The sequence below is a fragment of the Streptomyces sp. NPDC042371 genome (assembly GCF_056437465.1).
In genome coordinates this window covers 1-56,353 of the sequence record NZ_JBWKAP010000015.1, presented here as the reverse complement: position 1 = coordinate 56,353, position 56,353 = coordinate 1, and the positions used below count along the sequence as shown (strand labels likewise).

The window sequence follows — 56,353 nt, the reverse complement described above, 5'->3', positions numbered from 1 at the left end:
CACCAGCGCCGGGTACGCCTTCACGGGCTGGCCCGCGCGACGCGTCTCGAAGACGCGGCTGAGGGTGCCGATGGACCAGTCGGTGAGGCCCGCCCGCTCGACCGCGGAGCCGCCCGTGCGCTCGGCGGTCGCGGCGGCGGCCTGGGAGAGGGCCTTGCGGGCCTTCGGGCGGAGCTGGAGCTTCAGCGCCTCCAGGTCCTTGTCCTCGGAGAGCTTCTTGCGCCGCTCGTCGGTGATCCGGAAGGTGATCTTCAGGTGGTCGGGTACGCGGGTGAGGTCGAAGTCGTCCGGCGAGACGGGGACGCCGACCATCCGCTGCAGCTCGCGGGCGAGCGTCACGTGCAGCGGCTCCTGGAGGGGCACGGCACGCTCCAGGAACGCCTTCGCGTAGTTCGGCGCGGGGACGTAGTGCCGTCGGACCGGCTTCGGCAGGGAGCGGATCAGCTCGATCACGACCTCCTCGCGAAGACCCGGGATCTGCCAGTCGAAGCCGTCCGCCGTGACCTGGTTCAGGACCTGGAGCGGGACGTGGACGGTGACGCCGTCCGCGTCCGCGCCCGGCTCGAACTGGTACGTCACCTTGAACTTGAGCTGCCCCTGGCGCCACGTGTCGGGGTAGTCGTCCTTCGACACGTCGCCCGCGCGCTCGTTGATGAGCATCGAGCGCTCGAAGTCGAGCAGCTCGGGCTCCTCGCGCTGCTTCTTCTTCCACCAGGAGTCGAAGTGCGCGCCGGAGACGACGTCCGCGGGCACCCGCTGGTCGTAGAAGTCGAAGAGCGTCTCGTCGTCCACGAGGATGTCGCGGCGCCGCGCGCGGTGCTCCAGCTCCTCCACCTCGGTGAGGAGGCGGCGGTTGGCGGCGAAGAACTTGTGGTGCGTGCGCCAGTCGCCCTCGACCAGCGCGTTGCGGATGAACAGGTCGCGGGAGACCTCGGGGTCGATGCGGCCGTAGTTGACCTTGCGGTCGGTGACGAGCGGGACGCCGTACAGCGTCACCTTCTCTATCGCCATCACCGCCGCCTGGTCCTTCTCCCAGTGCGGTTCGCTGTACGTGCGCTTCAGGAGGTGCTGGGCGAGCGGCTCGACCCACTCGGGCTCGATGCGGGCGTTCACCCGGGCCCACAGGCGCGAGGTCTCCACGAGCTCAGCCGACATGATGAAGCGCGGGGGCTTCTTGAAGAGCGCCGAGCCGGGGAAGACCGCGAACTTGGCGTTGCGCGCGCCCAGGTACTCGCCCCGTCCGCCGCCCCGCTGCTTCGGGTCCTTCTCCTTGCTCTCCTTGGACTCCTTCACGTCCTTCATCCCGATGTGGGAGAGCAGGCCGGACAGGAGCGAGATGTGGACGTGCTGCTCGGGCGCGTCGTCCTCGTTCAGATGGATGCCCATCTGCTTGGCGACCGTGCGCAGCTGCGTGTAGATGTCCTGCCACTCGCGGATCCGCAGGAAGTTCAGGTACTCCGCCTTGCACATCCGCCGGAAGGACGACGAGCCGCGCTCCTTCTGCTGCTCGCGGACGTACCGCCACAGGTTGAGGAAGGCGAGGAAGTCGCTCGTCTCGTCCTTGAAGCGGGCGTGCTGCTGGTCGGCCTGTGCCTGCTTCTCCGACGGGCGCTCGCGCGGGTCCTGGATGGAGAGCGCGGCCGCGATCACCATGACCTCGCGCACGCAGCCGTTCTTGTCGGCCTCCAGGACCATCCGGGCCAGGCGCGGGTCGACGGGGAGCTGGCTGAGCTTGCGGCCCTGCTCCGTGAGCCGCTTCTTCGGGTCCTTCTGCGTCGGGTCCAGGGCGCCCAGTTCCTGGAGGAGCTGGACGCCGTCGCGGATGTTGCGGTGGTCCGGCGGGTCGATGAACGGGAACCGCTCGATCTCGCCGAGCCCTGCCGCCGTCATCTGCAGGATGACCGAGGCGAGGTTCGTACGGAGGATCTCCGCGTCAGTGAACTCGGGCCGGGAGAGGAAGTCGTCCTCGCTGTACAGCCGGATGCAGATGCCGTCCGACGTACGCCCGCAGCGGCCCTTGCGCTGGTTGGCGCTGGCCTGGCTGATCGCCTCGATGGGCAGGCGCTGCACCTTCGTGCGGTGGCTGTAGCGGGAGATGCGGGCCGTGCCAGGGTCGATCACGTACTTGATGCCGGGGACGGTCAGGGAGGTCTCAGCGACGTTCGTCGCGAGGACGATCCGTCTCCCCGTGTGCTGCTGGAACACGCGGTGCTGCTCGGCGTGCGACAGCCGGGCGTAGAGCGGGAGGACCTCGGTGAACCGGTAGTTCTTCTTGTTCAGCGCGTCCGCCGTGTCGCGGATCTCGCGCTCCCCGGAGAGGAAGACGAGGATGTCGCCCTTGCCCTCGGCCTGGAGCTCCTCGACGGCATCCGTGATCGCGGTGATCTGGTCGCGGTCGGTGTCCTCGGAGTCCTCTTCGAGGAGCGGGCGATACCGCACCTCCACCGGATACGTGCGCCCGCTGACCTCGACGATCGGGGCCTCTCCGAAGTGCCGCGAGAAGCGCTCCGGGTCGATGGTCGCGGAGGTGATCACGACCTTCAGGTCCGGGCGCTTCGGCAGCAGCTGGGCGAGGTAGCCGAGCAGGAAGTCGATGTTGAGCGAACGCTCGTGGGCCTCGTCGATGATGATCGTGTCGTACGCGCGCAGCTCGCGGTCCGTCTGGATCTCGGCCAGCAGGATGCCGTCCGTCATCAGCTTCACGAACGTGTCGGCGCCGACCTGGTCGGTGAAGCGGACCTTCCAGCCGACGGCCTCGCCCAGCGGGGTGTTCAGCTCGTCGGCGACCCGCTCGGCGACCGTGCGGGCCGCGATGCGGCGGGGCTGCGTGTGGCCGATCATGCCGCGCACGCCCCGGCCGAGCTCCATGCAGATCTTGGGGATCTGCGTGGTCTTGCCCGAGCCCGTCTCACCCGCGACGATCACGACCTGGTGGTCGCGGATGGCCTCGGCGATCTCGTCCTTCTTCTGGCTGACCGGCAGCTGCTCCGGATACGTGATCGCGGGCAGGCGGGAGCCGCGCTCGGCCATCCGCGCCGACGCCTTCTCCACGTCCGCCGCGATCTCGGCGAGGACGGCGGCGCGGGCCTCGGGCTTACGGATCCGGCGGGCACCCTCCAGCCGCCGGCCGATCCGGTGCTCGTCGCGCAGCGAGAGCTCGGAGAGGCGGGGGGCGAGGGCGTCGAGGGCAAGGGCGGGCTGCGTAGACATACGGCGTCCAGGATCTCACCCGCGACTCGGCAGTGGCGAACCGATTTCTCCGGCGGGGCGCCCCGGCACGTACGATTCCGGGCATGTTGTCCCGTGCGCGAACGCCGTGGTGCCCCTTGGTGGCGGTGCTGCTCGTCGTGTTCGGGGCGCTCGGGGCGCTGTGCGGCGGGTCCGCGGCGGCCGCGACGGCGTCCGTGCCGGGGCCTGACGCCGCGGTGACGGCGCAGGTGTCGGCGGAAGCCCCGGCCGACGCGTCGGCCGGTCGGCCCGGCTGCGGCAAGGGCAGCCCCGAGGACGCGGACCACGTGCCGGGCACTCCCGCGCGCTCCGGCAGCTCGTACGAGGTGCTGCCCGCGCTGTACGACGCCCACGCCGCGACCGGTGCGTGGGGCGCCGACCAGCTCGTCCCGTCGGCCGCCCCCGGCCGCGCGCCGCCCGCGTTCGACCCGCCGTCACCGATGGATCTCTCCGTCCTGCGCGTGTAGGAGACCCCTGTCTGTCCACAGGGGTCCCTTCATCGACGTACAAAACGCGCAATCTGCGCAACAGGACAAGAGAGATCGCTCTGATGCCCAAGAACGCGAGCAAGAACGCGAGCAAGAACGCGAGCAACGACGAGAGCAAGAAGCGCCGCAACATCGCCATCGGCGCCGGTGTCGTCGTCGCCGCGGTGCTGCTCGGCGTCGCCTCGTACACGGCGACCAAGCCCGACTCCAACGGCGGCTCCGGCGCCGTGAAGGAGGAGGCCGCGGGCGCCGCGCCCTCCACCGAATCGCAGGCCGGTGTCTACCCCGAGCTGGAGAAGCTCGCCCGGCGCGACGCCAAGGACCCGCTCGCACAGGGGCGAGCGGACGCCCCCGTCGTGATGATCGAGTACGCCGACTTCAAGTGCGGCTTCTGCGGCAAGTTCGCCCGCGACACCGAGCCCGGCCTCGTGAAGAAGTACGTCGACGACGGCACCCTGCGCATCGAATGGCGCAACTTCCCGATCTTCGGCGAGGACTCCGAGCGGGCCGCGCGGGCCGCCTGGGCGGCGGGCAGGCAGGGGCGCTTCTGGCAGTTCCACGAGGCCGCGTACGCCGAGGGGTCCAAGGAGAAGGGCTTCGGCGACGGCCGCCTGAAGGAGCTCGCGCGGGACGCCGGGGTCAAGGACGTCGGCCGGTTCGTCACCGATGCGGGGAGCGACGCGGCCAAGAGCGCCGTGAAGAAGGACCAGGAGGAGGCGTACGGCCTCGGGGCCGCCGCCACGCCCTCCTTCGTGATCAACGGACGGCCCGTCTCGGGCGCCCAGCCCGACCAGGTCTTCCACCAGGCCATCGAGACGGCGGCGAAGAGCGCGAAGCCCGCGGGCAAGGGCGCGAAGCCGTCGGACAAGGGAGGCTCCGAGTGACCGCCGACGTGGGGTACTTCGCCGCCTTCCTGGGCGGGCTTCTCGCGCTGGTGAGCCCCTGCAGCGCGCTGCTCCTGCCCGCCTTCTTCGCCTACTCGATCGACTCCACCTCGCGCCTGGTCGCGCGCACCGGCATCTTCTACGCGGGACTCGCGACCACCCTGGTGCCGCTCGGCGCGGCCGGGTCCTACGCCGGGCGGTTCTTCTTCGGCCACCGCGACCAGCTGGTGCTCGTCGCCGGGTGGCTGATCATCGGGCTCGGCGTGCTGCAGATCCTCGGCATGGGGTTCGCCTCGCGGAAGATGGCGGAGCTCTCGGGCCGGATCAGGCCGACCACCGCGTTCTCCGTGTACGCGCTGGGGGCGGTGTACGGGCTCGCCGGGTTCTGCGCGGGGCCGATCCTCGGCAGCGTGCTGACGGTGGCCGCGGTGAGCGGAAGCCCGGTCTACGGAGGGCTGCTGCTCGCCGTGTACGCGCTGGGCATGGCCGTGCCGCTCTTCGTGCTCGCCCTGCTCTGGGAGCGGTTCGACCTGGGGCGGCGCAGGTGGCTGCGGGGCCGGACGTTCCGGCTCGGCCGGTTCGAACTGCACACGACGTCGCTGCTCTCGGGCCTCTTCTTCATCGCCCTGGGGGCGCTGTTCCTCGCGTACGACGGGACGACGGCGCTGCCCGGTCTGCTGGGCGTGGACGACTCGTTCGCGGTGGAGCAGTGGGCGGGCGGCGTCGGCCGGGCGGTGCCGGATTCGGTGCTGCTGGTGGGGGTCGTGGTGTTGGTGGGGGCCGTGCTGGGGGTGCGAGGACTGCGTCGGCGGGGGCGGAGTACGTCGTCCGCTCGGGATGCGGCGTCATCTCATTCGTCCGTTACCGACTGAGAAGTGTGCTTATACATGGTTTAGCGTATTCGTATGCCTGATCATGAGCCGGAGCCGCACCAGCACGGCGCGCACGGACGCGTTCCCACCCGGAGCGAGCGGTGGGACGCGTTCAAGCAGTCGCCCTTCCTGCCCGCGATCGTGCTGGTGTTCATCCTGGCGGCCGCCGCCGGGCTCTTCGCCGGTTCGTACACGTTCTCCATGGCGAAGCCCACCCCGCACCACATCCCCACCGCGGTGGTCGACGCTCGGGACAAGGGCGACTCGGCCCGCGGCAAGGCGTTCCTCGACGGCATGGAGAAGGCGCTGAACGCCTCCCTGGAGGTGCACCGCTACGACAACCGGGCCGCGGCACGGCTGGACGTGGAGGAGCAGAAGGTCTTCGCGATCCTCGACGTGGCGCGGGGCGGGGACAAGGTGACGCTGGACGTCTCCGGGGCGTCCGGCGCCTCCGTCGCCCAGGTCCTCGCGGAGACCGCGCCGAAGGTGGGGGAGAAGGTCGGCGTCCCGGTCACGGTGCAGGACATCAAGCCGCTGCAGGAGGGCGACCCGCGCGGGCTCGCCATCTTCTACATCTCGCTGGCGGCCGTGATCATCGGCTTCGTGGGCGCGATCCAGCTGAGCGTGCACGCGCGCGGGCTGAATCCGGCGGAGCGGATCGGCTTCACCGCGCTGTACGCGCTGCTCGGCGCCTTCGTCATCTCGGCGGTCGTGGACTGGTGGCTGGGGGCGGTGGACCTGCCCTTCGTGGAGTCCTGGCTGATCCTGGCGCTGACGATGTTCGCGTCGGGGATGGTCTTCACGATGTTCAACACGCTGTTCGGGCGCTGGGCGATGATCCCTACGTGGGGGCTGATGGTGCTCCTCGGGAATCCGTCGTCCGGGGGCGCGGTGTCGTGGCCGCTGCTGCCCTCGGTGCTCGGGCACATCGGGCGCTGGCTGCCGCCGGGGGCTTCGGTGAACGCGCAGCACACGGCGGTGTACTTCGGCGGGCACCAGCACGCGTTCCCGTTCCTGGTGCTCGGCGGGTGGGCGCTGCTGTCCTCGGCGGTGTTCTGGGTCTGGCGCCACCGCCATCCGGGGGGCCGCGTCTCGGCACCGGCCCACGCGGTGGCCGTCGGGGCCTGAGAGGGCCTTCCGGCCTGCCGGGGCGGGAAACGGCAGAAGCCCCGCCGAGGCGGGGCTTCTGGAAGAGGTGGCTGGGGCCGGGATCGAACCGGCGACCTATCGCTTTTCAGGCGATCGCTCGTACCAACTGAGCTACCCAGCCACGCGATTCAGAGAATCGCAAGCGGTCCTGACGGGATTTGAACCCGCGGCCTCCACCTTGACAGGGTGGCGAGCACTCCAAACTGCTCCACAGGACCAAGCGTTGTGCGAGCACTAGTCTCGCACAAGGTGTTGCGTGCCCCCAACGGGATTCGAACCCGTGCTACCGCCTTGAAAGGGCGGCGTCCTGGGCCACTAGACGATGAGGGCTAAGGGCCCACCTGGGCGCTTTGCAGCGCGTCGGGGACGTGAGAAGCATATGGGATGCGGGGAGCTATCGCCAAAACGGTTTAGGAGGAGGGGGTGGGCGAGGGCGGAGCGAGGGGTGCGCCGGGGCGGTTCTCCTTGGGGAGATGGCGGCTGACCTCCGCCTTCGTGAGGCCGAGCCCGCCCAGCCTGATCTCGTCCCAGGCCTGCAGCCGCTTGGTCGTGCGGTCCAGATAGAGGATCGACGCCTGGACGGGGTCGGGGTACTTGTCGTCGACCGCGCGCAGCCCGCTGCCGCCCGTCGAACCCTCGATGCGCAGCCGCGTGCCCCCGTCCATGACCTCCATCTCCTGGTGGTGGATGTGGCCCGCGAGGACGAGCGGCACCTCGCCGTCCGTCTCGCGTGCCGCCGTCGGGTTGTGGGCGACGGCCACGTCGACCGGTGTGCCTGCCGCGCGTTCGGCGCGCAGGGCGGACGCGAGACGGATACCGGCCATGCGCTCGACCGAGTCGCCCCCGGCCTTCTCCGAGCGGTCGGGGGTGTACTGCGGGTCGCCGATCCCGGCGAGGCGCAGGCCCGCGACGGTCTCGGCCCTGCCCTCGTCGAGGACGTGGACGTTCTTGAAGCGCTTGCGCTCCAGATAGCGCTGGGTGGTGTGCGAGTCGTGGTTGCCGCGCACCCACACGTAGGGCGCCCCGAGGTCCGCGACCGGGTCCAGGAAGCCGTTCTCGGTGGCGGAGCCGTGGTCCATGGTGTCGCCGGAGTCGACGATGACGTCGATGTCGTACTGGTCGACCAGGGAAGAAATGATCTTCCAGCTCGCCGGGTTCAGATGGATGTCGGAGACGTGCAGGACGCGCATGGTGGTGGGGTCCGGCTGGTACGCGGGGAGCGTGGACGTCACGTCGTAGAGCTTGGTGACGTTGGTGACCAGGCGCGCCAACTCCTGCTGGTAGACGTCGAATTCGCTGACGATGCTGCGGGCGTTGCCGACGGCGGAGGGGGCGCTGCTGAGCAGGCCGGAGAACTTCGGTTCCAGGACGGACTTCGGGTTCCAGGTGGCGTACGCGGCCGTGCCGGACGCCGCGAGGAGGGTGAGCGCGAGGCCGCCCGCGGCCAGGGCGCGGCGCGGGCGGCGGTAGACGGCAAGGCCCAGTGCGGTCGCGCCGGAGACGACGGCGACGCAGGAGCGCACGGCGAGGTCGAGCGTGCCGTGGCCCACATCGCGCGCGACCTCGTCCTGGAGTCCCGCGAGCCGCTCGGGGTGGTCGACCAGGGCCTGCGAGCGCACCGGGTCCAGGCGGTCCACGTCGACGTCCAGGCGGATGGGGGCCGTGTGGGAGCGGAGCTCCAGGGCGCCGAGCGGGGAGACGTCGATCTTCGTGCCGCCGGAGAGGGACGGGCGCAGGGTCATGCGGGTGTCCATCGGGCCCACCGGCGCGCGCACGCTGCCGACGATGAGGAGGCCGAGCCAGGCGCCGAGCAGGACGACGGTGATCAGGCCGAGGGCGCGGGCGTACGGGTGGGGCGGGCTGACCAGTTCGTTGACGGGGTGGGTGCGGCGAGCGCTGTAGTGGCCTGCGAGGGCGCGACCGGCCCTGCGCACGCTGTGGAGGACGACGGTGAAGTCGCGGGCCATTGGTCCCGTATGCCCAGTTGCGGCGGCCGGTATGCCGGAGCGGGGGGTATGCCGGGACGGGAGGAGGGGCGTGGCCGACAATGGGGGTGTGCTGGAGATGACGCGTGAGGAGTTCGAGGAACTGGTCGGCGAGGCTCTCGACCGGATTCCGCCGGAGTTGACGCGGCTGATGGACAACGTGGCCGTTTTTGTCGAGGACGAGCCACCGGCCGAGGATCCCGAGCTGCTCGGGCTGTACGAGGGGACCCCGCTGACCGACCGGGGCGAGTGGTACGCCGGGGTGCTGCCGGACCGCATCACGATCTACCGGGGGCCGACGCTGCGCATGTGCGAGTCGCGCGACGACGTCGTCGCCGAGACGGAGATCACGGTGGTGCACGAGGTCGCCCACCACTTCGGGATCGACGACGAGCGGCTGCACGCGCTCGGGTACGGGTGAGACGTGGGCCGTGGTCTGTGGTCCGTGGGTCGTGGTCTGTGGGCCGTGGTCCGTGGGTCGTGTGGGAGGCGTGAGTCACGTGTGAGCCGTGTGCCGCGGGCGGGCGGGGCGTGGCCGCGGATGAGTTCCGGGGACGTGTGAGCGAGGGCATCCGGCCTGGTGTGCGGGGCGGCGCGGGGTGCGCCCCCAGGGGGTTGCCGTCCGTGTCCTCTTGCGGGCCGCGGGAGTTGGGCAGGGCGTCTCGATTCTCAGCGCCTCAGGAGGTGCTCGGCCGTGCGCCAGTTGTACGTTCCCGTCCGTTGGGCCGCGGTCGCGGTGGCCGTAGCGGCGACCGCGGGCTGCATGAGCATCAGTGACGACGGGAACGCTCCGGCGCCCGACCGCTCCGCGGGGCGGCACGGCGGTGCGGCCGCCCCCGACGGCGGCCCCGTGACCCAGGGCGGCGACGTGGATTCCGGGGACGAGCGCGCGCAGAGCGGCGGCCGGGGCAAGGGCAAGAAGAAGGGCAAGGGCGGGTCGGCCCGTGCGGGCGGGTCCGGGCAGGGCGCCGCCGAGCCATCGGAGTCCTCCTCCGCGACGGCCTCGAAGAAGCCGCCGAAGCCCGAAAGGCCGGGGAAGCCGACCCCGACGCGGCCGAAGCCCACTCCGACGCGGACGAGCGCGACGCCCGCCCCGCCGAAGCCCACCCCGACCCCGACGCCCGATCCGACCACTCCGGAGCCGTCGTCCTCGGCCCACGAGGGGTCCGGACAGGACGCCCAGCTGCAGCGCAGGGACGAGAAGACCGTGGTGCGCGAGCCCTCGCCCCAGGCGGGTCCCCGATAGGTGACAGAGGCCACTTTCGGGCCCCTGAGCGGGGGTCGGTTTGCCATCCGGGGTGGGGGGTGCGTATGGTGGTAGATCGTTTGATCCCATTTGCCCGGCGCCGACACAGAAGAGCGCCGCGTGGCGCGTACTCTCCCTTGCCGTGGCTGACCGCATAGAGGCGGTCCATTGCGAAATCACGGAGTTGACGGGCGCGTGCCGAGACTCCGGAAGGTTTCGCATTTCGCATGTCCATTTTCAGTTCTGACCACGCCGTCCTGCCCGAGAACGAGTCGGCCGCGGCCGTCGAGAACGACGCCGTAGAGGTTGTCGCCGACGCCGTCGAGATCGTCGAGTCCGCCGAGGCCAAGGACGTCACCGAGGTCACCACCGACGCCGACGCCGCTGAGGCCGACGCCGACGCCGAGCCCGAGCTCACCTTCGCCGACCTCGGCCTGCCCGAGGGCGTCGTCCGCAAGCTCGCCCAGAACGGCGTGACCACCCCCTTCCCGATCCAGGCCGCGACCATCCCGGACGCCCTGGCCGGCAAGGACATCCTCGGCCGTGGCCGCACCGGCTCCGGCAAGACCCTCTCCTTCGGTCTCCCGATGCTGGCGACGCTGGCCTCCGAGGGCCGCACCGAGAAGAAGAAGCCCCGCGGCGTCATCCTCACGCCGACCCGTGAGCTCGCGATGCAGGTCGCGGACGCCCTCCAGCCCTACGGCGACGTGCTCGGCCTGAAGATGAAGGTCGTCTGCGGCGGTACGTCGATGGGCAACCAGATCTACGCCCTGGAGCGCGGCGTCGACATCCTCGTCGCCACCCCGGGCCGCCTGCGCGACATCATCAACCGCGGCGCCTGCTCGCTCGAGAACACCCAGATCGCGGTGCTCGACGAGGCCGACCAGATGTCCGACCTGGGCTTCCTGCCCGAGGTCACCGAGCTGCTCGACCAGGTTCCGTCCGGCGGCCAGCGCATGCTGTTCTCCGCCACGATGGAGAACGAGATCTCCACGCTGGTCAAGCGCTACCTCACCAACCCGGTGACGCACGAGGTCGACAGCGCCCAGGGCAACGTCACGACCATGACGCACCACATCCTGATCGTGAAGCCGCGCGACAAGGCGCCGGTCACGGCCGCCATCGCCGCGCGCAAGGGCCGCACGATCATCTTCGTCCGCACCCAGCTGGGCGCCGACCGCATCGCCGAGCAGCTCTGCGACTCCGGTGTGAAGGCCGACGCGCTGCACGGCGGCATGACGCAGGGTGCCCGCACCCGCGTGCTCGAGGACTTCAAGAAGGGCTACGTCAACGCCCTCGTCGCCACCGACGTCGCCGCCCGCGGCATCCACGTCGACGGCATCGACCTGGTCCTGAACGTGGACCCGGCCGGCGACCACAAGGACTACCTGCACCGCTCGGGCCGTACCGCCCGCGCGGGCCGCTCCGGCACGGTCGTCTCGCTGTCCCTGCCGCACCAGCGCCGCCAGATCTTCCGCCTCATGGAGGACGCGGGCGTCGACGCCTCGCGCCACATCATCAACGGCGGCGGCACCTTCGACCCGGAGGTCGCCGAGATCACCGGCGCCCGCTCGATGACCGAGGTGCAGGCCGACTCCGCGGGCAACGCCGCGACCCAGGCCGAGCGTGAGGTCAAGGACCTCACCAAGGACCTGGAGCGCGCCACCCGCCGCGCCGCCGAGCTGCGCGAGGAGGCCGACCGCCTCACCGCGCGTGCCGCCCGCGAGCGCGGTGACGACCCGGAGGTCGCGGTCGCCGAGGCCACCGCTGCCGCCGAGGCGATCGTCGAGGCCGCCGTGTCGGTCCCCGAGCAGCCCGTCGACGAGCGCCCGGTCCGCGAGGACCGCTCCTCCTCGTACGACAACCGTCGTCCGCAGCGCGACGAGCGCGGCAACTACGAGCGTGAGCGCCGTGACAACCGCGGTGGCGGCTTCAACCGCGACCGTCGCGACGACAACCGTGGTGGCGGCTTCAACCGTGACCGCCGTGACGACAACCGTGGTGGCGGCCGTTCCTTCGAGCGTCGTGACGACAACCGTGGCGGTGGCTTCAACCGTGACCGTCGCGATGACAACCGTGGTGGCGGCCGTTCCTTCGAGCGTCGTGACGACAACCGTGGTGGCGGCTTCAACCGTGACCGTCGCGATGACAACCGTGGTGGCGGCCGTTCCTTCGAGCGTCGTGACGACAACCGTGGCGGTGGCTTCAACCGTGACCGCCGTGACGACAACCGTGGTGGCGGCTTCCGTCGCGACGAGCGTCCCTCGGGCGGCAGCAGCTTCCGCCGCGACGACCGCCCCTCCGGCGGCCACCGTGGCAGCGACCGCCCGTTCAACCGTGACCGCCGCGACGACCGTCCCTCGGGCGGCTTCCGCTCCGGTGGCCACGACCGTCCGTCGTACAACCGCCGCGACGACCGCTCCGGCTCCGGCACGGGCTCCTTCGGGCGCCGTGACGACAAGCCGCGCTGGAAGCGCAACGGCTGACCTGTAGCCAGGCCTGCGTGAGCGAAGGGCCCGTCCGACACTCCTGTCGGGCGGGCCCTTCGCCGTGAAACGGCGATACCCGATCGGATGGCGCGGCCCGTCCCGCTATGCTCGGGGGTGCACCGACGAGGACCGTTAGCTCAATTGGCAGAGCAGTGGACTTTTAATCCATTGGTTGTGGGTTCGAGTCCCACACGGTCTACCGAATGATCAGCCCCTGACCTGCGGCGGAGTCCCCAGGTTGGGGGCTGAGTCGTCTCTGAAGATCATTTGCTGGCCCCCTGCTGGCCCGAGCGGAAATGACGCGGCGAGTCGTACGTCGGTGCCGTCCCGTTGCGGGGGTGAGCCATGCCGCGTTCGCGTGAGGTCTCCGGGAACGGCGCGTCTGGTGTGCTCCGCGGGCCTAGGGTTGGCGCCGGTTCGGCGGGGGTGCTTGCCTCCGGTCCCGTACGGCTCGTTCCGGAGGGCGCATGGAGTACCTAAGGCTGCTGCGGCGACGCCCAGTCCTCGTGCTGTGGCTCGCGCAGAGTCTGTCCGTACTCGGAGATCGTCTGTACGCGCTCGCGGTCATGTGGGTCGTGTACGCCTCGACCGGGTCGGCGTCGCTCATGGGGCTCGTCGCGGTCGTCGAATCGCTGCCCTACATCGTGCTCGGGACCGCAGGACGCCACGTCGTCGCGCGGTTCTCGACATTCGGGCGGCTGGCTCGGGTCGATGCCGCACGGGCGCTGGTCGCGGTCTCGCTGCCGTTCCTGTGGTCCCCGGACCCAGGGGGCGTGGCGCTGCTGCTCGTCGGCGTCCTGCTGCTCGGCTCCCTCGGGGCCCTGTTCGATCCGAACCTCGGCGCCCTGGTGCCGGATCTCGTCGAGCCCGATCGCGTACAGCAGGTCACGGGCCTGTTCGACCTCACGGGACGTATCGCACGGATCGCGGGCCCGGCGAGTATCGGCCTGCTCCTGCTCGCTGTCTCCGAGACAGAGCTCTTCGCACTGAACGGAGTGACGTTCGCAGTGTCGGCGGTGGCGCTCGGGTGGCTGGCCCGGCGGTACGCGGTGACGGCCGGGGAAGCGGCGGGGCGGCCTGGTGCGAGGCGACCAGCGGGGCGGGCGTGGCCGACGGTCCGCGCGCATCCGCGCGTCGGGCTGGCGATCGGGCTGCACGGCGTCGCGCTGTTCTGCTCGGCCGTGACGGCGGTCGGCATGCCCGCGCTGCTCGCTACCCGGTACGGCGCCGGGGCAGCCGTCTACGGGCTTGTGACGGCGGCCGTGGGCGTCGGGGCGCTGCTGGGCAACCCGCTCGCCAGCAACCGGCGTTCGGGCGGCTGGTTGCGCGTGTACTGCGGGGCATGGGCGTTGCAGGGCACTGCGACGGCGTGCATGGGAGTGGTCCTGAACCTGCCCGCTCTGCTGCTGCTCGCCCTGGTGAGCGGTCTGGTTACCCCGGCGACGAGCGTCACCCTGCGGGCGCACCTCGGCGCGTTCGCGCCTGCCGAGCGGCTGCGGCTGATGTCCGTTGACCAGACCGTGATCCGTACCGGCGGCACGGCCGGAATGCTGCTGCTGCCGTTTTTGGTCGATGCTTCGCCGCGCGGTGCGTTCGTCGTGGGCGGGGCCATCGTGGCGGGGGCGGCATTGGCCTCGCTGCTCGTCGCCTCGCGGTTGTTGCGCCCCGACGCTGCGTTGCCCGCACCTGCGGCTGCCCACGGGCCCGCGGTGGCCGCGGAGTAGGGGCGTGGCGTACCTCGGCCCCCGTCACGTGGTGCAGACGTGACGGGGGCCGAGGGGCCTACGGGGAGGTTGGCCGCGTGAGCGACCGGGGCGGAGCGGTTACGCGGGTTGAGGCTCGGGCTTCCACTGAGCCGCTTCGAAGGCGAGCCAGTGCTGCACGGTGATGTTCTCGAAGGGGACTCCGATCTCGCCGTAGATGCGGTTGTGCATGGCGCCGAACCAGGCTCCGCGGCGGTCGTCGAAGAACGCGCGGTCGTACCAGGCGACGCCGAGAATGATCGTCCCGCCGCCGTTCTGGTTGTCCGGGTCGGCCTCGAAGTACGTGCATTCCCAGTCCCACAGCATTTGCTCTTCGGGGCGGGAGCGCAGCCGGTCGTCGCTGTCGCGCAGGTGCTCGATGCACCGCTCGACGGTGGCGGTGTCGGGGCAGTAGTAACGGCAGTCGCTGAACGCGATGACCTTCTTACTGCCCCGGCGGGCGGGGTCGGCGTCCTCTCCGGTGAGGACGCGGATGCGGGTGATCGGTGGGGCGCTGGTGTCGAGGATGGTCACGGGTGGTGCTCCTCTCGATTTCGGATGGTGCCTTGTGGGTCACCAGTCCGACCCGGTGAGCGGGTACAGGCTGGGGCTGTGAGGGCAGCTCGGGCGGATCGCGCCGGGAGCGACGTAGCGGATGTTCAAGCCGACGCGAGCGCCGACGGTCATGTTGCTGTCCGAGCGGTGAATCAGTCGGACGTCCATCAGGCAGACTTGTCCGGCGTCGAGGGGCAGCCACACACCCCGTTCGTGCGGGGCGTTGGGCATGTCCTGTACGCCGAGCGCCTTGCCGCGCCGTGCGTCGCTCTCCTCGCGGTGGTAGTCGAGGTATCCGGCGGCATGCGAGCCGGGAACCACCTGCAAGCAGCCGTTGACGGTGGTCGCGTCGGTCACGGCCAGCCATGCGGCGACGGACAGTTCGGGGTCGAGTTGCATGCGCGGGTTGGTCCCGTCCTGGTGCCACGGCACGGGGAAGTCATGACCGGGCCACTTGATCATCAGGAACGTGTTCTCGACGGCGACCGAGCCGCCGATCGTCTCCTGTACGACCCTGAGCAGCTCGGGGGAGCGCACGGCGTGCGCGGCCCAGTCGAAGTGCAGGTGCGCGTCGCGCACGACTTCGGTCTGCGCGGCCCGGTGCTCGGCGATGACCTCAGCGGCACGGGCGCGAGCACGGCCGTTGGTGTTCCACTCCAGACCGGTGCGGTAGCCGCTCTCCCCGAGCGGGCTCGGCCCGGCGTAGCGGACCTCTGCGGCTTGGGTCACCGTTCCGTGTCCTCTCCCGCATCGGCAGCGGCGACCAGGGCGGCGGCGAGGTCGTCTGTAGGGGTGTGGGCTGGCCCGTCCGCCGGGTCGTTCACCCATCGCAAGAGGCCATCCCAGCCGGGCGGGGCGAGTACGACCCATGAACCTGAGCCGAGCGCCTGCGTACCGTCCTGCTGCCAGTTCTCAGCGGTGCCGGGTGCGGTGAGGAAGTACGCCTGCCCGTTGCACCGGTCGTGCAGCACAGGCCCGACCGGAACGCCGCGCGCTTCCAAGTCGTGCACCGCGCGCACTCCGACGGCGGCCGAGACGCGCACCGCGTCCCAGTCCTCCCCAGCCGGAAATAGCTTTGGCTTGCTGAGGTCACGGGTCCATGCGGGTCTGCGCTGCATCACTGCTGCTCTCTCCTCGGGTATGTACGCGAGGAGATGAGGGAACCGCGCAGGGCAGAGGGTGAACCAGCGATGATGCGCAGGGCTCATGCGCGTATGCGTCGGACGCATTTCCGCGCTCGCAAACCCGGTGCGCGGTACCTACCGTTGAGGGGCAGGCACGCATGGACTGGTCGGACACCGCCGTGAGGGATGCGTCGCGGACCGGCGACTACGGGCGGGTGCTCGAACTCGCCCGGCGGGCCGTGCGGATGACACAGAAGCAGCTCGGCGACGTCATCGGCCTATCGCAATCCGCGGTATCCCGGATGGAGAAGCGGGGCGCAGGCACCTACGACATGAACACCCTTGCGAGGGCCGCCCATCATCTTGGCATTGCGCCCGGACTGGTCGGCCTCGCCGACGACGGCGCGGCCCCGGCCACGCCTATGGAAGGGCTCGACTCAGTGGAACGGCGCAGATTCATGGCCGGGGCACTCGTCACGGCAGCGGCCCCCATGCTCGGTGCAGCAACGCCCGCGCCCCTCGAATGGGGTGCGAGCCCGGCCGACGTGCTGCGCGTCGCAACCACCGCGTACCGGCGGATGGATGCGACCGTGCCCGCGCGGCAACTCGCGGACACCGTGCAAGGACATATGCGTCTCGTGCAGGCCGTCTCGGCCCAGGTGGTTGACCAGACGGCACGTGCTCGCCTCGCTGCCGCAGGTAGTGAAGTCTCCAGCCTCGCCGGGTGGTTGGCCTGGGACATGGCCGATGCTGGCTCGGCACGCACGTGGTACGGCGCATCGATCAAGGCGGCACGACGCTCGGGTGATCGGTTGCTCATTGCGTATCAGCAGGGCAGCCTCGCGCAATTCGAGGTGGAGGCGGGCAACGTCGCGCAAGGGCTGAGCTTGATCCGCACGGCGCGGCGACAGCTCGGCGGCGAGCGTCCGGCCATCGCGGCTGCGTGGCTGTCGTCCCTGGAGGCGGTCGCTCACGCCACGGGTGGCGACGAGCGGGCCGCCGAGCGGGCACTGCTCACCAGTGCCGCCGAGGTCGAGCAGATGCCCGGCGAGGAACCCCCGCCGTGGCCATGGGTGTTCGCGTTCGACCTGCGCAAGGTGGCAGCGGCGCGGGTGACCTGCGGCGCGCGCCTCGCGCGTCCCCGGTGGGTGCTCACCTCGCTCGACGACGCCACCGCCGCTCTGTCCTCGAACCATGAGAAGCAACGCGCCTTGCTCGGCCTCGACGTAGCGAGCGGACACATGGCATCGGGGCACCTCGACGCCGCGTTCGCGCTCGCTACGCGTTCGCTCGACGTTGGGCTGCGGCTGCGCTCGGGCCGCGTCGTCGAGAGGGCCCGCACGTTCCGGCGCAGCTACTCGTCGGCGACTCCGCCCACGATCGTCCGCGAGTTCGACACGCGACTGCACGACGCCTACCTATGACGGAGAGAGAAGACATGAGAGTCGGGATCACGGGACACCGCGGGCTGTCCGTCGAGGTCGAGCGGCAGGTGCGCCGCGCCTTGGCCGATGCGGTCGAGGCGTACGACGCCGCCGAGTTGGTCGGCGTGAGCTGCATCGCGGACGGGCCCGACGCCTGGTTCGCGCAGGCCGTACTCGACCACGGCGGCCGGATCGAGGTGGTGATTCCCGCCGAGCAGTACCGCGATGGTCTCCCCGACTGGCATCACCCCACGTACGACACCCTGCTGCACCGGGCGTCGACCGTGCACCGAACCGGCCTCGACGGGTCCGACTCGGACGCGCACATGAGGGGGAGCGAACTACTCGTCGACCAGGTCGACGAACTGCTCGCGGTCTGGGACGGCCAGCCTGCCCGCGGCTACGGCGGCACGGCCGATGTCGTCACCTACGCCGAAGGCGAGAGCGTACCCGTGCGGGTGCTCTGGCCCGAGGGGGCGACGCGCGACTGACGCCTGTGGCGTGCTTCTACTCGCTCGGCGCCGGTTCTTCCGGCTCCTGCTTGGCGACGTACGTGCCCCGCCCCGGCAGAGCGTAGACGAGTCCTTCCTCGGCGAGGACGGCGATGGAGCGGCGGACGGTCGGGCGGGAAAGCCCGTACTCGTCGGCGAGGGTGTTCTCGCTGGGGATGGCGCGGTTGGGCTTCCAGTCGCCGCGCGTTACGCGCGCCCGCAGAATCCCCGCGAGCTGCTCGAACGGCGCCTCGGGCGCGTCGCGCTCCACTTGGTCATCCGGCCCGTACTCCATGAGCCGAAGGTATCCGGCCGATTCCGGAGCGGCACTCCCTGACAGGCTCATACAAGCCTTTACAGGCTTTTACAGGTGGACCTAGGGTCGGCCCACGAAAAGACCCCCGCGACGCGCGAACGTCCGGGGGCGTGGCCCATCAGCTTTAGGGAGCTGACGAACGTGACCGACTTTATCGCGCGCCTAGTGGCACGCCTGCTGTGCTCGCTGCTGTTCCCCCTCGACCGAGAGCACCGCGCCACCCCCGCCCCGGAATCAGCGCGTGCCGAGGACCCACAGCCTCGGCGCCCACTGCCCGAACACAAGAGCCCGTACGCACACGAGGCAGCCGAGCAGCGGCCGTTCGTCGACGTGCTCAACCCGGTACGCCCGTACGTCACCGCGCCCACCCGTAATCGTCCGGACGACCCCAAGCGGCAGAGGCAAGCCGAACGGCGTTGGGCGCTGGAGATGGCGTTACGCGGTATCGATGTGGGCCCGGCAGTGATTCATGGAGTGCACGTGCGGTCCGGCGCCCGGACGGTCCGGGTGGCGGTGGGGGCATGAGCGCGGCCATCTGCTGTCGTTGCAAGCGGCTGACGCGCGCCCCTGTCGCGGTGCGCCACATCGAGCGGGCGAGTGGCTCGGGATGGACGCTGTACGCCTGCCCGGACTGTGCGCCTCACCTGATCCCTGGCCGCCTGCCTACCGAGACGGCGCCGTTACGGCGCGGCTGACCTGCTACCAGCGCGATGCCCCGCCCGGGCTTGCTCCGGGCGGGGCATCGCTGTCTTCTCGTGCCTACGCGGTAAGTCGGTCGTACAGGGCGCGGTCTTCGGTGTAGACGCGGACGCGGTCGGTGTAGCTGAGGGCGTTCAGTTCGGCGGCGGTGGTCGGCATGGTGAACGCGTCGGCCTCGGCCTGGTGGTGGTTGCCGTCGGTGATGTGTTGGTGCGCGGTCACTTCGTGCTCTCCGTGGTCTGGCTGGTGGCGTGGGCGAGGAAGCGGCGGACGGCGTCGCGGTTGCGGTGGGTGTGTTCGGTGAGCGGGGCGCGGGTGAACTGCGGCTCACCCGCGGGCATCCGCACGTCGTGTGTCCGGGTGATCTCGTCGAGCAGGGCCGCCAGTATCGGCCCGGTGCCGACGGCGACGCGGGCGCGGCCGGTCTCGATCGACAGGGTGGCGGTGTCCCCGTGCTCAACGGTCGGTGCGGTGCGCGAGGCGGGCGCGTGCTCCGACTCGCTGAACGTGTGCTCGCCGCGCTGCACTGGTACGTACTGGGTGAGGGGCGGGGCGCCTGCCTGTCTGAGCAGGTGCGCGGCCTTATGCATGGCGTCGTCGTGGGCGTTGACGGCGGCGAGCAGGGCGGCGAGCGCGGTGCGGGCGTTCTCGTAGGCGGTGGCGACCTTGGCGGGGTCGGCCTGCTCGTCGACCAGGGCGACGGCCTCGGCGGTGGTGCGGGCGCGTTCCTGTTCGGCGGCCTTGGCGGCGGCGCGGTCGGCCTTGCGGCGGGCGGCCTCGGCGCGCAGCTTGGCGAATCGGCCCAACTCGCGGGCGCCTGATATCTGTTCGGGGGTGACCTGCTCGTCCCCGTCGCGCACGCGCTCTTCGAGTGCGGCGAGCAACTGCTCGGCCTCTCCTGCCTCTTGCTCGGCCTGCTCGACGGCGGCCTCGGTAACGGGCTGCTCGGCGGGTTCGGTGGCGGTGGCTGTTCTGGGGGTCATGCTGCGGTGTCTCCTGTTCCGTGGCGGTAGTGGTCGAGTGCGGTGGCGTCGATGGCCCATACGCGGGCGCCGACGCGCTCGGCAGGCAGTCGGCCGCTGGTGATGAGGGCGCGGACGTGACGGGGAGTGCAGCCCATCAACGCGGCGGCCTCTGCCACACACACCGTGCCCGTCGGAGCAGGCGCGGTTCCGGTAGCGGTGGCGGATTCGAACGGCGCGGTGTCGGAATCGAACACCTCGGCATGCTGTGCGGCTTCGTGTAGGGCGTACAGCACGCGCCGAGTAGAAGTGCTACCTCGCCCCCGTCGGCGCGCACACGGGCGGTGAGATCGCGTACGAGGGCGCGCAGTACCTCGCCCGCGACCGAGGGCGGCACGATGACGGCTCCGTCGGCCCGTGTGAGCCGCTCGGCGTCGGCGCTGCTCAGCTCTCCACCCCCTCGTCGTCGTAGAGCGCCATGGGGCGGCCCTCGTCGTACGCGGCACACCACTCGGCAGCTACGGCTCGGGTGGTGCGGCCCATTACGGAGGTGTCGGCGTCGGGGTCGAGCAAGGCCAGGCTGCGCACGACGTCCGAAGGCGGTTCGGTGACGTGCTGGCCCTGCAACGTGAGGCCAGCGGAGAGGGCGCCGAGTACGTCGAGCGTGGACAGGTGCACGGTGCGTCCGTCGGTGAGCTGATAGGCGTGCATGAGGCGCCGACCGTCGCGACTCTTCTCAACGGCGACCAGGCGGCGAGCGAGGGGGCTGGGGCGGCTCATCGGTGGGCGCCCCTCTCGTCAGCCTCAAGCGCGGCGAGGCGCTGTTCGAGGTCGAGGGATTCCCGCAACGACAGGCAGGCGTCGAGCAGGGTTCGGGCGGCTTGGACGCGGGCCTGTCCGCGCTCGTTGTCGAGGGCGTCGACCAGGGCGTCAACGGCCTTGGTTGAGGCGGCGGCGAGGCGGCCGACGGCGAGCTGTAGCAACTCGGTTCGTGTGTCGGTGACTTCCTGCTGGAACGAGGGCTCGTCCAGCCATCGCAGGATGGTGCGGCCGGAGACCCCGGCGGACTTGGCGGCTTGTCCGGTCGTGCGGCCCTGGGCGAGGGCGAGCACGGCGGAGGGGCGGCGTGTGCTGGTCAAGGTGCAGAACTCCAATCGGCCTCGCGCACGCGCGCGAGACGCAGGACGTCGCGGATGGACATGGGGAAGCAATCGCGGGCCTCACGCTGCGGCTGGGGGCGCCAGGCTCTTCGCAGGTGGCGGGGCGGGCGTGTAGGGGTGTGCAGGGAGATCCGGTAGTCCCTGTACACACCCGCGTAAGGGAGTTCCGGAAACCCCTACACGGCCCTACACGCGGCGAGATCAAGGCATGTCGTCGTCGGTCCCGGCGAGCATCAGGCCGAGATAGAACTGTCCGGCGCTGCGGCGGGTCTTGGTGTGGCCGCGCTTGGTCATGGACTCGGCGAATGCGGCCTCGTTGCCCGGCTGTTCGCCGTTCTCCGCGCACCAACGTGACCACGCGGCGAACAGGTCGCGGGCTTTGACGGTGCTGTGCGGGTTCGTGAGCGCGCGCTCGTCGAGGAATCGGGCGAGGACGTCACTGTCAGCCTGATAGGCCGCGGTACGGGCGCGCACGGTCTCGGGAGGGTTCAGGCCCTGCGCCTGGTAGTCGCGCCACCCCTGATAGGCCCACGCGAGTACGGCAGGCGCGGCCTGCTTGAGGCGGTCGGGCAATCCGGGGTCGCGCTCCGCCTCAGGGATCACGATGTCGAACGGAACGATGTGGATGCGGCGCCAGATGGCCGGGTCGTCGCCGGATACCTGGGGCAGGAAGTTGGTCAGCATGACCAGGGTGTGTGACGGGTCGAAGGTGATCGGGTTGCGGTGCATGAGGTTGGCCTCGATCGGGTCCCCGCCGACGAGTCGTTTCATGGTGGCCTCGGCGAACCGTCGGCCCTTCTCGGTCTCCGAGCAGAAGGTGAGCCGCGAGCCGCGCAACCGCATCTTGAACGCGCCGTGCCGCTCGTGCTTGGACTCCATGAGGATGGCCGGGTCGACCTCGATCGCGTAGTCGCCGAAGGCGGACATGATCGCGTCGCGCAGGGTGCCTTTCCCGTTGGCTCCGGTGCCGGTGAAGATCGGCATGACGTGCTCGCGGACCTCGCCCAACATGGCGTACCCGAAGAGGCGTTGAACGAAGGCCCGTACGGTTTCGTCGGGCAGGATGCGGGCGAGGAACGCGGCCCATTCCGCGTCGTGCTCGGCGGCGAGGGCCCCGCCAGCCACCTTGGTCAGCAGGTCTGCCCGGTCGTTGGCGTGCACGGTGCCGGTGCGCAGGTTCACCGTTCCCGCCGGGGTGTTGAACAGGTACGGGTCGGCGTCCAGCGCACGCGACGGAGTGGAGATCGGTGGCAGTGCCGAAGCAATCCGCACGATGCCCTCGATGCCGTTCGCAGACTCGGCCTTGCGCACGTCCTTGAACAGGGCGGTGCGCTCGGGGCTTTCGAGCTGGTCGAGTTCGCCGAGCGCGGTCTTGATCGTGGCGACGGCGGCCTCGACGTCCGCGCGCTGCTCATCGACCGCCCACCGTGCGCCGTCCCACTGGTGCCACCCGATGCCGTGCACGTAACGCAGGTGGTCGGCGTGCTCGGCCACGAAGCGTTCGGCCATCCGAAGGTGCCCACGGTGGCGTTCCGGCCCCGTAGCCGACGCGGCAGCGGGTGAGGTGTCGCTCGCGCGCACAGCGGCAGGCGCGACCGGTCGCGAGGCTTCCTCGAACTGGTCGTACAGGGGAGGGGCAGTGAGCATCTGTACCGCCGGGTCAAGCGGCGGCGTGAGTCCGCCGTGCGGTATCGGCGGGTCCGGGTGGTGCGAGGTCACGCGGAGACTCCTGGGACTGTTGGCGGGGGCGGTCGAGCTGGCGGCCATCGGGGGAGAGAGCGCGGACCCATCCGGGCCGCCCGGGGATGGCGACGGGCGGCCATCCCTGCGTGGCGGTCACGGGGCGAGCACGGGCGGCCGAGGCGCAGCGGCGGGCGGCAAACTCGTCCTGCGTGGGGCGACGGGCGAGGCCGCCCGCGATGGTGCGGGCGTAGGCGTTGGCATCCTCTGTCACGTGGGCAAACCACCGCTCGGGGGCGTGGGTCAGCAGGTGGTCGAGCCACGCCTCGTGGGCGGTGTGGCGGCGCCACTGCTCGGCGGCGGTGAGGATGGACGCCGCACGGGCCGGATCGCTCGCCCGAAGCGCACACCATGCAGGACTGCCGTATTCGGGGAAGTCCTTGACGCCGAGTGCCGTTACCTGAGCTGAGGCCCATAGGGCCACCTGGTCGGGCATGACGGGCTCCTCTCCCCCTATCCGCACATTTGCGGGCCGTGCTGCGTCGCGTTGCAGGTCTAGGCCGCGTTGGGCGTGCTGGCAGGCCCGATCGCGCCGGGGTCGGCCCCGTCTCCGTTTCGGATGCCGAGCAGTTCGAGCAGGTCTGCGGTTGGCACTCGGTACGCCGTGCCGACACGGAGCAGACGAACTGGGAACTCTCCGCTCTGGGCCAGCTCGTAAGCCTTCGATCGCCCAAGGGACAGGGCACGCCCCGCCGTGACCAGGTCGACCGCTGCGGGAAGGGCGAGGAGGGCGGATCGCGACATGCCGTGCTGTGTCATTGGGTGTCTACCTCCGGTGATTTGGCACCTGAAGGACACAGATTGCCGAGCAGTGCTGGACCGTGTCAATGGATTTCGATACTGTGCTCCCATGACACAAGAGGACTGGTCGGTGCGGCTAGGCCAACGGATCGCTGGTGAGGTCAGGCGCTTCCGGCGGCATCGAGGTATGAGCGCTCAACAACTGTCGGATCGGTGTGCGGAACTTGGAATGCCCATCGCGCGCTCGGTACTCGCAAACTTTGAGAGCGGGAGGCGGCCGACCCTCGCGATTGCCGAACTGCTGGTAATTGCACAGGCGTTGAGGGTTCCGCCGGTGGCGCTTGCGTTTCCCGTCGGATACGAGAAGACGACCGAGGTTCTACCAGGGCAGATGGCGAGCACGTTTGAAGCGGCTCGCTGGTTCACCGGCGAGGCGCCGGGACACACCGGCGAAGACTGGCGGTACACGGATCGGGACGCGGACGACTACGAGGACACGCCGTTTGGAATCGAACGCTTCAGGAGGCATGACGCCCTGGTCAGAGCGCTTGTGTCTCATCAGCTGAGAGTTGACGAAAAGCTGAAGCGGGCCACGAAGATGTCTGACGAATGGCCCGATGCTGAGCTTCGCCGTGCTCTCTTGGATGTCGCCGAAGAGATGGAGGAGATGACGTACAGGGGTGCCGGAGAGGTCGAAGACATTCGTCGTGAAATGCGTGAGGACGGGCTCACTCCTCCGTCCTTGCCCTACTACTTGAACTCCTATTTCCGCGAGGACATTGAGAAGCCTGAGGTGTCCTCTTCGCTCCGCGCCTTGCTTGAACAAGAGGGCAGGGAGAAGGCGGCCGGTACAGGTGGGGCGGAACAGGCCCAGGGGGCCGAGTGACTCGGTTAGTGGCGTCGTCAGTGATTGAGGGGGAGCGGATCAATGGCCAGTAGCCGCCGCGGAGGTGCCGTCTACAGGCGGTGTGAGTGCCGAGATGGCAACGGAAGGCTCCTGGGCACTGAGTGCCCGGACCTCGCGAAGCGCACTCATGGGCGCCCGGCGATACGCCAAGAACTACCACGCGACGCCGACAGTAAGCGCCGTACGTTCCGCCGTACCGGATACGACAAGGTCAAGGACGCGCAGGCCGATCTCGACCGCGTGCGCGCCATCCTCGACCTTGCTGGGGATGACCAGGACGCACAGCAGCGAGTTGGCGACCTTCTGGCCGGTGTAGCCAAGAGCCGGGCGCCGATCCCTTCGCCTGCCGAGGTCTCTCGGCGCCTCGGGGTCGGTGTGCCGCTCGACGGCAAGATGACCGTTGGCGAGTGGCTCGACAAGTGGTTCGCCGCCAAGAAGACCCGGAAGACGACGAACAACGGCTATGCCTCGCACATCCGCGTGCACCTGAAACCGCGGATAGGGCACCTCCGCCTCGACCGCCTGTCGGTCGGTCACGTTCAGGAGATGTTCGACGCCATCGCCGATGAGTCCGACGTGATCCGTGCGGAGAACCAGGCCCGGCGAGAGCAGGAAGCGCGTTGTCGGTGGGGGAAGCCGGGACGCCCGCCCGCCAGCGAGCGCCAACGACTGGCAGCGGAGCGCGCCAAGCTCGACGACATGAAGCCGTACCGCAAGGCGAACGGCCCCTCGACCCGGCAAGCGATCCGCCGGACGCTGCGCACCGCCCTGAACAAGGCGATTGCGCAGCAGTTGATTACGTTCAACGCGGCGGCACACGTCGAGCTGGAATCGGCGGCTCGCCCCAAGGGGCTTCTGTGGACCGCCGAGCGAATAGCGCGTTGGCGGGAGACGGGCCAGGTTCCCGGGCCCGTGATGGTGTGGACTCCCGAACTGCTCGGCGAGTTCCTGGACGCTGCCGAGGGCCACCGGCTCTACGCCATCTATCACTTGATCACCCATCACGGCCTCCGTCGTGGCGAGGGGGTGGGCCAGGGGTGGGCGGACTGCCACCTTGAGCAGGCGCCGCCTCGGGTGGACGTGACCACCGAGATCGTCGTCGATGGGTGGACGCCGATTGAGACCGCGCCGAAGACGGACGGTTCGGCGGCCTCAGTCATGATCGATTACGGAACTGTGATCGTGCTGAACGAGCACAGAGTTCGCCAGTCCGCCGAGCGCGACGCTTGGAACGCCATGGCGGCGGGGGAGCGGGCAGCGGGCAAGAACGTGGCCGACTGGGCGAACACGGGCAAGGTGTTCACAGCCGAGGACGGCAGTTGGCTTCACCCGGACGTCGTGAGCCGGGAGTTCGACAAGATCGTGAAGGTGGCTGATCTTCCGCCGGTCAACCTCCGCGACACTCGCCACAGCGCCGCCGGACTCGTGAAGGCCGGAGGAGGCGACTTGCACGACGCCAAGAAGAAGCTGCGTCACTCCACCATCGCGCTGACCTCGGACACGTACATGGAACTGTTCGAGGAGTACGAGCAGGACCTGACCGAGCGTGCGGCGGCGGCCGTTCCGCGTGCCCGGAGGCGTGCCACGGAGGAGCCAGTGGCCTAGAGCCTGTCCGACAGGTAAGGCCGTACGGGGTGAGCCGTCTCCGCTCTGTCCACGTACGAGACAGCCTTTGCGGCCTTTACCGGAGTTCCTTCTTCAGCCCAGTCACTTCCGGCCCGGTGTCCTTGCTGGGCATCTTCCACCTGTGCGCCATGCCGTCGCCGTCACGGTAGATGAGTGTGCCGCCCTGTGTTTGCTTCGGCGTCAGATCGAACACTTCGAGGTCTAGCTGGTAGGTGCCCGGTTCGACGGGGCCAGCGTTGTTGTAGCGGTCGATAGTGACGCTGGTGGCTTCGCCATCCAAGGTGCTGATGGTCTGTCCATCAGAGGCGATCCACTCCCACCCTCCGTTGCTGATGGGAGCGGTCTGTTCGGCCGCCGCGCCTGTCATGGCGCGGTTCTTGGTCGTGATGACGGCAAACATGCCGTACTTGGCGTCGGAGATGCCGTCCGTAGCTGTGAACACCACGTTGGTCGGGGTGATCTCCAAGACCCCTTTGCCGCTCTCGCCCGCGGTAGTTGCGGGCTTGCCGAAGGCGAGCACCTCGGGGCTCGGCGTACTCGCTTCCTCGGAGGTGCTGACGTGGTTCTCGGCACCTGGCTTCTTGTCACCGCTGCTGCTGCCGCTGCCGCATGCGGTGAGCGCGAGGCAGGCGGCTCCGGCTGCGATCAAACGGCATCTCATGGTCCCCCCACGGCTCATCGAGGGCATGGACCGTACCGCAAGGCTGGGAGCGACGGCCCGAAGATGGGCGATCTGTCACCTACTCGTGGACAACGTCAGGAGGTGGCGATGCCGTCTGCTCGGACGGCTCCGTTCGTGGGGTGTTCTTCGCACTCGGCAGGGGGGGGGCGACGCGGTGACTGACGTTCATGACCGTTCAGCGACGACTGACCCCATCGGACAGGCTCTAGTGTGGTCGGCGAACGGGTTCTGTCATCGCAGGTGGCGGGGCCTTTTTGCTGGCCCGCTGCTGGCCCGGATGCTGCCGAACGGTGCCGGAGAGTGCGCATAGTTCGGTACGGACCATCACGGCTGAACTGGGCGTGACCTGCTATTTCCCCTAGGCCGCAACACTCGGCAGCATGATCCGGAACGCCCCGACATTGATCGTTTCGGGCTCTCCGGAGACTTTTAATCCATTGGTTGTGGGTTCGAGTCCCACACGGTCTACCGCGAAAGCCCCGGTCAGCCACAGGCTGGCCGGGGCTCTTCGCTGTCGGCCTGTTGTCAGCGCGGCAGCAGGAGACGGTTGAGGGCCGCCGGGATGTCCTCCAGGGGCAGGACGGCGTCGGCCTTGCCCGTGTCCACGGCCGCCTTGGGCATGCTGTAGAACTCCGCGCTGGCAGGGTCCTGCACGATGACGGTGCCGCCCTGCGCCTTGACCGCTTCGACGCCCCGGGCCCCGTCGCTGTCGGCGCCGGTGAGGACGCAGGCGATGATCCGTGGTCCGAAGGTCCGCGCCGCCGATTCGAAGAGCGGGTCGGCGGCCGGCCGGGCGTAGTTGATCCGCCCCGCGCTGCTCAGGGCGAGTGCCCCGTCCTTCTCCACGCACAGGTGGTGGTCCGGCGGGGCGACGTAGGCGGTGCCTGCTTCGGGGGTCTCGCCGCCGTCGGCCAGCTTCACGCGGAGCGTGGACGTCCGGGTCAGGATGCGGACGATCTGCGTCTCCCGCTCGCGGCGCAGGTGCTGGGCCACCAGCACGGGCACGGGGAACGGGGCGCGCAGTCCGGCCAGGAGCGCGCCGAGGCCCCGGATGCCGCCGGCGGACGCGGCGATCAGTACGACGTCGGCTCGTTCACCGGGGTCCGGCAAGCGTGTGGTCACGTCTCGACGGTATGCGAGTTCCCCCGCGGTCCGGGGGCGGCTCATCGTTCCGCGGCGTGTCGGGCGAGGGACTGCCGCAGTTGCGCGGCGATGCGCGGGGAGACCGGCCCGTCGGCGGTGCTGGCCACCACCATCTCCGCGACGAGGCGCAGCCGGGTGTTGGTGCGCTGGGAGGTGTCCACCAGTACCTTCCAGGCGCCTTGGGCCCCATGGGCGCCCGCGGCCATCAGCACGCCGCGGGCCTGGTCCACCACGGGGCGTCCGGCGAGCGCCTTGTGCAGCTGCGCGTTCTCGCGGCGCAGCGCCTCGACCTCCGCCCGTGCCCGGCTGGTGCGCTGTCGGTAATCGATGGCCAGCTGGTGACTCACGTCGAAGGCCTGATGGGCCCGCACCATGAGGAGAATGGCGCATTCTCGGGTGGAATCGACCTGTTTCAGCAGAACACTCGCGTCTACCGCCATGGGGGGAGGCTGCCCGAACCCCGCACTTTCAAGGCAGGCGCCGGGCGGCAACCGGAAGAAGCCATGGCGGCCGTCACGGGCGGCGGACCGCGGCGATCTCGAACTCCACCGTCACCTGCGAACCGACGAAGAGCGTGTCCACCGGGTTCGCCTTCACGCCCCAGTCCTTGCGGTTGATCAGGACGCTGCCCTTGAAGCCGACCCTGACGTCGCCCTGCGGGTCGCTCTCGCCGCCCGTCGACTCGACGGCCAGGGTGAGCGCCTTCGTCGTGCCGCGCATGGTCAGGTCGCCGGTGACCTCGAAGTGGGTGTCGTCGACCTGCCGCACCTCGGTCGAGGTGAAGGTGATGTCCGGGTGGTTCTTGATGTCCAGGAACTTGGCGCGCACCGGGTTGTCGCGGAACTTGTTGTGGCTCTGGATGCTCTCCGACTTGATCGTGAGCTGGATGCCGGACTTCTCGGGGTTGTCGCCGTCCAGCCGTGCGCTTCCGTCGAACTCCTCGAAGAGGCCGTGGACATGGGGGCCCACCGCGTGGCGGGCGACGAAGCCGATCCGGGTGCGGGCGGTGTCGAGGACGTACTCGCCGCTCAGTTCGCTGAGCTCGGTGATGGCTGACATTGCGTGGTCACTCCCGGAGAGAAAGAGGCAGTGAGCGTTCGGCGCAACCGGTCACTGGATGGCGTCGTGGGTTTCCCGACGATACCGCCGCAGGCCATGTGTGCTCGGGCTGCTCAAGCGCCAACCCAGCCCGAATCAAGTCGTGTTGCAGAGGCCACTGTGGGCGCAGGTCCGGTTCCGCGTCCTGCGCCGATTTCGGCTCGGCGGGGCGTCGTGGTGTTGACTGTTCCGCTTCCCGCACCCCGCACGTCAGGAGCCTCACCGTGCCGCAGCCGCCGCGCCTGGGCGTCGCCATCATCACGATGGGCAACCGCCCCCGAGAGCTCGACGCCCTGCTCGCGTCCGTGGCCATGCAGGACGTGCCCGCGGACCGCGTCGTCCTCGTCGGCAACGGCTCGCCGCTGCCCGGACTCCCCGCCCTGCCCGGCGAGGTGACGGCCGTCGAGCTCGACGAGAACCTCGGCTGCCCGGGCGGCCGCAACGTCGCCATCGAGCGGCTCACGGACTTCGGCGACGTGGACGTCGTCATCGAACTCGACGACGACGGCCTGCTCGTCGACACCGACGTCTTCCGCCGGATCCGCGACCTGTTCGCCGCCGACCCGCGCCTCGGCATCGTCGGTTTCCGCATCGCCGACGAGCACGGCGAGACCCAGCGCCGCCACATCCCGCGGCTGCGCGCCACCGACCCGATGCGCCGGGGCCCGGTGACCGCCTTCCTCGGCGGCGGCCACGCCCTGTCCACGGCCATGCTGGCCCGCACCGGCACCTGGCCCGCCCAGTTCTTCTTCGGGCACGAGGAGACCGACCTGGCCTGGCGGGCCGTCGACGACGGCTGGACGATCCTCTACGAACCCGCCCTGCTGCTCCAGCACCCCAAGACCTCCCCGGCCCGGCACGCCGTCTACTACCGCAACACCGCCCGCAACCGCGTCTGGCTGGTCCGCCGCAACCTCCCCCTGCCGCTGATCCCGGTGCACCTGGGCATCTGGACCCTCCTCACCCTCCTGCGCACCCGCTCGCTGCCGGGGCTGCGGGCCTGGGCCGCGGGATTCGCCGAGGGGGTGCGGACGCCGTGCGGCGGGCGCAAGCCCATGCGGTGGCGCACCGTCTGGCGGCTGACGCGGCTGGGCAGGCCCCCGGTGATCTGACCCGAACGGCTCACTCAGGTCGCGCGCGGGCCGGGGCCGCGGGTCACGCTGGACTGCCAGTTGCCGTCGGGAGGCCGACGGCGCAGCGGGAGGTGCGGTGATGGCAGCAACGGTCCGTCGACGGCGGCAGCGCGTACTCGTGCTGCTCGTCGCACCGCTTCTCGTCGGCCTCGCCGCGGCCTGCGGAGGTGGTGGCTCCGGTGGGGACGGCACGCGTACGGCCGCGGCCCGCCCCCTCGACCGGGCCTTCGAGCACCCCGGCGTCCTGGTCGGCAAGGAGCAGCTCGACCGGGTCCGCGCGCACGTCAGGGCGCGGGAGCAGCCGTGGTTCGCGGCGTACGAGCAGATGCGGGCCAGCAAGTACGCGGCCGACGACTACACGGCGAGGCCGTACGCCGTCGTGGAGTGTCCGCCCGACACCCGCCCCGGCCGGGGGTGCGTGGAGGAGCGTGAGGACGCGCTGGCCGCGTACACGCACGCCCTGCTCTGGAACATCACCGGCGAGCGCGCGCACGCCGAGAAGGCCGTGCAGATCATGGACGCCTGGTCGAAGGTGATCACCGGGCACACCGAGGAGAACGCCGGGCTGCAGACCGGCTGGGCCGCCTCGTCCTGGGCGCGGGCCGCCGAGGCCGTGCGCTACACGTACGACGGCTGGCCCGACGGGCAGCTCCTGCGCTTCGAACGGATGCTGCGCAACGCCTACCTGCCCCAGGTCAGGGACGGGTCCGTCGAGCGCAACGGCAACTGGGACCTGGTGATGGCCGACGCCACCATGAGCATGGCCGTCTTCCTCGACGACCACGCCACGTTCGAGAAGGCCGTGGGGCACTTCAGGACGCGGGTGCCCGCGTACTTCTATCTGAAGTCGGACGGGAAGCTGCCCGTCTCCCCGGCGGGCAGTGCCATCGACACCGCCACCGAGCTGAAGAAGTACTGGTTCGGGCAGGGCACGTACGCCGACGGGCTCTCCCAGGAGACCTGCCGCAACTTCAAGCACGCCAGCTACTCGCTCGCCGCCACCTCGCACATGGCGGAGACCGCCTGGCACCAGGGCGTCGACCTGTACGGGGAGGTCAGGGACCGGCTGCGGGCCGCCTTCGAGTTCCACTCCAAGTACCAGCTGGGCGCGAAGGCGCCGGAGTGGCTGTGCGGCGGCAAGGTGGAGCGCGACATGGGGCCCGACACGGAGGTCGGCCTGAACCATCTGCGGGGGCGGCTGAAGCTGGAGATGCCGCAGACCGAGAAGTACACGGAGCAGCGGCGGCCCGAGGGGACCGACGGCCTCTTCGTGGCCTGGGAGACCCTCACGCACGCGGGCAGCGCCTAAGTGGTTCGACGCACCCCTTCGGATGGCGTAGAGTTGTGTTCATCGCCGCGGGGTGGAGCAGCTCGGTAGCTCGCTGGGCTCATAACCCAGAGGTCGCAGGTTCAAATCCTGTCCCCGCTACTGATGACCGATGGCCCGGAACCATGATTCATGGTTCCGGGCCATCGGCGTTTTCCGCCCGGATCCTCCCGCCCGGACCGCTCGCCGCTCACCCGGTCGGCCCACACCAGGTCGCACCCGCCCGCCGCTGCGGGAACCCTGAATGCAGCGCGGTGATGGGTGCGGATTCGGCGGGAGACAAGCGGTGGGGCAGCGAGGAGGACCCGACGAGAGCGGGGCCAGGGGGGCCAGTGGGGCCACCGGGCCCGAGCGGGCCTTCGTCCGCTCCCTGCCGCTCCTGCTCCTCGTCGTCGGTGCCGTGTACGACGCGGTGACCCCCGCGGAGTTCACCGCGGCCCCCCTCTTCACGGCCGCCCCGCTGATCGCCGCCCCCTTCTACTCACGGCTCAACACCGTCCTGACCGGCGCGGCGGCCACCTGCGCCGTCCTCCTCCTGCACTACAGCAGCGCCGTCAACAGCCATGTCGAGGCCGTCACCGAGGTGGTCACCGTGGTGACCGTCGCCGGTCTCGCGATCGTCATCAACCGCGTCGTGCGCCGCAGCAACGACCGGCTCGCCATCGCCCGCTCCATCTCGGAAGCCACCCAGCGCGCCGTGCTGCCCACGCCGGACCCGCGCATCGGCGGGCTCGACATCGCGGCGCGGTACGAGGCCGCGCAGGCCGACGCGTTCATCGGGGGCGATCTGTACGCGGTGCAGGACACCCCGCACGGCGTACGGCTCATCGTCGGCGACGTACGGGGCAAGGGCATGGGCGCGGTCGCGGCCGTCGCCGTCGTCATCGGCGCCTTCCGGGAGGCCGCCGAGCAGGAGGCCACCCTGGAGGCGGTCGCGCAGCGCCTGGAGCGGGCGCTCGCGCGCGAGGGCACCCGGCGCGACGGGCTCGACGCGTTCGAGGGGTTCACGACCGCCGTCCTCGCCGAGATCCGGCACGGCGAGGGCTCCGTGCGGCTCATCAACCGCGGGCACCCGCCGCCGCTGCTGCTGCGCGGCGACGGGCGGCTCTGCGTCCTGTCGGCGACCGAACCCGCGCTGCCGCTCGGCATGGGCGATCTGGGGGCCTGGCCGGACCGTGCGGACGAGACGGAGCTGCCGCCCGGCGCGCTGCTGCTCTTCTACACGGACGGCCTCTCGGAGGCGCGGGACGCGGCGGGGGAGTTCTACGATCCCGCGACCCGGCTCGGCGGGCGGATCTTCCCGGGCCGCGGCGGCCCGCACGCGCTCCTCGCCGCGCTCGCGGGGGAGGTGCGGCGGCACACCGGGGGCGGGATGACGGACGACATGGCGCTGCTCGCGGTGCGGCGACCCGCTGCCGGGGATCCGGACGTCACGACCGACGTTACGGCCGGTAACTGAAGTGCACCGCTCCGCATAACATCTGACGCACTGTCAAGGGAATGTGAAGCTCCGGTGTTTAAAGAGATGGGGTCAACTCGCCCCGTTCCGCACCCTCGTGTCCCGGTACGTACAGCCGATGAGCGTTAACGATCAACCGGAACGGCTTGGAATACCGACCCGCTGTCTATTAACGTTCGATAACGCAGCGCGGTCGTCCCAGCCGTCACTCGAGTCGGCTCCGCGCGCACGCGCCTAATCCCGAAAGGGAGCCGGGGAACCACCAACATGGGGTGAATCGGGCAGCTGTGCATCCGTGCCAGATGCTCGTAGGAGACCTTCCTGCTCCGAACCCGTCAGCTAACCCGGTAGGCGAGAAGGAAGGAAAGGAGTGCGCCCCAGTGGCGTCCAACCGGCCTGCCCCCCAAGCCGTGTACGTACCGAATGACGACGACTTCGGCTCGTACGACGAGGGCTCCTTCGAAGAGTGGAACCCCACCGAGGAGTCCGTCCGTCCCGTCCGCGGCAGGCACCGTGTGCACAAGAAGAGCGGCGGCGGGCTCGCCCGCAGCTCCACCGTGCTCGGCGTGGGCGTCATCGCCGCCGTCGGCGCGGGCGGCATCGCCACCGCGCAGGACGGCAAGCCGCCGGTCTCCATATCGATGCCCGACCTCGGCGTCGTCACGGACTCGCTGCCCGAGGCCAAGTCCCTTCCTGGCGTGGGTTCCCTGATATCCGGCGACGACACGTCGGACGCCACGACCACCGCGGCCGCCGCGGCCCCGCTCACCGCCGCCGGTGTCAGCGCCGCCGACGCCGAGCAGGGCAACACCCATGCGGGCGAGGCCCTGCGCGCCCGCATCATGCAGCAGGCCGAGAACCAGCAGGACCAGGCGGACACCGCCGTGCGGACCGCCGCCGAGGACGCCGCCGCCAAGAAGGCGGGCGAAGAGGCGGACGCCCAGCGCAAGGCCGCCGAGAAGGAAGCGGACGCCAAGGCGGCCGCCAAGAAGAAGAAGGAGGAGGAGGCCCGGAAGGCCAAGGCCGAGGCCGCGCGCCTGGCCAAGCTCGCCAAGAGCTACGTCATCCCCACCTCCTCGTACACCCTCACCTCGCACTTCGGTGACGCCGGATCCATGTGGTCCTCCGGCCACCACACCGGCCTTGACTTCGCGGCGCCCACGGGCACCCCGCTCAAGGCCGTGCACACCGGCACCGTCAAGGAGGCCGGTTGGGCGGGTGCGTACGGCTACCGCACCGTGCTCGAACTCGAGGACGGCACGGAGATCTGGTACTGCCACCAGTCCTCGCTCAACGTCAGCGCGGGCCAGAAGGTCTCCACGGGCGACGTCATCGGCCGCGTCGGCGCGACCGGCAACGTCACGGGCCCGCACCTCCACATGGAGGTCCACACGGCCGACGGCACCGGCATCGACCCGCTCGGCTGGCTGCAGGGCAAGGGCCTCAACCCCTGATTCCTCACCCCCGATTCCGGTGTGCCCTGCACGGAATTCCGTCCGGGGCGGGGGCGTTGAGGAGCGTATGACTCCTCTTCGCCCACTCGGCTCATCCGACCTCGAAGTCTTCCCGCTCTCCCTGGGCGGCAACGTCTTCGGCTGGACCGCGGACCGGGCGGCGTCCTTCGCCGTCCTCGACGCCTACACCGCGGCGGGCGGCAACTTCATCGACACCGCCGACGCGTACACGGCCTGGGTGGACGGCAACAAGGGCGGCGAGTCCGAGACCCTCATCGGCGAGTGGCTGGCCGAGCGAGGCAACCGCTCCGACGTCGTCGTGGCCACCAAGGTCGGCGCCCACCCCGAGTACAAGGGCCTGTCCGCCGCGACCATCAAGGGCGCCGCCGACGCGTCCCTGCGACGCCTCGGCACCGACTACATCGACCTCTACTACACGCACTTCGACGACACGTCCGTGCCCGTGGAGGAGATCATCGGCGCGCTCGACGAGCTGGTGCGGGCGGGCAAGGTGCGCGCCATCGCCGCCTCCAACATCTCCCCCGAGCGGCTCCAGGAGTCCCTCGACCTCTCCGACCGCGAGGGCCTCGCGCGCTACGTCGCGCTGCAGCCGCACTACAACCTCGTCTCCCGGGACACCTACGAGGGCCCCCTCCAGGAGGTCGCCTCCCGCTCCGGCCTCGCGGCCGTCCCCTACTTCGGGCTCGCGGCGGGCTTCCTCACCGGCAAGTACCGCGCGGGCGCACACGTCGAGAGTGCGCGGTACTCGCGCGTCGAGGCGTACGTGGGGACCGAGCGGGGCGACCGCGTCCTCACCGCCCTCGACGAGATCGCGCAGGCCCACGGCGCACAGGTGCCGACCGTGGCACTGGCCTGGCTCGCGGCCCAGCCCACCGTGGCCGCGCCGATCGCTTCCGCGCGCACGGTGGAGCAGCTGCCCGCGCTGCTCGCGGTGGCCGACCTGGACCTGACGGACGCCGACCTCTCGGCGCTGAACACGGCCTCCGCGTAGGCCCTAGGGGCGGTAGGGGTTGTGGTACGCAGTCGGGTAGCCGTAGGCCGGGTAGGGCTGCGGCTGCCCGTAGGGGAGGGGCGGCGCCGGATGGCCGTAGGGGAAGGGTGGCGCAGGATGGCCGTACCCCCCATACCCGCCATAGCCCCCATACCCGCCATAGCCCCCGTACGGCATTGAGGGCACGACCGGCGCTGTCGCCTGTGCCGCGTACGCGAGGGCGGGGCGGGCCGGTTCGCGGCGCTCCCAGAGCTTTTCGAGGAGCTCCCGTTCGCGTACGACGAAGTCGGCCCCGGCCCGGCCGCGGCGGCCCCGGTGGCGCAGGAACGCGAGCGACGTCGCGTACATCTGGTACTCCGCGACCGTGCGGGCCGCGGGCTTGCCCCAGGTGTACGAGGCGTAGTCGCGGGCCAGTGAGCGGGCGCGCATCGAGCCGAGCGCGAACGGCTCGGACGGGGTGAGCCAGCCCGCCGCCGCGTACACGGGCAGCTCTTCGCGGATCGTGCGCAGCTCGCGCTGCCGGGTCCAGATGGCCAGCCAGGTCAGCAGGCCGAACGCCGGGAGCATGAAGAGGGCGTACACGGTGAAGAAGCCGAACTGACCGAAGACCGCGGAGCCGTTCCACAGCGCGTGCATGCCCATCGCGAGCAGCAGCCCGCCGAGCGGGAGCAGCACGCGGCGCAGGAGCTGCCGCTCGGCGGAGAGCGCGGCGATGCCGAAGCCGATGCCGGTCAGGACCGTGAACAGCGGGTGCGCGAAGGGCGACATGACGACGCGTACGAAGAAGGTCGCGGCCGTCACGGAGGCGAGGCCGCTCTCGCGGCTGAGCTGGTCGGTGACGAAGGCGTTGCCCAGATAGAGGATGTTCTCGGTGAACGCGAACCCGGTCGCGGTCACCCCCGCTATGACGACGCCGTCGACGATGCCCGTGAAGTCGCGTCTGCGGAAGAGGAAGACGAGGAGCACGGCCGCGGCCTTGGCGCTCTCCTCGACGATCGGGGCGATGACGGTCGCGCCGAGGGTGTCCGCGCTGCCTGGGTCGGCGGTGGCGGTGGCTATCCAGCGGATCGCGAAGCTGTTCGCCACGATCGCGACGAGTGCGGCGGCGCAGGCTCCCCAGGAGAAGGAGAAGAGCAGGTTCCGCCAGGGGCCCGGTGCCACCCGGTCCAGCCAGCGGAACGCGGCGACGAGGAGCGGCACGGGCACGGTCGCGAGGCCGAGCCCGACGAGGAAGCCCTCGGTGCCGGTCTGCTCCCGCACCAGGGCGAGGATCACCAGGCCGGAGAGGGCGAGCAGCGTGACGAGCGCGGCCACGCGTATCGCGCGCCGCTGCCACCAGCGGACACGGCGGAGCTCCCTCGGGGCGGGTGCCTCGGGGGGTATCGGATACGGAGAACCGGTGGCCACGTCGTCGACCCTAACGAGGGATGGGGGTGGCCGCGACGGTGCCTCAGTCCTGCGCGGTCGCCGTGGTGGGGGCGACGCGTCGGAACAGCAGGTCGTGGACGACGTGGCCCTTGTCCAGGCCCTGGCCCTCGAAGCGGGTGCGGGGGCGGAAGTCGGGGCGCGGGGCGTACCCGCCGTCGGGCCGGGTGTTCTCGAAGTCGGGGTGCGCGGTGAGCACCTCGAGCATCTGCTCGGCGTACGGCTCCCAGTCGGTGGCGCAGTGCAGCAGCGCACCGGGCTTGAGGGAGGGCGCGGCCAGCGTCAGGAACTCGGGCTGGATGAGACGGCGCTTGTGGTGCCGGGCCTTGGGCCAGGGATCGGGGAAGTAGACGCGCAGCCCGTCGAGCGACTCCGGCGGCAGCATCTCCCGGAGCAGAATGATCGCGTCCCCGTTGGCCACGCGGACGTTGGTCAGACCGGCGCGCTCGGCGAGGCCGAGGAGGTTGCCCTGACCGGGTGTGTGCACGTCGACGGCGAGGATGCCGGTGTCCGGGTCGGCGGCGGCCATCTTCGCGGTGGCCTCGCCCATGCCGAAGCCGATCTCCAGCACGATGGGCAGCCCGGGGCGCGGCCCCTGCTCGTCGCCGAACAGCTCGGCGAGGTCGAGGGTGCGCAGACCGTCGATGTCCAGCCCCCACTGGGGCCAGAGCCGCAGCAGGGCGTCCCCCTGACTGGTGGTGACCCGGCTGCGCCGGGGCTGGAAGCTACGAATCCGCCGCTCGTGATGCGACCCGGCGGGATCGGGCGAGGGCCCCCCAGGAAACCTGGGCGCAGCCTGCGAACGCCCACCCGACCGGGCGGCGGGGGCGTCGGGAGCATCGGCGTTACGGGGAGAGTCAGACACAGTGCGGCAATTTTACGGGGCGGGGGCGGGTGGCGTGCGCCGTGTGAGGGGGCGGGGGGCGGCGGCAGCGCTGAGCGCTGGGCGCAGGTGGCGTCTTTAGGGGCGCGGGGAACTGCGCGCTCAGCCGAGTCGGGCCCGCAGCCGAGCGTGAGAGCGGCTGTCTCGTGAGGGTGACGGGGCGGGGCGGTGGTTTGTCAGGGGCGCGGGGAACTGCGCGCTCAGCCGAGTCGGGCCCGCAGCCGAGCGTGAGAGCGGCTGGCTCGTGAGGGTGACGGGGCAGGGCGGCGGGGTGCGGGCGGTGGTTTGTCAGGGGCGCGGGGAACTGCGCGCTCAGCCGAGTCCGGTCCGCAGCCGAGCGTGAGAGCGGCTGGCTCGTGAGGGTGACGGGGCAGGGCGGTGGTTTGTCAGGGGCGCGGGGAACTGCGCGCTCAGCCGAGTCCGGTCCGCAGCCGAGCGTGAGAGCAGCCGTCCCGTGAGGGTGACGGCGCCGAGCGGCAGGGCGCGGGCGGTGGTTTGTCAGGGGCGCGGGGAACTGCGCGACCAGCCCAGTACAGCCCGCAGACGAGGACCGCGCCGCCGCCCGCAGGGCCACGCCCAGGAACCGGCACCGTCAGCCACTCACCCCGCCCCGCCGCGCGCCAAGCGCAACGCCTCGAAGGCCCGCCGAGCAACCTCCCTGCCGATGGGCAGGGACGCCGTCGCGGCAGGCGAAGGCGCGTTCAGGACGTGGACCGCCCGCGCCCCCTCCCGTATGAGGAAGTCGTCGACCAGCGTGCCGTCACGCAGGACGGCCTGCGCCCGCACCCCCGCAGGCGCGGGGACCAGGTCGTCGGGCCGGACCGCGGGCAGCAGCCTGCGCACCGCGTCCGTGAAGGCGGACTTGGACGCGGACCGGCGCAGCTCCCCCGCCCCGTACCGCCAGTGCCGGCGCGCCATGTGCCAGGAGCCGGGCCAGCCGACGGTCCCGGCGAGCTCGCGGGGCCGGACGACCGACCAGTCGTACCCCTCGCGGGCCAGCGCGGGGACCGCGTTCGGCCCCACGTGGACGCCGCCGTCGATGCCCCGGGTGAGGTGGACGCCGAGGAAAGGGAAGGCCGGGTCGGGCACGGGATAGACGAGGCCGCGCACCAGCTCGGGACGGGCCAGCTCGAAGTACTCACCCCGGAACGGCACGATCCGCATCCCCGGGTCGTCCCCCGTGAGCCGCGCGATCCCGTCGCAGTGCAGCCCCGCGCAGTTCACCAGGACCCTGCCGCGCACCACGGAGCCGTCGGCGGTGCGGACGGCGACGCCACGGTCCGCGCGGCGGTCGATCTGGACGACCTCGCCCCCCGCCCCGTACCGGATCTCGGCCCCGGAGGCGTCGGCAAGGCGCTCCGCCACCGCGCTGTAGTCGCACACCCCGGTCGTGCCCACGTGGATGGCGGCGAGGCCGCGGACCTCCGGCTCGTACTCCGTGATCTGGGCGGGGCCGAGCTCGCGCACCGGAATGCCGTTCTCCCTGCCGCGCTGGACCAGGGAGTGCAGACGCGGGAGCTCCGCCCGCTCGGTGGCGACGATCAGCTTGCCGGTGACCTCGTGCGCCACCCCGTACTCCGCGCAGAACTTGACCATCTCGGCGGCGCCACGGACCGCGTACCTCGCCTTGAGGGAGCCCGGGCGGTAGTAGATCCCGCTGTGGATCACGCCGCTGTTGCGGCCCGTCTGGTGGCGGGCCGGGCCCGGCTCCTTCTCCAGGACGGTGACCCGGGTGCCGGGGGTGGCGCGCGTGAGGGCATACGCCGTCGCGAGCCCGACGATCCCGCCGCCGATCACCAGCACATCGCAGTCGTACGCGACCTTCTTCACCGCGCCTCACCTCCCACCCTCAGATACTGCCCTGCGCCACTGACAACGCCGCCAAACCTCGGGCGCCGGATCCTTTCCGCCCCTTAACTCGCGCCCACCCGTGCGTTCACCACGTCGCGGCCCGGACGGGGCGGCGGGCGGACGAGCGGGCCGGAGGACGGGCCTCGGCCCCCCCTACGCCGGAGCCATCAGCAGGGGCCGGGCCCGCTCGCGCAGCTCGACCACCCGGGGCTCGTCCCCGTACGGCTCCAGTCGGTGCAGCAGATCCTTCACGTACTCCGTGGTCCGCGCGGACGAGATCCGCCCGGCGACCTCCAGCGCCCGCGTCCCCTGCTCGCACGCCGCGTCGAGGTTCCCGGACTCCAGCTCGGCGACCGCCGACACCACGAGCCGCAGGCCGTGCGACCGCACGAACTCCTCCGTGGGGCGGGACAGCGCCTGCTCCGTGAAGCGCCGCACCTGCCGGGGGGCCTTCAGGTCGCGGTAGCACTCGGCGGCGTCGGCGGCGAAGCGGTCGTAGGAGTAGAAGCCGAGCCAGGTGGGGTCGTGGTCGCCGTCACGGGCCCGCTCCAGCCAGCCCTCGGCGGCCCGCAGCGCCGCGCCCGCCGCGTGCGCGTCGTTGGCACGCGCGTGTGCCCGTGCCTCGACGAGGCGGAAGAAGCTCATCGTGCGCGCGGTGGCCAGGCCCCTGTTCCGTTCAAGGGCGGCCTGTGCGAGGTCGACTCCCTCGTCCCCGAAGCCGCGGTAGGTGGCCTGGAGGGACATGGACGCGAGAACGTACCCCCCGAGGGGGACGTCCGCGGCCGCACGCGCGAGCCGCAGTGCCTGGATGTAGTAGCGCTGGGCGGCCTCCTGCTGGCCCGTGTCGAAGGCCATCCACCCGGCGAGGCGGGTCAGTTCGGCCGACGCTCCGAAGAGGGCGCGTCCCACCTCGTCGGAGTAGGAACCGAGCAGCAGCGGGGCCGCCTCGACGCGCAGGCACTCCGGGACCATCGAGGAACGCCAGTCCCCGCCGCCGTACTTGGAGTCCCAGCGGCGCGCGTCCTCGGCGGCCTCCCGCAGCTTCAGTACGTCGCTGTGGCCCACCTTCATCGGCGCGCCGCCGTCGTCGGCGTGCACGGTGTCGCGCGGTGCTTCGCGGGTGACGTCACGTGCGACGGAGCTGTCGGCGGGGGTTATCAGCCAGCGCGATGCGGGCGTCGCATAGGCACTGACGGCGAAGGACCCGGCAAGCGACTGCCAGATCCCGCCGCTGCCCGCGCGGCGGCCCGCCAGATCGAGGCGGTAGAGCTCGGTCGCGGACTTCACCGCCGCCCCCACGTCGCGCGGGAAGGCGAGGCCCACCTCAGGCGCGGGGTCGGCGTCCGCGAGGCCGATCTCGTGCAGTGGCACCGGGCGGCCGAGTTTCTGTCCGATCGCCGCCGCGATCAGGTGCGGGGCGGCGCCCTGCGGCACCATGCCCTTGGACACCCAGCGCGCCACTGATGTCTTGTCGTAACGGAGCGTCAACCCGCGTTGTGCGCCGAGGTCGTTGACCCGGCGGGCGAGTCCCGCATTGCTGATTCCCGCGAGGGCGAGAACGGTGCCGAGCTTTTCGTTCGGCCCGCGTTGCTCCCTGGACATGCGCCACCCCTCGACACAGACGGCTGCCGGGCAGTGGCTGGACCGCTCGCGGCATTCGTGCTGCGTTCCCCCGGGGGCGGTGGCCGGAATGGCGGCCGCAAGAGCGTTTGGCCGATCCTCCAGGTATATGCCTCCGCGAAAACAACAGCACACACAGCGTAGTTCGCCGCATCCCAAGCGTTAAGAGGCCCAGTTCCGGATGGCGAGATTGTTGTCCGTGCGTAGGTACTTCGACGGCGATGCGTGCCCCCGCCGTGTGGCCGTGCGCCCGTGCGTGCGCTCTTCTCCGGCCATGACGGGAACGGTTCCATTGGCGATGCGTGGGTCGGCCCGCTGCGCTGGAGTCAGTGGGCTGGGGGACACCGCCGCCTCCATCCCCGCGGGCGGCGGACCGGTCCGGGAGGCGAACACCGCCTCCCGGGCTGTGTGTTGCCTTCGAACGGTTCCGTTCCGGGACCGCGGCAGGCCGATTTGGCCGAAAAGCACCCGTGTACAGAAACCGGCATATCGCCCAAGCCAGTGGTGTGCGCCTGCGCACAACGGCGGTTGCGCGTGCGCCCCGAGTGTGGTCTGCGCGTGCGCCCCGTGCGGCGTGTACGTGCGCCTGTGAAGATCGGCGCAGGGCGCCTCCGACACCTCCCCGGGTCTGCTCAGGGCCGTCTCCGACCCCGCTCCGGGGCTTCCCCGGAGCCTCTCCAAGGGGGAGGGCGACGTTCTGCTCTCAACTACCGCTCACCTGGGGCGCATTCCCGGGGCGCAAGCGGCCCCGTAGTCCTTCCCGCGCGCCTCCTTCGTGGCAGCATGGGACCCCAGTTCTTCGGTGCACTGATCGGCCGTGCCTGGCGGCGCTTCGCCGACGGCCCGTCCACAGCCTGTGGAGGCAGCGATGCGGTGGTTGGTGGGGTGGAGCAGTACCACCGCGAGATCCTCGGCGGTGGGCTCGGCCGGAGCCACCGGTGAGGACGGCGAGACCGTCCACCCCGTGGGCTCCCAGCTCCTGTGGGGCGACCCGAACCCCCTCTGGGCGGTCGGCGACTGGCGGGCCGACGAAGTACGGACAGTGACGGCCGACGAGCAGACCCGCATCGCGGTCCTCGGCACCTGCGGCGCCTCCGACGAGGAGCTCAGGGTCGGCCTCCTCGCCGCCCGCGGCGGCGCCCTGCGCCATCTGACCGCCTGGTCCGGCAGTTACACGGCGGTCGTCCAGGTCGGCCGCCGCGTCATGATCGCCGGTGACCTCGCAGGAGCCCGCCCGGTCTTCTACACCCCCTGGTCCGGCGGCACGGCCTACGCGACGGCCGCGCTGCCGCTGGCCGACCTCATCGAGGCCCACCTGGACATCGGCCACCTCGCGGCGCTGCTCGCCGCGCCGGACGTCCCCGAAGCGCTGCACGACTCGACCCCGTACCAGGGCGTGCGTCGCGTGCCCCCGGGGCATGCGCTGATCCTGCGCGCGGGCGCGCGGGAGATCGCCGGGTACGAACCGGTGGCCTCGCTTGCGGTCGCGGCGGCCCCCACCGACGCCGACAGCGCGGTGGACGGCGTCCGGGAAGCCCTCATCGACGCGGTACGCGCCCGCCTCACCGCACCCCGCCACGTGCCCGGCACGGACGTCGACCCCGGCCCGGTGCCCGGCATGGGCCCCGCCGAACGGCGCGCGGCCCGCGGCATGCCGGTGCCCGGCATCGGAGCCGACCTCTCCGGAGGACCCGCTTCGGGCACCCTCGCTCTCCTTGCGGCCGGTCTGCCCGGGATGCCCGGCACGGTGCTCGGCCACGGCACCGGCGCGGGCGAGCGGCTCCTCGCCGTCACCTTCAACGACCTCGCCATCAACGGCAGGGAGGCCGAACTGGAGCGGGCCGGTGCCATCGCGGCCAACCCGCGCCTGCACCACGTGGTCGTCGCGGCGGGCGAGGAGGCCCTGCCCTACGCCGACCTCGACGGCCCGCTGACGGACGAGCCGAGCGCCGTCCTGGTGGCCGCCCAGCGCCACCGCGCCCGGCTCTCCTCGGGCAGCGCCGACCACTTCACGGGCCACGGCGCCCGGCAGGTACTCGATGCCCACCCGGCCCGTCTCGCCGACCTCCTGATGGACCGCAAACGACGCCACATGGTGCGCCCCGTGGCGGCACTGGCGAAGGCCGACGGCTCGGTGATGGTCCCAGCGCGCGTGTACGGCGCGGCCCGCAAGCTCGCCCGCACACCGCACCGGGCAGGCGTCGAATCGCTCGCCGAGCGCCTACTGCAGCGCCGCTTCGACGAACCCGGCGGAGCCGTGGGGGCGTCGCTCGCCGCCCTGGCATGGGCCAGGCCAGGACCCGCGGCGCGCTGGCTCACCGGTGAGGCGCTCGCTGAAGTATCGGTTCGCCTCCAGGACACCACCATGCGTCCCGGCGGGCCCGGCCAGCGCCCCGGCGAGTTCCGCGCGCGGGCGGCCCTCGCCAGGCACGCCGCGGACCTGCGCCTCCTGGAACAGGCCGCCGAGGTGCGCTTCCAGCGCCTGCACGCCCCCTTCCTGGACAACCAGGTCGTCCGCGCCTGCCGGGCGCTCCCCGAAGCCCTGCGCGTGCAGCCCGGGGCGCGGGCCGCGATCCTGCGCACCGTCCTGGAAGGCGCCGGGGTCGCCGAACTGCCGCCCGGCTGGGGCGCCCCGTCCCACGCCTCGAACGCGGCGGCCGCCCGCACCGGGCTCCGCGTGGCGGTGGACGACCTCATCGCCCTCTTCGACACCCCGCTGCTCGCCCAGGCGGGCCTCGTCGAAGCCCGCGTGGTCCGCAAGGCCCTGCGCTCGGCCGCCGAGGGGGAACCGCTGCCGCTGGACGGCCTGGCCGACCTGGTCTCCACCGAGCTGTGGCTGCGGCGGCTCCTGTCGCGAAGAGGAACGTGCTGGACGGGGACTCCAGCACGGCAACGAGCTGTTCCCACTGGAAGTGTGGTCCCGCAGAGAGGGGCACTAGGAGCGGGGCGGTAGCGGCAGGACGGGGCAGTCTCTGGAGCCGGACGCCGGACCCGACAACGCGCCCCCGGAAAGAAAGCACGCGCCCCGGCGCACCAGGGCGGGGAGAATGACGTGGTGCGGTACCGAATCCTGGGCGCCACCGAGGCGTACGACGACCAAGGCGCCCCTCTGTCCGTAGGGGGCCAGCGGCTGCGTGCCCTGCTCGCCGCCCTCGCGCTCCACGCGAACCGCACGACCACCGTCGGCGCGCTCATCGAAGAGGTCTGGGCAGGCGACCCGCCCGCCGACGCCCCCGCCGCCCTGCAGGCCCTGGTGGGCCGCCTGCGCCGGGCCGTCGGCAAGGACGCCGTCGTGTCGGCCCCCGGCGGCTACCGCCTCGCCGTCGCCCCGGACGACGTCGACCTGCACCGTTTCGAGCGCCTCGCGCGCGAGGGCAGGGCGGAGCTGGACCGCGGCGACCCGGCCCCGGCCGCCCGCACCCTGCGCGACGCGCTCGCCCTGTGGCACGGCCCCGCCCTGGCCGACCTGCCCGACCGCGCCGCCGCGGCGCGCCCCGAGGCACAGCGCGCGGAGGCAGTCCGCGCCCGGATCGAGGCGGACGTCCTCCTCGGCCGCGCCCCCGAGGTCGTACCGGAACTGCGGGAGCTGACCTCCGCCCAGCCCTACGACGAGACGCTGCACGCCCTGCTGATCCGCGCCCTGCGCGATGCCGGACGCGGGGCCGACGCGCTCGCCGCCTACGAGGAAGCGCGCCGCGCCCTCGCCGACGGACTCGGCACCGACCCGGGCCCGGAACTGCGGTCGCTGCACGCGGAATTGCTGGCGGGTCGGGAGCGGGTCGGGCGGGAACGGAGCCGCGGGCGGGAGCCTGGCGGCGCCGGACCGTCACAGCAGCCGCAGAGTCAGCAGCGCCTCCCGTCACCACAAGCACCCCAGCCCCAACAACCAACCCATTCACCCCAGTCGCCACAAATACCCCACGACTCCCACGGATCGCACGCCTCCCACCCACCCCAACCACAGCGATCCGCAAGGCCCGAGCAGCACGGAAACATCCGCACCCGCCTGACCTCTTTCGTCGGCCGGGAACCCGAACTCGCCGCCATCCGTTCCGACTTGCGAAGAGCCCGCCTCGTCACCCTCACCGGACCGGGCGGCTCCGGCAAGACCCGCCTCGCCGAGGAAGCCGCCGCCGGGCATCCGCAGGCATGGCTGGCCGAGCTCGCCCCGCTCGACCACCCCGAGGCGGTGCCCGGCGCTGTCGTCAGCGCGCTCGACCTGCGCGAGACCGTCCTGATGACCAGCGAGCTGACCACACAGCAGGACGACCCGGTCGCCCTGCTCGTGGAGTACTGCGCCCCGCGCAGCCTGCTCCTGCTCCTTGACAACTGCGAACACGTGATCGGCGCCGCCGCCGAGCTCGCCGAGGCCCTCCTCACGCACTGCCCGGGCCTCACCATCCTCGCCACCAGCCGCGAACCCCTGGGCGTGCCGGGCGAGTCGGTGCGCCCCGTGGAGCCGCTCCCGCCCGACCCGGCCCACCGCCTGTTCACCGAGCGGGCCGCCGCGGTGCGGCCTGGCTTTGACCCGGAGGCGGATGCCGAGGCCGTCGCCGAGATCTGCCGCCGTCTCGACGGGCTGCCGCTCGCCATCGAACTGGCCGCCGCCCGCCTGCGGCTGCTCACCCCGCGCCAGATCGCCGACCGCCTCGACGACCGCTTCCGCCTCCTGACCAGCGGCAGCCGCACGGTCCTGCCCCGCCAGCAGACCCTGCGGGCCGTCGTCGACTGGTCCTGGGACCTCCTGGACGAGGCCGAGCGGGCCGTGCTGCGCGAGGCGTCCGTCTTCGCGGGCAGCTGGGACCTCCCGGCGGCCGAGGCCGTGTGCACCGCGCCCGCCACCGACCTGCTCGGCGCCCTCGTCGACAAGTCCCTGGTGGTGGCCGTCCCGTCCGCGAGCCCCACCGACGGCGGCATGCGCTACCGCCTGCTGGAGACCATCCACGAGTACGCGACCGAGCGCGCCGCCGAGACCCCCGCCCTGCTCGCCGCGGCCGAGGCCCGCCACTCGGCGTACTTCCGGGAGCTCCTGGCCCGCGCCGAGCCCCTGCTCCGCTCCGCGGAACAGCTGCCGTGGATCGGCCGCCTGGAGACGGAGCTCGACAACATCCGGGCCGCACTCCAGCGCACGGCCGCGTCCGGTGACGCGGCGGGCGCGGTCGAGATGGCGCTGAACACCGGCTGGTTCTGGTGGCTGCGCAACTACCGCAGGGAGGGCGCCGACTGGATGGCCCGCGTCCTGGAGCTCGCTCCCCCCGGCCTGCCCGCCGAGGACGACCCGCTCTACTGGCCGTGGATGAGGCTCCATCTGCTGCACCTGTGCCTGGTCGCGGAGTCCAGACCCGCGGACTCACCCGCCTACCACGTGGAGTGGGCCGACCCGGGGCTCGTCGAGGCGCTGCGCGAGGTCTTCGCGCGGCCCGTGCCCGAGACCGCCCGCTTCCCCGGGCTGCTCTGGCCGTTCACCATCTTCTTCACGGGCGGCACCCACGAGGACGCGCTGACGCCGCTGAACCGCACGGTCGAGAACTGCCGTCGCTACGGCGAGGACTGGGACCTCGGCGTCATCCTCATGTTCCGCACGCACATGGCCGTCGACATGCCGGGCAACCTCTCCGGCGTCGACGAGGACCTGGCGGAGCTGCGGGAGCTGAGCCGCCGCGTGGGCGACCGCTGGATGCGCGCCCAGGTGTGCAGCGCGGCGGGCGAGGCGGCCATGGCCCGCAGCAGACACGAGGAGGCCCGCGTCGAGTACGAGGAAGCGCTGCGCCTCGCCTACGAGGTGGGGGCGTACGCGGAATCATCGTTCCTGCTCGCCCGGCTCGCCGAGGTCGCCTACCGCGAGGGCGACCGGGCCGCGGCGGCGAAGGTCCTCGAGGAGGCGGGCCGGGAGGCCGATCGGTACGGGGTGACGGATTCACGCGCCTTCGTACGGCTGCTTGGCGCGCTGCTCGCCCTGGACGAGGGAGACATCGACACGGCCCGCACCCTGTGCGAGGCGTCGCGGGCCGAGGCCGAGTACGGCTCGCCGCCCCCGCAGTTCAGCGTCGCCCTGAGCGGCATGGAGTCCCGCGTCGCCGCGGCCGAGTCCGGACCGGCCAGCGGGCTGCCCATCGTCACCGCCGCGGCGCGCGAGGCCGTGACGTCCCGGTGCTCCGAAGTGATCGTGGCGTCGTTGGTGGACGGCGCCGCGGTGCTGCTGAGCGATGTCGGCGAGCATGCGCGCGCGGCCCGGGTCCTCGCCGCCGCCACGTCCCTGCGCAACGGCCACCGGAGGCCCAATCCGGAGGACGCACAGGCGGTTCACGTGGAGAGTGCGGCCCTGGCCGCGCTCGGCCCGGACGGATACGAGCGGGAGCGCGCCGCGGGCAGCGCGCTGACGGTGGACGGAATTCTGCAGGAGCTGGAGCTCGCGACCGCGGCCGTCGCGGATTCGCCAGAAGGGCCCTAGCCGCAGTCCCTAGCCGCAGGCCATCCGCGACTGCGCCCAGTCCGCGAGCGCCGTCGTGTCGAACGGCGTGTGCGGTTCGACGACGAGCCTGACCGTCTTGCGGCCGCTCAGGTTCACATGCACGGGCACCGCCGGATCGCCGCCCTTGACCAGCGGGGACTGCCACAGCCGCGCCCCGTCCCCGTACACGGAGAAGCGCACCTTGCCGAGCCCCATCGTCATGTCGTCGACGCCGACGACCGCGTCGTACGTCGAACAGCTGCGGTTCAGGTCGATGGTGACGGAGGACCTGCCGTGCACGGTCACGCCGTGGGAGTACCGCTTGTCGCCGACGGACAGGCCCCAGCGCTGCCACACCCAGCTGCTCTCGGCGAGCCGCATCTCGGGCTTGGTGCCGTCGCCGGTGAGGCCGTACTCCAGCTCGTTCCATTGGTAGACCCTGGGAGCAGGCGGCGGCGGGGGCGGCGGCTTCGGGGTCGGCTTGGGCTTCGGCGGTGTGGGGGTGGGCTTCGGGGCGGGCGGGGGCGGCTTCGGCTTGGGCTTCTCCTTGGCGGGAGGCTTCGGCTTCGGCGTGGGAGCGGGCTTCGGGGGCGGCTTCGGCGCGGGGGGCGGCGGAGTCGGCTTCGGCTCGGGCTTCGGCTTCTCGGGCGGCGGCTTCTGCGGCACGATCGACTCGGAGACCGCGGGCTCCTTGGACGGCGGCGCATCCGCCTTCGGCTTGCCGCCCCCGCCGGTGAGGGCGATCGCCGCGGCGACCCCGGCGGCCACCACGACACTCGCCGCGATACCGGCCTTCGCGGGGGCGCCGAGCCCCTCGGACGCGGCGGCACCGCCCGCGGCGGAGCCCCCGGTCGACCCACCCGCCGCGGCCGCACCCGCGGCCCCCGCGGCGCCCGCTCCGACGGTGCCACCGCCGATGAGCGCGGCCACCTTCGCGTACCCGGCGGCACCGAACCAGCCGATGACGGCGATCGGTACGACCGCGGGGATGCCGCTGGCGACGTCCTTGATCTGCCCGGCGGCGAGGCGGCACTTCGCGCACTCCTCCAGGTGCTTGCGCAGGCCGCGCTCGGCGCGGGTGCGCAGACCGCCGCGCGCGTAGGCACCGAGGCGGTCGGCGTAGCGCGCGCACTCCTCGCTCTCGGTGAGCGTGGCGCTGACGTGCGCCTGCAGATAGGCCTGTTTGAGGCCCTCGCGGGCGCGGCTCGCGAGCACGCGCGTGCCGTTCGCGTCGAGGCCGAAGAGCGTGGCGACGTCACTGGGGGACTCGTCCTCGACCTCCGTGTGCCACAGCACGGCCTGCCAGCGCTCCGGCAGGCTCCGGAAGGCCTGCATCGCCATCGACTGCTCGGCCTCGTGCATCGCGCGGACGTCCGCGCCCAGGTCCAGGGTGTCGTCGTCGGAGACCTCGGCGCCACGGGCGGCCTGCGCGGCGAACACCGCGAAGTCGTCGACCAGATGCTCCCGCTTCGCCGACTTCGTCCACCCCGCGGCGACCCGCCGCACGGTGGTGAGCAGATAGGCGCGCACGGCGTGCTCGGGCCCGCTGCCGCCGCGCACCGCCTGCAGCATGCGGGCGAACACCTCGGCGGTAAGGTCGTCCGCGGTGTGGGCGTCACGGCAGCAGGTGCGGGAATAGCGACGCACCGCCTCGGCGTGACGGCGGTAGAGCTCCTCGTACGCGGAGTCGTCGCCGGAGCGCATCCGGGCGATCAGGTCGGCGTCGGGCACCGGGGCTTCGCCGCCCCCGGGCACCGATGAGCCCGCACCGCCCTCGCGCTGCGGAGGCACACTCGGACCGGCCGCACCGGCCGCGCTGACGGGACCTCCCGCACCGCTGCCGGGACTGCCCTGGGACGACTCGTCCCGACCGTCAACACTCATCGCGGAACGCCCCCGGTTGCACACTCAGACCCGACCACCGGGAAAGAGTGCCACACGGTCGCGCCGAGGCCGACAGGGAAGACGTTCAACCACCCGTCCGGGGCGACTTCCCGAAATCGAGCACTACCGTTCACTCATTCGGGGAAGGCTCAACGTCCGTCGTTCAGAACGGAGTTGAACCTTCCGCCGCATGAGAGGCGAGCGAAGACGATCCGGCAGGTCACGCGGGCCGGGACCGCAGCCCTTCGAGCAGGATGTCGAGCAGCCGCGAAGAGGCCGCCGCCTGCTGTGCCGCGTCCGGCAGCGAGGGCGCCGCCGTGGCGATCACCAGCAGCACGTCGGACACCGTCACGTCCGCCCGCAGCTCGCCCGCCGCGCGGGCCCGCTCCACGAGACGGCCGACGACGTCGAGCAGAGTCGCCGCCCCCGTGTCGTCCCCGAGCGGGTCCGACTCCTCGGCGGGCGCCTGGCGCTGTTCGACGAGACGGAGCTCGGGGGAGTCCGGAGCCGACTGCCGCTGCTGCGGCACCCGCGCCTCGTCCTCCTTGCCGCCGTCCTCCACGCTCACCCGCAGCACCTGGGGCGGCAGCAACCGCCCCGCACCCGACGCCACGGACGTCCGCAGGAAGCGCGAGAGCGCGGACCACGGCTCGTCCTCCTGCCCGAGCGCCGCACGCGCCTGGTCGGTCAGCCGGGAGGTCTCCTCCTCGGCTATCCGCCGGACCAGCACGTCCTTGCTCGGGAAGCGGCGGTAGACCGTGCCGACCCCGACCCGCGCGCGGCGCGCGACGTCTTCCATCGGCGCGCCGTAACCCAGCTCGCCGAAGACTTCGCGTGCCGCCCTGAGTACATGTTCGAGATTGCGCTGTGCGTCGACACGCAGTGGTGTCGTGCGCGCTCCTTCCCCCATGTCGCGTCCGTTCCCGCTCGGGCCGACGGCTGATGCCGACACGGCAGCGGAAGTCCAGTGAGTCTCCTGAATGTGCATACACGTTCCCCCGGTAATGACGTCTCCCCCCGGAGACACTCCCCGCCATTGGCTACCGACGTGTGAGGAGTGAGCCCTTCCGCGAGCCGGAAATCCGACCCGACGAGCGCATCCCCCGACACCCCGACGTCACACGAACATAGTTGAGCGGGGGTCAATTCAGAAGAGGCGGGTTCCGCACAGCGCGCCCCCCGATCGGAGTACGCGCCCTTTCAGGCCGTATTGCACCCCACCCCCGCACCCCCTTCGTCCCCGCTGACCTGCGCACCTTGCGCACCCGGCGGCAACCCCGCGAGCCCCTCCCGCACACCACTCCCGGTCACACAAATTGCCGGGCCTGTGGACAAACACCAAAGCCGGGTGCGTCATGGGATGGTGAAGGCTGCGATCTCCCGGGGGACGACCCCCGTGCCCCCGGACTGTGTACGCATTCTCGTCGTCGGCGGTGGCTACGTCGGCATGTACACCGCGCTGAGACTCCAGCGAAAGCTGAAGCGCGAGCTCAAGCGGGGTGAGGTCGAGATCGTCGTGGTCGCCCCCGACCCCTATATGACGTATCAGCCGTTCCTGCCCGAGGCGGCCGCCGGCTCCATCTCGCCGCGCCACGTCGTCGTGCCGCTGCGCCGCACCCTCGACAAGTGCCGCATCGTCATCGGCGAGGTCGAGTCGGTCGACCACGCCAAGCGCACCGCGACCTTCACCACCCTCGCCACCGAGGAGGAGGGCACCGGATCCGTCCAGATCGCGTACGACGAAATCGTCATGGCCCCCGGCTCGATCGCCCGCACGCTGCCCGTGCCGGGACTCGCCGAGTACGCCATCGGCTTCAAGACGGTCGAAGAGGCCATCGGACTGCGCAACCACGTCATCGAACAGATGGACATCGCTTCCTCCACGCGCGACCCCGCGATCCGCGACGCCGCCCTGACCTTCGTCTTCGTAGGAGGCGGGTACGCGGGCGTCGAGGCGCTCGGCGAGCTGGAGGACATGGCGCGCTACGCGTCCCGGTACTACCACAACATCAAGGCCGAGGACATGAAGTGGATCCTCGTCGAGGCCACGGGCCGGATCCTGCCCGAGGTCGGCGAGGAGATGGGCAAGTACACGGTGCGCGAACTGCGAAGGCGCAATATCGACGTACGCCTGGAGACACGTCTTGACTCGTGCGAGGACCGCGTGGCCGTCCTCAGCGACGGCTCCCGCCACCCCACCCGCACCGTCGTGTGGACCGCGGGCGTCAAGGCACACCCCGTGCTCGCCGCCAGCGACCTGCCGCTGACCGAACGCGGCCGCCTGAAGTGCACCGCACGGCTGACCGTCGACGGCACCACGCACGCGTGGGGCGCGGGCGACGCGGCCGCCGTCCCCGACGTCACCGCGGACGAGCCGGGCGCCGAGTGCGCACCCAACGCCCAGCACGCCGTCCGCCAGGCCAAGGTCCTCGGCGACAACATCGTCGCGTCCCTGCGCGAGCGCCCCCTCCAGGAGTACACGCACAAATACGTGGGCTCGGTGGCCTCCCTGGGACTGCACAAAGGTGTCGCGCACGTCTACGGACGCAAGCTGAAGGGCTACCCTGCCTGGTTCATGCACCGCGTCTACCACCTGAGCAGAGTGCCGACCATCAACCGCAAGTCCCGAGTCCTCGCCGAATGGACCCTGTCCGGCCTGTTCAAACGGGAGATCGTCTCCCTCGGCTCGCTCGAACACCCCCGCGCGGAGTTCGAACTCGCGGCCGGTGGCGGGCGCCCGAAGGAGTCCTCCTGACCGGAGTCAGGAACTCCCCACACAGGACCGGCGTCTGACGGATGTCAGTCCGTTCGGTCAGACTGTTCGTGTGACCATGGGCAGGCCGCCAGGCCGACACCAGGGACGTCCGCTCTCGACATGCTGTGTTCCCGATCCAGAAGCGACACCACGAGGCCTACCGCAGTGAACTTCACGCGCTGGAGCGCCCGGCTCCCCGGAACGCAGCGCCGCGCAGCAGCGCGGACCGAACAAGCGGTCTCCACGGCACCGCGCGGGGACGGCTCCGTCCCCGCGGCCCGCGCCGAGCGGCCCACCGGGACCGGTGAGCCCGCCCCGCCGGACGGCGCCGTCGGCCTCAGCGGCGCCGACGGCATCGACGAGCTGCCGGTCCGCGAGGTGCTCGACCGCATCCCGGCCCTCGTCGCCCTCGTGCACGGCACCGACCACCGCATCGCGTACGTCAACGATGCGTACGCCGCCGCCTTCGGCCCCAGGACCGTCGGCGAGCCCGCGCGCGTGGCGTTGCCCGAACTGTCCGAGCTGGGCCTCCTGTCGCTCCTCGACCAGGTCCTGCGCAGCTCGAAGCCGCGCACCGTCAAGTCCCGCAAGGCCCCCTCCGGCCGGTCGTACACCTTCACGTGCACCCCCGTGACGCTGCCGCTCGGCGGCTCCGCGGCGGGCCCCGAAGAGGGCGCGGGCGTCCTGGTGTTCGCCGCCGACGTCACCGACCACGCCGAGGCCGCCGAGCGCCTGCGCACCAGCGAGCGCGCCCAGCGCGAGACGGCAGTCACCCTCCAGAAGTCCCTGCTGCCCCAGGAGCTGGAGCAGCCCGACGACCTGCGCATCGCCGCCACGTACCAACCGGGCGGCACCGAAGCCGCGGTCGGCGGCGACTGGTACGACGTGATCACCCTCGGCGGCGGCCGCACCGCCCTCGTCATCGGCGACGTGATGGGCCGCGGCGTCCGCGCGGCCGCCGTCATGGGCCAGCTCCGCACCGCCGTGCGGGCCTACGCCCGCCTGGACCTGCCCCCGCACGAGGTCCTGCAGCTCCTGGACGGCCTCGCCGCCGAGATCGACGCCAGCCAGATCGCCACGTGTGTCTACGCGGTGCACGACCCGAACGAAGGAAGCCTCGTCTACGCATCGGCGGGACACCTGCCCATCCTCGTGCGCGACGAGAACGGCACCATCCACCGCGCGGAGGAGCCCACCGGCCCCCCGCTCGGCACCGGAGGGTGGCTGCACACCTCGGGCTCCGTCCCGCTCGGCCCCGGCTCCACCGCCGTCCTCTACACGGACGGCCTGGTCGAGCGGCGCAGCGAGGACATCGACGAAGGCGTGGCCTCACTGGAACGCGCCCTGGCGGGCGCCACCGGCACGCCCCAGGTGGTGTGCGACCGCCTGATCCGCGCCCTGGGAGTGACGGCCGACCACGACGACGACGTGGCGGTACTGGTCCTCCAGCACCCGGCCCGCGCCGGATCGGACGCCGAACTGTTCAGGAACGCGGCCCTGGAGCTCCTCGGCGGAGTGGAGGCCGCCCCACGCGCGCGTGCCTTCGCCACCGGCGTCCTCGCCAGCTGGCGCTTCTCCCCGGAACTGCACGACCTGGGGGTCCTCGCGGCCAGCGAACTGGTCGCCAACTCCCTCCAGCACGGCACCCCGCCGATGCGGCTGCGGCTGCGCCGCACCGACCGCCGCCTGATCATCGAGGTCACCGACGGCGACGACCACCTGCCGCGCCGCCGCCGCGCCGAACCGGCCGACGAAGCGGGACGCGGCATCGCCATCGTCGCCACGATCGCGTCGAACTGGGGCTCGCGCCGCACACCGGGCGGCGGCAAGGCCGTCTGGTGCGAGTTCGCCCTCCCCAAATAGGGGCCGCGGGGCTCAGGCGCGAGGCTCAGGCGTGAGCGGTCTCGGGCTCCGCTGCCGCCGGACCGCCCTGCGCCACCACCGGGCTCTTGGCCAGCGAGGGCTGGTTCTGCAGCGGGGTGAGCCGACGCCCCAGGCGCACCGCGAGCACCGTGATGCCCAGCGAGAAGAGAACGAACGTCACGATGTACGGCACGTGCAGCGAGGCACCCATCGGCCCGCCCACGGCCGGACCGACCGCGAGGGCCAGCTGCTTCACCAGGGCGAAGGCCGAGTTGTACTGACCGACCATGCCGCCCGGCGCCAGGTCGGCGACCAGCGGCGCGACGGTCGGCGACAGCATCGACTCACCGAGCCCGAAGAGGGCGTACGTCGAGATGAACGCGGCAGTGGCCATCGCCTGGCTGCCGTGCCCGACCCCCGCGTACCCGGCGAGCAGCCACGCGAAGGCCCAGATCAGACCGACGGCCGCGATCACACGGGACCGCTTGCGCCGCTCGACGAACTTCAGGACGGCGAACTGCGCGATCACGATCATGGCCGTGTTGGCGGCCAGCGCGATGCCGAGCGTCGAGGCGGAGATGCCCGCGGCCTCCACGCCGTACGCGGAGAGCCCCGACTCGAACTGCCCGTAGCAGGCGAAGAAAATCACGAAGCCGAGCACGCACAGCTGCACCATGGCCTTGTGCTTCAGGAGCGCACGCATGCCGCCCCGCGGGGCCGAGGCGTCCTTCGGCATCGCGTCCTGGATGGCGGGCGCGTGCGGCAGCCGCACGGTCAGCGCGATGCCCGCGAGCACCAGGAACATCACGGACTCGATGGAGAACAGCAGCGTGAAGCTGCTCGGACGGCTCTCGTCGACGATCTGGCCGCCGATGAGACCACCGATGCCGAGGCCCAGGTTCTGCAGGAAGAACTGCATCGCGAAGGACCGCGTCCGGGTGGTGGGCGTCGAGGACCAGACGATCATCGTCGCGAGCGCGGGCTGCATGACCGCCGTACCGGCGCCGAGCAGCGCCGCGGCGAGGATCGCCGTCGGCTCGCTGTTCGCGAAGCCGAGCGCGATCGCGCCCACGGAGGCGACGCCCGCCGCACCCACGAGCACGGGGAGGGGGCCGCGACGGTCGATGACGCGGCCGGTGATGGGCAGGACGATCAGAGCGGCCATGGCGAACGCGGCGAGCACGATGCCCGCCGCACTGGATCCCAGATCTCGCACCTGCGCCACATAGACGTAGAGGAACGGAACCGTGAACCCGATGCCGAACGCGCTCAGCGCGCTGCCTGCCTGAATACGACGCATCGCTGCGCCCATCGCCCTGGTCACTTTCACCTGCCTTGAGTGAGTCGTTAGAAGTGAAGACTTCGAAGCTAAAGTTCGATCCTAAACTGTACACAATGAAGGACTTCAATGCCAAGCGGGGTCGTGCCATACTCGGCCCATGGGTGACACCCCCGGCCCAAGTGAGCCGACACTTGAAGAGCAGATCGCCGCGTATCAGCGGGAGTTCCAGGACCTCGACCCCCAGGTCGAGGAGATCGTCTCGGCCCTCGGCCGCCTGAACCGCCGCATGAACGTCGCCTACGGCCGCCAGACGGCGACCCTCGGCATCAGCAACGCGGAGTGGGAGGTCCTCAAGGCCCTCGTCCTCTCCGGAGCCCCGTACCAAATGGGCCCGGGCGACCTGGCCAAGCGGCTCGGCCTCACGCCCGCCGCGATGACCCACCGGATCGACCGCATGGTGGCGGAGGGCCTCGTCACGCGCGACCGCGACGAGAACAACCGCGTCCGCGTCATCGTGGAGCTGACCGCAGAGGGCCGCGAGAAGTGGCTGGAGGCGATGCGGCTCGCCACGGTCTTCGAGGAGGACCTCCTCCAGGACCTGTCCCAGAAGGAGCGCGGCGCCCTGGGCGAGGTGCTGACCCGTCTTCTACGTCGTGTGGAGCACGCCCAGCCGGACGCGGGCGGCCGCCTCACCGACCTGGAGTGAAGGGCCCTCCGACGGGGCATAGGGGGAGGTTGACAGTCACCTGCCCGACCCGTAAGGTTCTTCGGGTTGCCACGGAGCCTTAACGGTTCTGCGACAGCACCTCCGCCGCGGGAAGCGGCAAACCAAACTCTGCACAACCTCCCAACGGAACCGATTCGGCATGCCCGAATTCAATTCCAAGGCTCGATTATGAGTCGCCGGGAAAACCCGCTAGAGTTTGAGACGTCGGAACGGCCCAACAGCCGCAAAGACAAACCCACTTCGACTGGGAGTCAGGCCCGAAAGGATCTGATAGAGTCGGAACCGCCGGAAAGGGAAACGCGAAAGCCGAAAGGCAGGAGCGGGAACCGGAAAGGCGCCGAGGAAGTCGGACACGAAAGAGTCTGATAGAGTCGGAAACGCAAGAACAAAAGAAACACCGAAGGGAAGCGCCCGGAGGAAAGCCCGAGAGGGTGAGTACAAAGGAAGCGTCCGTTCCTTGAGAACTCAACAGCGTG

General features: G+C 71.2%; 49 protein-coding genes, 5 tRNA genes and 1 riboswitch (1 of these 55 cut by a window edge). Of the genes, 26 read left to right on the top strand and 28 right to left on the bottom strand.

Going from position 1 to position 56,353, the window contains the following annotated elements:
• Positions 1-3,210, bottom strand: partial view of an ATP-dependent RNA helicase HrpA gene (gene hrpA / locus AC068B_RS34460; RefSeq protein WP_478675460.1) — the 5' portion only. The gene continues 780 nt to the left of window position 1, outside the view; only the first 3,210 of its 3,990 coding nucleotides appear in the window; its start codon is at positions 3,208-3,210; its stop codon lies off the left edge, out of view.
• Positions 3,211-3,293: 83 nt separating this feature from the next.
• Here hrpA and AC068B_RS34455 point away from each other — a divergent pair, with 83 nt between their 5' ends.
• The 4 genes from AC068B_RS34455 to AC068B_RS34440 all read left to right on the top strand — a co-directional run bounded on the left by AC068B_RS34455 (position 3,294) and on the right by AC068B_RS34440 (position 6,600).
• Positions 3,294-3,695: a hypothetical protein gene (locus AC068B_RS34455; RefSeq protein ID WP_478675459.1), complete on the top strand. Its 402-nt coding sequence runs from the start codon at positions 3,294-3,296 to the stop codon at positions 3,693-3,695.
• 83 nt (positions 3,696-3,778) lie between these two features.
• Positions 3,779-4,600, top strand: coding sequence for a DsbA family protein (locus tag AC068B_RS34450; RefSeq protein WP_478675458.1), 822 nt, complete (start codon positions 3,779-3,781; stop codon positions 4,598-4,600).
• A complete protein-coding gene (locus tag AC068B_RS34445; RefSeq protein ID WP_478675457.1) occupies positions 4,597-5,472 on the top strand; it encodes a cytochrome c biogenesis CcdA family protein in 876 nt (291 codons plus the stop codon). The genes AC068B_RS34450 and AC068B_RS34445 overlap by 4 nt, the downstream gene beginning before the upstream one ends.
• A gap of 33 nt (positions 5,473-5,505) precedes the next feature.
• Positions 5,506-6,600 carry an ABC-2 transporter permease gene (locus AC068B_RS34440; RefSeq protein ID WP_478675456.1) on the top strand — a complete coding sequence of 365 codons (1,095 nt, stop codon included), beginning with the start codon at positions 5,506-5,508 and terminating at the stop codon, positions 6,598-6,600.
• A 68-nt stretch (positions 6,601-6,668) separates the two neighbouring features.
• Here the strand turns inward: AC068B_RS34440 and AC068B_RS34435 are convergent.
• From AC068B_RS34435 to AC068B_RS34420, 4 genes are all read right to left on the bottom strand, one after another.
• Positions 6,669-6,742: transfer RNA gene (locus tag AC068B_RS34435), tRNA-Phe, on the bottom strand.
• Between the two features lie 22 nt (positions 6,743-6,764).
• Positions 6,765-6,839, bottom strand: a tRNA-Asp gene (locus tag AC068B_RS34430).
• Positions 6,840-6,878: 39 nt separating this feature from the next.
• Positions 6,879-6,951 (bottom strand) — tRNA-Glu (locus AC068B_RS34425).
• An 80-nt stretch (positions 6,952-7,031) separates the two neighbouring features.
• The gene (locus AC068B_RS34420) at positions 7,032-8,588 is read right to left on the bottom strand and encodes a metallophosphoesterase family protein (RefSeq protein ID WP_478675455.1); all 1,557 of its coding nucleotides are present in this window, start codon (positions 8,586-8,588) and stop codon (positions 7,032-7,034) included.
• Between the two features lie 88 nt (positions 8,589-8,676).
• Here AC068B_RS34420 and AC068B_RS34415 point away from each other — a divergent pair, with 88 nt between their 5' ends.
• From AC068B_RS34415 to AC068B_RS34395, 5 genes are all read left to right on the top strand, one after another.
• On the top strand, positions 8,677-9,027 hold the full coding sequence (locus AC068B_RS34415; RefSeq protein WP_356268143.1) for a metallopeptidase family protein: 351 nt from the start codon (positions 8,677-8,679) through the stop codon (positions 9,025-9,027).
• Positions 9,028-9,369: 342 nt separating this feature from the next.
• Positions 9,370-9,852 carry a hypothetical protein gene (locus tag AC068B_RS34410; protein WP_478675454.1) on the top strand — a complete coding sequence of 161 codons (483 nt, stop codon included), beginning with the start codon at positions 9,370-9,372 and terminating at the stop codon, positions 9,850-9,852.
• Positions 9,853-10,079: 227 nt separating this feature from the next.
• Positions 10,080-12,338: a DEAD/DEAH box helicase gene (locus AC068B_RS34405; RefSeq protein WP_478675453.1), complete on the top strand. Its 2,259-nt coding sequence runs from the start codon at positions 10,080-10,082 to the stop codon at positions 12,336-12,338.
• Positions 12,339-12,467: 129 nt separating this feature from the next.
• A tRNA-Lys gene (locus AC068B_RS34400) sits at positions 12,468-12,540 on the top strand.
• Between the two features lie 268 nt (positions 12,541-12,808).
• Positions 12,809-14,065, top strand: a complete 1,257-nt coding sequence (locus AC068B_RS34395) for an MFS transporter (RefSeq protein ID WP_478675452.1) — start codon at positions 12,809-12,811, stop codon at positions 14,063-14,065.
• Between the two features lie 99 nt (positions 14,066-14,164).
• On the opposite strand, the gene AC068B_RS34390 is transcribed toward AC068B_RS34395, so the two are convergent.
• Genes AC068B_RS34390 through AC068B_RS34380 form a run of 3 tightly spaced genes read right to left on the bottom strand, consistent with a single transcriptional unit; the run spans position 14,165 to position 15,756 of the window.
• On the bottom strand, positions 14,165-14,617 hold the full coding sequence (locus tag AC068B_RS34390) for a hypothetical protein (RefSeq protein WP_478675451.1): 453 nt from the start codon (positions 14,615-14,617) through the stop codon (positions 14,165-14,167).
• Between the two features lie 39 nt (positions 14,618-14,656).
• Positions 14,657-15,367, bottom strand: coding sequence for a phytanoyl-CoA dioxygenase family protein (locus AC068B_RS34385; protein WP_478675450.1), 711 nt, complete (start codon positions 15,365-15,367; stop codon positions 14,657-14,659).
• A complete protein-coding gene (locus AC068B_RS34380) occupies positions 15,364-15,756 on the bottom strand; it encodes a hypothetical protein (protein WP_478675449.1) in 393 nt (130 codons plus the stop codon). Before AC068B_RS34380 ends, AC068B_RS34385 begins: the two co-directional genes overlap by 4 nt.
• Positions 15,757-15,920: 164 nt before the next feature.
• On the opposite strand from AC068B_RS34380, the gene AC068B_RS34375 reads away from it, so the two are divergent.
• On the top strand, positions 15,921-17,186 hold the full coding sequence (locus AC068B_RS34375) for a helix-turn-helix domain-containing protein (RefSeq protein WP_478675448.1): 1,266 nt from the start codon (positions 15,921-15,923) through the stop codon (positions 17,184-17,186).
• 14 nt (positions 17,187-17,200) lie between these two features.
• A complete protein-coding gene (locus AC068B_RS34370) occupies positions 17,201-17,677 on the top strand; it encodes a hypothetical protein (RefSeq protein WP_478675447.1) in 477 nt (158 codons plus the stop codon).
• A gap of 16 nt (positions 17,678-17,693) precedes the next feature.
• On the opposite strand, the gene AC068B_RS34365 is transcribed toward AC068B_RS34370, so the two are convergent.
• Positions 17,694-17,972, bottom strand: a complete 279-nt coding sequence (locus AC068B_RS34365) for a GntR family transcriptional regulator (protein ID WP_478675446.1) — start codon at positions 17,970-17,972, stop codon at positions 17,694-17,696.
• A 162-nt stretch (positions 17,973-18,134) separates the two neighbouring features.
• On the opposite strand from AC068B_RS34365, the gene AC068B_RS34360 reads away from it, so the two are divergent.
• Positions 18,135-18,518 (top strand): hypothetical protein, encoded by a 384-nt coding sequence (locus AC068B_RS34360; protein WP_478675445.1) that lies wholly within the window; start codon positions 18,135-18,137, stop codon positions 18,516-18,518.
• A gap of 234 nt (positions 18,519-18,752) precedes the next feature.
• Here the strand turns inward: AC068B_RS34360 and AC068B_RS34355 are convergent, their stop codons facing one another.
• The 8 genes from AC068B_RS34355 to AC068B_RS34320 form a co-directional block, all read right to left on the bottom strand.
• A complete protein-coding gene (locus tag AC068B_RS34355; protein ID WP_478675444.1) occupies positions 18,753-18,914 on the bottom strand; it encodes a hypothetical protein in 162 nt (53 codons plus the stop codon).
• Positions 18,911-19,675 (bottom strand): hypothetical protein, encoded by a 765-nt coding sequence (locus tag AC068B_RS34350; protein WP_478675443.1) that lies wholly within the window; start codon positions 19,673-19,675, stop codon positions 18,911-18,913. Before AC068B_RS34350 ends, AC068B_RS34355 begins: the two co-directional genes overlap by 4 nt.
• Positions 19,672-19,911 carry a helix-turn-helix domain-containing protein gene (locus AC068B_RS34345; protein ID WP_478675442.1) on the bottom strand — a complete coding sequence of 80 codons (240 nt, stop codon included), beginning with the start codon at positions 19,909-19,911 and terminating at the stop codon, positions 19,672-19,674. Before AC068B_RS34345 ends, AC068B_RS34350 begins: the two co-directional genes overlap by 4 nt.
• A 187-nt stretch (positions 19,912-20,098) precedes the next feature.
• Positions 20,099-20,434, bottom strand: coding sequence for a hypothetical protein (locus AC068B_RS34340; RefSeq protein ID WP_478675441.1), 336 nt, complete (start codon positions 20,432-20,434; stop codon positions 20,099-20,101).
• The gene (locus tag AC068B_RS34335) at positions 20,431-20,793 is read right to left on the bottom strand and encodes a hypothetical protein (protein ID WP_478675440.1); all 363 of its coding nucleotides are present in this window, start codon (positions 20,791-20,793) and stop codon (positions 20,431-20,433) included. The genes AC068B_RS34340 and AC068B_RS34335 overlap by 4 nt, the downstream gene beginning before the upstream one ends.
• A 222-nt stretch (positions 20,794-21,015) precedes the next feature.
• Positions 21,016-22,323, bottom strand: a complete 1,308-nt coding sequence (locus tag AC068B_RS34330; protein ID WP_478675439.1) for a DNA primase family protein — start codon at positions 22,321-22,323, stop codon at positions 21,016-21,018.
• A gap of 151 nt (positions 22,324-22,474) precedes the next feature.
• On the bottom strand, positions 22,475-22,990 hold the full coding sequence (locus AC068B_RS34325; protein WP_478675438.1) for a DUF2742 domain-containing protein: 516 nt from the start codon (positions 22,988-22,990) through the stop codon (positions 22,475-22,477).
• A gap of 59 nt (positions 22,991-23,049) precedes the next feature.
• Positions 23,050-23,313, bottom strand: coding sequence for an integrase (locus tag AC068B_RS34320; protein WP_478675437.1), 264 nt, complete (start codon positions 23,311-23,313; stop codon positions 23,050-23,052).
• Positions 23,314-23,524: 211 nt separating this feature from the next.
• On the opposite strand from AC068B_RS34320, the gene AC068B_RS34315 reads away from it, so the two are divergent.
• Positions 23,525-24,181 carry a hypothetical protein gene (locus tag AC068B_RS34315; protein ID WP_478675436.1) on the top strand — a complete coding sequence of 219 codons (657 nt, stop codon included), beginning with the start codon at positions 23,525-23,527 and terminating at the stop codon, positions 24,179-24,181.
• 42 nt (positions 24,182-24,223) lie between these two features.
• Positions 24,224-25,807, top strand: coding sequence for a site-specific integrase (locus AC068B_RS34310; RefSeq protein WP_478675435.1), 1,584 nt, complete (start codon positions 24,224-24,226; stop codon positions 25,805-25,807).
• Positions 25,808-25,883: 76 nt separating this feature from the next.
• Here the strand turns inward: AC068B_RS34310 and AC068B_RS34305 are convergent, their stop codons facing one another.
• The 4 genes from AC068B_RS34305 to AC068B_RS34290 all read right to left on the bottom strand — a co-directional run bounded on the left by AC068B_RS34305 (position 25,884) and on the right by AC068B_RS34290 (position 28,712).
• Positions 25,884-26,477 carry a hypothetical protein gene (locus tag AC068B_RS34305; RefSeq protein ID WP_478675434.1) on the bottom strand — a complete coding sequence of 198 codons (594 nt, stop codon included), beginning with the start codon at positions 26,475-26,477 and terminating at the stop codon, positions 25,884-25,886.
• Positions 26,478-27,035: 558 nt separating this feature from the next.
• Positions 27,036-27,632: a chemotaxis protein CheB gene (locus tag AC068B_RS34300; protein ID WP_478675433.1), complete on the bottom strand. Its 597-nt coding sequence runs from the start codon at positions 27,630-27,632 to the stop codon at positions 27,036-27,038.
• 41 nt (positions 27,633-27,673) lie between these two features.
• On the bottom strand, positions 27,674-28,093 hold the full coding sequence (locus AC068B_RS34295; RefSeq protein WP_478675432.1) for an ANTAR domain-containing protein: 420 nt from the start codon (positions 28,091-28,093) through the stop codon (positions 27,674-27,676).
• 73 nt (positions 28,094-28,166) lie between these two features.
• The gene (locus tag AC068B_RS34290; RefSeq protein ID WP_478675431.1) at positions 28,167-28,712 is read right to left on the bottom strand and encodes a YceI family protein; all 546 of its coding nucleotides are present in this window, start codon (positions 28,710-28,712) and stop codon (positions 28,167-28,169) included.
• Between the two features lie 302 nt (positions 28,713-29,014).
• Between AC068B_RS34290 and AC068B_RS34285 the strand changes: the two genes are divergently transcribed.
• From AC068B_RS34285 to AC068B_RS34260, 6 genes are all read left to right on the top strand, one after another.
• Positions 29,015-29,863, top strand: a complete 849-nt coding sequence (locus tag AC068B_RS34285) for a glycosyltransferase family 2 protein (RefSeq protein ID WP_478675538.1) — start codon at positions 29,015-29,017, stop codon at positions 29,861-29,863.
• Between the two features lie 100 nt (positions 29,864-29,963).
• Complete coding sequence (locus tag AC068B_RS34280; RefSeq protein ID WP_478675430.1) at positions 29,964-31,193, top strand: alginate lyase family protein; 1,230 nt, start codon at positions 29,964-29,966, stop codon at positions 31,191-31,193.
• A gap of 46 nt (positions 31,194-31,239) precedes the next feature.
• A tRNA-Met gene (locus AC068B_RS34275) sits at positions 31,240-31,313 on the top strand.
• A gap of 142 nt (positions 31,314-31,455) precedes the next feature.
• Entirely contained in the window at positions 31,456-32,670 is a 1,215-nt protein-coding gene (locus AC068B_RS34270) for a PP2C family protein-serine/threonine phosphatase (protein ID WP_478675429.1), read from the top strand.
• A gap of 221 nt (positions 32,671-32,891) precedes the next feature.
• Positions 32,892-33,039: riboswitch (cyclic di-AMP (ydaO/yuaA leader) on the top strand.
• 11 nt (positions 33,040-33,050) lie between these two features.
• Entirely contained in the window at positions 33,051-34,124 is a 1,074-nt protein-coding gene (locus tag AC068B_RS34265; protein WP_468565400.1) for a M23 family metallopeptidase, read from the top strand.
• A gap of 67 nt (positions 34,125-34,191) precedes the next feature.
• A complete protein-coding gene (locus AC068B_RS34260; RefSeq protein WP_478675428.1) occupies positions 34,192-35,136 on the top strand; it encodes an aldo/keto reductase in 945 nt (314 codons plus the stop codon).
• A 3-nt stretch (positions 35,137-35,139) separates the two neighbouring features.
• Here the strand turns inward: AC068B_RS34260 and AC068B_RS34255 are convergent, their stop codons facing one another.
• The 4 genes from AC068B_RS34255 to AC068B_RS34240 all read right to left on the bottom strand — a co-directional run bounded on the left by AC068B_RS34255 (position 35,140) and on the right by AC068B_RS34240 (position 40,897).
• The gene (locus AC068B_RS34255; RefSeq protein ID WP_478675427.1) at positions 35,140-36,543 is read right to left on the bottom strand and encodes a PrsW family intramembrane metalloprotease; all 1,404 of its coding nucleotides are present in this window, start codon (positions 36,541-36,543) and stop codon (positions 35,140-35,142) included.
• A gap of 43 nt (positions 36,544-36,586) precedes the next feature.
• Positions 36,587-37,426, bottom strand: a complete 840-nt coding sequence (gene trmB / locus AC068B_RS34250; RefSeq protein WP_478675426.1) for a tRNA (guanosine(46)-N7)-methyltransferase TrmB — start codon at positions 37,424-37,426, stop codon at positions 36,587-36,589.
• A 618-nt stretch (positions 37,427-38,044) separates the two neighbouring features.
• Positions 38,045-39,274 carry an L-2-hydroxyglutarate oxidase gene (gene lhgO / locus AC068B_RS34245; protein WP_478675425.1) on the bottom strand — a complete coding sequence of 410 codons (1,230 nt, stop codon included), beginning with the start codon at positions 39,272-39,274 and terminating at the stop codon, positions 38,045-38,047.
• A gap of 174 nt (positions 39,275-39,448) precedes the next feature.
• Complete coding sequence (locus tag AC068B_RS34240; protein ID WP_478675424.1) at positions 39,449-40,897, bottom strand: MFS transporter; 1,449 nt, start codon at positions 40,895-40,897, stop codon at positions 39,449-39,451.
• An 801-nt stretch (positions 40,898-41,698) separates the two neighbouring features.
• Between AC068B_RS34240 and AC068B_RS34235 the strand changes: the two genes are divergently transcribed.
• The 3 genes from AC068B_RS34235 (at position 41,699) to AC068B_RS34225 (ending at position 47,366) form a co-directional block, all read left to right on the top strand.
• Complete coding sequence (locus AC068B_RS34235; protein ID WP_478675543.1) at positions 41,699-41,857, top strand: hypothetical protein; 159 nt, start codon at positions 41,699-41,701, stop codon at positions 41,855-41,857.
• Positions 41,784-43,868, top strand: a complete 2,085-nt coding sequence (locus tag AC068B_RS34230) for an asparagine synthase-related protein (RefSeq protein ID WP_478675423.1) — start codon at positions 41,784-41,786, stop codon at positions 43,866-43,868. The genes AC068B_RS34235 and AC068B_RS34230 overlap by 74 nt, the downstream gene beginning before the upstream one ends.
• Positions 43,869-43,970: 102 nt before the next feature.
• Positions 43,971-47,366, top strand: a complete 3,396-nt coding sequence (locus AC068B_RS34225; protein WP_478675537.1) for an AfsR/SARP family transcriptional regulator — start codon at positions 43,971-43,973, stop codon at positions 47,364-47,366.
• A 9-nt stretch (positions 47,367-47,375) separates the two neighbouring features.
• Here the strand turns inward: AC068B_RS34225 and AC068B_RS34220 are convergent, their stop codons facing one another.
• The gene (locus tag AC068B_RS34220; RefSeq protein WP_478675422.1) at positions 47,376-49,250 is read right to left on the bottom strand and encodes a sigma-70 family RNA polymerase sigma factor; all 1,875 of its coding nucleotides are present in this window, start codon (positions 49,248-49,250) and stop codon (positions 47,376-47,378) included.
• 220 nt (positions 49,251-49,470) lie between these two features.
• On the bottom strand, positions 49,471-50,238 hold the full coding sequence (locus tag AC068B_RS34215) for a TetR/AcrR family transcriptional regulator (protein WP_478675421.1): 768 nt from the start codon (positions 50,236-50,238) through the stop codon (positions 49,471-49,473).
• Between the two features lie 372 nt (positions 50,239-50,610).
• Here AC068B_RS34215 and AC068B_RS34210 point away from each other — a divergent pair, with 372 nt between their 5' ends.
• Together AC068B_RS34210 and AC068B_RS34205 are read left to right on the top strand one after the other, a co-directional pair.
• Entirely contained in the window at positions 50,611-52,005 is a 1,395-nt protein-coding gene (locus AC068B_RS34210) for an NAD(P)/FAD-dependent oxidoreductase (protein WP_478675420.1), read from the top strand.
• Positions 52,006-52,170: 165 nt separating this feature from the next.
• The gene (locus AC068B_RS34205) at positions 52,171-53,868 is read left to right on the top strand and encodes an ATP-binding SpoIIE family protein phosphatase (protein ID WP_478675419.1); all 1,698 of its coding nucleotides are present in this window, start codon (positions 52,171-52,173) and stop codon (positions 53,866-53,868) included.
• Between the two features lie 25 nt (positions 53,869-53,893).
• On the opposite strand, the gene AC068B_RS34200 is transcribed toward AC068B_RS34205, so the two are convergent.
• Positions 53,894-55,180 carry an MFS transporter gene (locus tag AC068B_RS34200; protein ID WP_478675418.1) on the bottom strand — a complete coding sequence of 429 codons (1,287 nt, stop codon included), beginning with the start codon at positions 55,178-55,180 and terminating at the stop codon, positions 53,894-53,896.
• A 127-nt stretch (positions 55,181-55,307) separates the two neighbouring features.
• Here AC068B_RS34200 and AC068B_RS34195 point away from each other — a divergent pair, with 127 nt between their 5' ends.
• Complete coding sequence (locus AC068B_RS34195; protein WP_478675417.1) at positions 55,308-55,856, top strand: MarR family winged helix-turn-helix transcriptional regulator; 549 nt, start codon at positions 55,308-55,310, stop codon at positions 55,854-55,856.
• Positions 55,857-56,353 lie beyond the last annotated feature (497 nt).

What these genes read in the sequence shown, in the direction of transcription:
- AC068B_RS34215 (WP_478675421.1), bottom strand. Translation starts at nt 50,238, where the DNA reads ATGCACATTCAGGAGACTCACTGGACTTCCGCTGCCGTGTCGGCATCA.
- AC068B_RS34395 (WP_478675452.1), top strand. Translation starts at nt 12,809, where the DNA reads ATGGAGTACCTAAGGCTGCTGCGGCGACGCCCAGTCCTCGTGCTGTGG.
- AC068B_RS34350 (WP_478675443.1), bottom strand. Translation starts at nt 19,675, where the DNA reads ATGACCCCCAGAACAGCCACCGCCACCGAACCCGCCGAGCAGCCCGTT.
- AC068B_RS34320 (WP_478675437.1), bottom strand. Translation starts at nt 23,313, where the DNA reads ATGACACAGCACGGCATGTCGCGATCCGCCCTCCTCGCCCTTCCCGCA.
- AC068B_RS34220 (WP_478675422.1), bottom strand. Translation starts at nt 49,250, where the DNA reads ATGAGTGTTGACGGTCGGGACGAGTCGTCCCAGGGCAGTCCCGGCAGC.
- AC068B_RS34285 (WP_478675538.1), top strand. Translation starts at nt 29,015, where the DNA reads ATGGGCAACCGCCCCCGAGAGCTCGACGCCCTGCTCGCGTCCGTGGCC.
- AC068B_RS34365 (WP_478675446.1), bottom strand. Translation starts at nt 17,972, where the DNA reads ATGGAGTACGGGCCGGATGACCAAGTGGAGCGCGACGCGCCCGAGGCG.
- AC068B_RS34210 (WP_478675420.1), top strand. Translation starts at nt 50,611, where the DNA reads ATGGTGAAGGCTGCGATCTCCCGGGGGACGACCCCCGTGCCCCCGGAC.
- AC068B_RS34295 (WP_478675432.1), bottom strand. Translation starts at nt 28,093, where the DNA reads ATGGCGGTAGACGCGAGTGTTCTGCTGAAACAGGTCGATTCCACCCGA.
- AC068B_RS34270 (WP_478675429.1), top strand. Translation starts at nt 31,456, where the DNA reads ATGCAGCGCGGTGATGGGTGCGGATTCGGCGGGAGACAAGCGGTGGGG.
- AC068B_RS34260 (WP_478675428.1), top strand. Translation starts at nt 34,192, where the DNA reads ATGACTCCTCTTCGCCCACTCGGCTCATCCGACCTCGAAGTCTTCCCG.
- AC068B_RS34410 (WP_478675454.1), top strand. Translation starts at nt 9,370, where the DNA reads ATGAGCATCAGTGACGACGGGAACGCTCCGGCGCCCGACCGCTCCGCG.
- AC068B_RS34370 (WP_478675447.1), top strand. Translation starts at nt 17,201, where the DNA reads ATGAGAGTCGGGATCACGGGACACCGCGGGCTGTCCGTCGAGGTCGAG.
- AC068B_RS34230 (WP_478675423.1), top strand. Translation starts at nt 41,784, where the DNA reads ATGCGGTGGTTGGTGGGGTGGAGCAGTACCACCGCGAGATCCTCGGCG.
- AC068B_RS34235 (WP_478675543.1), top strand. Translation starts at nt 41,699, where the DNA reads ATGGGACCCCAGTTCTTCGGTGCACTGATCGGCCGTGCCTGGCGGCGC.
- AC068B_RS34200 (WP_478675418.1), bottom strand. Translation starts at nt 55,180, where the DNA reads ATGGGCGCAGCGATGCGTCGTATTCAGGCAGGCAGCGCGCTGAGCGCG.
- AC068B_RS34315 (WP_478675436.1), top strand. Translation starts at nt 23,525, where the DNA reads ATGCCCATCGCGCGCTCGGTACTCGCAAACTTTGAGAGCGGGAGGCGG.
- AC068B_RS34325 (WP_478675438.1), bottom strand. Translation starts at nt 22,990, where the DNA reads ATGCCCGACCAGGTGGCCCTATGGGCCTCAGCTCAGGTAACGGCACTC.
- AC068B_RS34450 (WP_478675458.1), top strand. Translation starts at nt 3,779, where the DNA reads ATGCCCAAGAACGCGAGCAAGAACGCGAGCAAGAACGCGAGCAACGAC.
- AC068B_RS34405 (WP_478675453.1), top strand. Translation starts at nt 10,080, where the DNA reads ATGTCCATTTTCAGTTCTGACCACGCCGTCCTGCCCGAGAACGAGTCG.
- AC068B_RS34240 (WP_478675424.1), bottom strand. Translation starts at nt 40,897, where the DNA reads ATGTCCAGGGAGCAACGCGGGCCGAACGAAAAGCTCGGCACCGTTCTC.
- AC068B_RS34420 (WP_478675455.1), bottom strand. Translation starts at nt 8,588, where the DNA reads ATGGCCCGCGACTTCACCGTCGTCCTCCACAGCGTGCGCAGGGCCGGT.
- AC068B_RS34440 (WP_478675456.1), top strand. Translation starts at nt 5,506, where the DNA reads ATGCCTGATCATGAGCCGGAGCCGCACCAGCACGGCGCGCACGGACGC.
- AC068B_RS34310 (WP_478675435.1), top strand. Translation starts at nt 24,224, where the DNA reads ATGGCCAGTAGCCGCCGCGGAGGTGCCGTCTACAGGCGGTGTGAGTGC.
- AC068B_RS34455 (WP_478675459.1), top strand. Translation starts at nt 3,294, where the DNA reads ATGTTGTCCCGTGCGCGAACGCCGTGGTGCCCCTTGGTGGCGGTGCTG.
- AC068B_RS34195 (WP_478675417.1), top strand. Translation starts at nt 55,308, where the DNA reads ATGGGTGACACCCCCGGCCCAAGTGAGCCGACACTTGAAGAGCAGATC.
- AC068B_RS34340 (WP_478675441.1), bottom strand. Translation starts at nt 20,434, where the DNA reads ATGAGCCGCCCCAGCCCCCTCGCTCGCCGCCTGGTCGCCGTTGAGAAG.
- AC068B_RS34330 (WP_478675439.1), bottom strand. Translation starts at nt 22,323, where the DNA reads ATGGCCGAACGCTTCGTGGCCGAGCACGCCGACCACCTGCGTTACGTG.
- AC068B_RS34290 (WP_478675431.1), bottom strand. Translation starts at nt 28,712, where the DNA reads ATGTCAGCCATCACCGAGCTCAGCGAACTGAGCGGCGAGTACGTCCTC.
- AC068B_RS34380 (WP_478675449.1), bottom strand. Translation starts at nt 15,756, where the DNA reads ATGCAGCGCAGACCCGCATGGACCCGTGACCTCAGCAAGCCAAAGCTA.
- AC068B_RS34375 (WP_478675448.1), top strand. Translation starts at nt 15,921, where the DNA reads ATGGACTGGTCGGACACCGCCGTGAGGGATGCGTCGCGGACCGGCGAC.
- AC068B_RS34280 (WP_478675430.1), top strand. Translation starts at nt 29,964, where the DNA reads ATGGCAGCAACGGTCCGTCGACGGCGGCAGCGCGTACTCGTGCTGCTC.